At 54.8% G+C, this 56,692-nt stretch carries 57 protein-coding genes and 1 tRNA gene (2 of these 58 running past the window's edge); 24 read left to right on the forward strand and 34 right to left on the reverse strand.

Annotated features, from left to right (window positions below; genetic code table 11):
- The 5 genes in view from L0666_RS03310 to L0666_RS03330 are tightly spaced (each overlapping or abutting the next) and all read left to right on the forward strand, a layout consistent with a single transcriptional unit that may run on beyond the window.
- Positions 1-1,271 carry the 3' portion of a class I adenylate-forming enzyme family protein gene (locus tag L0666_RS03310; RefSeq protein ID WP_235258530.1) on the forward strand. 226 nt of this gene lie to the left of the window's left edge, so only the last 1,271 of its 1,497 coding nucleotides appear in the window; its start codon lies beyond the left edge, outside the window; the stop codon is at positions 1,269-1,271.
- Entirely contained in the window at positions 1,258-1,902 is a 645-nt protein-coding gene (locus tag L0666_RS03315; RefSeq protein WP_235258539.1) for a DsbA family oxidoreductase, read from the forward strand. Before L0666_RS03310 ends, L0666_RS03315 begins: the two co-directional genes overlap by 14 nt.
- On the forward strand, positions 1,899-2,258 hold the full coding sequence (locus L0666_RS03320) for a potassium channel family protein (RefSeq protein WP_235258541.1): 360 nt from the start codon (positions 1,899-1,901) through the stop codon (positions 2,256-2,258). Before L0666_RS03315 ends, L0666_RS03320 begins: the two co-directional genes overlap by 4 nt.
- The gene (locus tag L0666_RS03325) at positions 2,255-2,728 is read left to right on the forward strand and encodes a metal-dependent hydrolase (RefSeq protein WP_235258549.1); all 474 of its coding nucleotides are present in this window, start codon (positions 2,255-2,257) and stop codon (positions 2,726-2,728) included. The genes L0666_RS03320 and L0666_RS03325 overlap by 4 nt, the downstream gene beginning before the upstream one ends.
- Positions 2,725-3,942 (forward strand): multidrug effflux MFS transporter, encoded by a 1,218-nt coding sequence (locus tag L0666_RS03330; protein ID WP_235258557.1) that lies wholly within the window; start codon positions 2,725-2,727, stop codon positions 3,940-3,942. Before L0666_RS03325 ends, L0666_RS03330 begins: the two co-directional genes overlap by 4 nt.
- A gap of 4 nt (positions 3,943-3,946) precedes the next feature.
- Here the strand turns inward: L0666_RS03330 and mfd are convergent, their stop codons facing one another.
- Together mfd and L0666_RS03340 are read right to left on the reverse strand one after the other, a co-directional pair.
- A complete protein-coding gene (mfd, locus tag L0666_RS03335) occupies positions 3,947-7,399 on the reverse strand; it encodes a transcription-repair coupling factor (RefSeq protein ID WP_235258559.1) in 3,453 nt (1,150 codons plus the stop codon).
- A gap of 50 nt (positions 7,400-7,449) precedes the next feature.
- Positions 7,450-7,938, reverse strand: coding sequence for a component of SufBCD complex (locus tag L0666_RS03340; protein ID WP_235258561.1), 489 nt, complete (start codon positions 7,936-7,938; stop codon positions 7,450-7,452).
- 156 nt (positions 7,939-8,094) lie between these two features.
- On the opposite strand from L0666_RS03340, the gene hemB reads away from it, so the two are divergent.
- From hemB to L0666_RS03355, 3 genes are all read left to right on the forward strand, one after another.
- Entirely contained in the window at positions 8,095-9,093 is a 999-nt protein-coding gene (hemB, locus tag L0666_RS03345) for a porphobilinogen synthase (protein WP_235258563.1), read from the forward strand.
- Positions 9,094-9,095: 2 nt separating this feature from the next.
- Complete coding sequence (locus L0666_RS03350; RefSeq protein WP_235258564.1) at positions 9,096-9,743, forward strand: hypothetical protein; 648 nt, start codon at positions 9,096-9,098, stop codon at positions 9,741-9,743.
- Between the two features lie 98 nt (positions 9,744-9,841).
- Positions 9,842-10,399, forward strand: coding sequence for a lipid-binding SYLF domain-containing protein (locus L0666_RS03355; RefSeq protein ID WP_235258566.1), 558 nt, complete (start codon positions 9,842-9,844; stop codon positions 10,397-10,399).
- Between the two features lies 1 nt (position 10,400).
- On the opposite strand, the gene L0666_RS03360 is transcribed toward L0666_RS03355, so the two are convergent.
- Positions 10,401-12,806, reverse strand: a complete 2,406-nt coding sequence (locus L0666_RS03360) for a GcvT family protein (protein WP_235258568.1) — start codon at positions 12,804-12,806, stop codon at positions 10,401-10,403.
- Positions 12,807-12,942: 136 nt separating this feature from the next.
- On the opposite strand from L0666_RS03360, the gene L0666_RS03365 reads away from it, so the two are divergent.
- Together L0666_RS03365 and L0666_RS03370 are read left to right on the forward strand one after the other, a co-directional pair.
- On the forward strand, positions 12,943-15,333 hold the full coding sequence (locus L0666_RS03365) for a GcvT family protein (protein WP_235258570.1): 2,391 nt from the start codon (positions 12,943-12,945) through the stop codon (positions 15,331-15,333).
- On the forward strand, positions 15,330-15,902 hold the full coding sequence (locus tag L0666_RS03370) for a nucleotidyltransferase family protein (protein WP_235258572.1): 573 nt from the start codon (positions 15,330-15,332) through the stop codon (positions 15,900-15,902). The genes L0666_RS03365 and L0666_RS03370 overlap by 4 nt, the downstream gene beginning before the upstream one ends.
- A 63-nt stretch (positions 15,903-15,965) precedes the next feature.
- On the opposite strand, the gene L0666_RS03375 is transcribed toward L0666_RS03370, so the two are convergent.
- Together L0666_RS03375 and ypfJ are read right to left on the reverse strand one after the other, a co-directional pair.
- Positions 15,966-16,051 (reverse strand) — tRNA-Leu (locus tag L0666_RS03375).
- Between the two features lie 96 nt (positions 16,052-16,147).
- Entirely contained in the window at positions 16,148-16,993 is an 846-nt protein-coding gene (gene ypfJ / locus L0666_RS03380; RefSeq protein WP_235258574.1) for a KPN_02809 family neutral zinc metallopeptidase, read from the reverse strand.
- A gap of 95 nt (positions 16,994-17,088) precedes the next feature.
- Between ypfJ and L0666_RS03385 the strand changes: the two genes are divergently transcribed.
- Together L0666_RS03385 and L0666_RS03390 are read left to right on the forward strand one after the other, a co-directional pair.
- Positions 17,089-17,667: a YqaA family protein gene (locus L0666_RS03385; protein WP_235258576.1), complete on the forward strand. Its 579-nt coding sequence runs from the start codon at positions 17,089-17,091 to the stop codon at positions 17,665-17,667.
- Complete coding sequence (locus tag L0666_RS03390) at positions 17,664-18,110, forward strand: disulfide bond formation protein B (protein ID WP_235258578.1); 447 nt, start codon at positions 17,664-17,666, stop codon at positions 18,108-18,110. The genes L0666_RS03385 and L0666_RS03390 overlap by 4 nt, the downstream gene beginning before the upstream one ends.
- Here the strand turns inward: L0666_RS03390 and L0666_RS03395 are convergent.
- Positions 18,107-18,535 (reverse strand): Lrp/AsnC family transcriptional regulator, encoded by a 429-nt coding sequence (locus L0666_RS03395; RefSeq protein WP_235259550.1) that lies wholly within the window; start codon positions 18,533-18,535, stop codon positions 18,107-18,109. The genes L0666_RS03390 and L0666_RS03395 overlap by 4 nt on opposite strands.
- A gap of 103 nt (positions 18,536-18,638) precedes the next feature.
- On the opposite strand from L0666_RS03395, the gene rocF reads away from it, so the two are divergent.
- The 4 genes from rocF to L0666_RS03415 all read left to right on the forward strand — a co-directional run bounded on the left by rocF (position 18,639) and on the right by L0666_RS03415 (position 23,747).
- Complete coding sequence (gene rocF / locus L0666_RS03400; protein ID WP_235258587.1) at positions 18,639-19,562, forward strand: arginase; 924 nt, start codon at positions 18,639-18,641, stop codon at positions 19,560-19,562.
- 11 nt (positions 19,563-19,573) lie between these two features.
- A complete protein-coding gene (locus L0666_RS03405) occupies positions 19,574-20,617 on the forward strand; it encodes an ornithine cyclodeaminase (RefSeq protein WP_235258589.1) in 1,044 nt (347 codons plus the stop codon).
- 179 nt (positions 20,618-20,796) lie between these two features.
- On the forward strand, positions 20,797-23,544 hold the full coding sequence (gene gyrA / locus L0666_RS03410) for a DNA gyrase subunit A (RefSeq protein WP_235258591.1): 2,748 nt from the start codon (positions 20,797-20,799) through the stop codon (positions 23,542-23,544).
- Positions 23,541-23,747 carry a hypothetical protein gene (locus L0666_RS03415; RefSeq protein WP_049834405.1) on the forward strand — a complete coding sequence of 69 codons (207 nt, stop codon included), beginning with the start codon at positions 23,541-23,543 and terminating at the stop codon, positions 23,745-23,747. The genes gyrA and L0666_RS03415 overlap by 4 nt, the downstream gene beginning before the upstream one ends.
- A gap of 1 nt (position 23,748) precedes the next feature.
- Here the strand turns inward: L0666_RS03415 and L0666_RS03420 are convergent, their stop codons facing one another.
- On the reverse strand, positions 23,749-24,723 hold the full coding sequence (locus L0666_RS03420; protein ID WP_235258593.1) for a YHYH protein: 975 nt from the start codon (positions 24,721-24,723) through the stop codon (positions 23,749-23,751).
- A 181-nt stretch (positions 24,724-24,904) separates the two neighbouring features.
- Here L0666_RS03420 and trmFO point away from each other — a divergent pair, with 181 nt between their 5' ends.
- Positions 24,905-26,251 carry a methylenetetrahydrofolate--tRNA-(uracil(54)-C(5))-methyltransferase (FADH(2)-oxidizing) TrmFO gene (gene trmFO, locus L0666_RS03425; protein ID WP_235258601.1) on the forward strand — a complete coding sequence of 449 codons (1,347 nt, stop codon included), beginning with the start codon at positions 24,905-24,907 and terminating at the stop codon, positions 26,249-26,251.
- Positions 26,248-27,126 (forward strand): tRNA glutamyl-Q(34) synthetase GluQRS, encoded by an 879-nt coding sequence (gene gluQRS / locus L0666_RS03430; RefSeq protein ID WP_235258603.1) that lies wholly within the window; start codon positions 26,248-26,250, stop codon positions 27,124-27,126. Before trmFO ends, gluQRS begins: the two co-directional genes overlap by 4 nt.
- Here gluQRS and hisI read toward each other — a convergent pair.
- Entirely contained in the window at positions 27,123-27,485 is a 363-nt protein-coding gene (hisI, locus tag L0666_RS03435) for a phosphoribosyl-AMP cyclohydrolase (protein WP_235258613.1), read from the reverse strand. The two genes, gluQRS and hisI, sit on opposite strands and share 4 nt — an antisense overlap.
- A gap of 70 nt (positions 27,486-27,555) precedes the next feature.
- Here hisI and L0666_RS03440 point away from each other — a divergent pair, with 70 nt between their 5' ends.
- Positions 27,556-28,008, forward strand: a complete 453-nt coding sequence (locus L0666_RS03440) for an iron-sulfur cluster assembly scaffold protein (RefSeq protein WP_235258615.1) — start codon at positions 27,556-27,558, stop codon at positions 28,006-28,008.
- A 199-nt stretch (positions 28,009-28,207) separates the two neighbouring features.
- Here the strand turns inward: L0666_RS03440 and L0666_RS17235 are convergent, their stop codons facing one another.
- The 5 genes from L0666_RS17235 to sciP all read right to left on the reverse strand — a co-directional run bounded on the left by L0666_RS17235 (position 28,208) and on the right by sciP (position 33,979).
- Positions 28,208-28,330, reverse strand: coding sequence for a hypothetical protein (locus L0666_RS17235; RefSeq protein ID WP_272492151.1), 123 nt, complete (start codon positions 28,328-28,330; stop codon positions 28,208-28,210).
- Between the two features lie 109 nt (positions 28,331-28,439).
- Positions 28,440-30,530 (reverse strand): ATP-dependent DNA helicase RecG, encoded by a 2,091-nt coding sequence (gene recG / locus L0666_RS03445; RefSeq protein WP_235258617.1) that lies wholly within the window; start codon positions 30,528-30,530, stop codon positions 28,440-28,442.
- Positions 30,527-32,779 carry an NAD-dependent DNA ligase LigA gene (gene ligA / locus L0666_RS03450; RefSeq protein ID WP_235258619.1) on the reverse strand — a complete coding sequence of 751 codons (2,253 nt, stop codon included), beginning with the start codon at positions 32,777-32,779 and terminating at the stop codon, positions 30,527-30,529. The genes recG and ligA overlap by 4 nt, the downstream gene beginning before the upstream one ends.
- A gap of 111 nt (positions 32,780-32,890) precedes the next feature.
- Complete coding sequence (ctrA, locus tag L0666_RS03455; protein ID WP_235258621.1) at positions 32,891-33,610, reverse strand: response regulator transcription factor CtrA; 720 nt, start codon at positions 33,608-33,610, stop codon at positions 32,891-32,893.
- Positions 33,611-33,700: 90 nt separating this feature from the next.
- Positions 33,701-33,979, reverse strand: a complete 279-nt coding sequence (gene sciP, locus L0666_RS03460; RefSeq protein WP_235258623.1) for a CtrA inhibitor SciP — start codon at positions 33,977-33,979, stop codon at positions 33,701-33,703.
- A 156-nt stretch (positions 33,980-34,135) separates the two neighbouring features.
- Here sciP and mnmA point away from each other — a divergent pair, with 156 nt between their 5' ends.
- Complete coding sequence (mnmA, locus tag L0666_RS03465) at positions 34,136-35,275, forward strand: tRNA 2-thiouridine(34) synthase MnmA (protein WP_235258631.1); 1,140 nt, start codon at positions 34,136-34,138, stop codon at positions 35,273-35,275.
- Between the two features lie 44 nt (positions 35,276-35,319).
- Complete coding sequence (locus L0666_RS03470; protein WP_235258633.1) at positions 35,320-35,703, forward strand: MAPEG family protein; 384 nt, start codon at positions 35,320-35,322, stop codon at positions 35,701-35,703.
- Positions 35,704-35,707: 4 nt separating this feature from the next.
- Here the strand turns inward: L0666_RS03470 and L0666_RS03475 are convergent, their stop codons facing one another.
- The 4 genes from L0666_RS03475 to L0666_RS03490 all read right to left on the reverse strand — a co-directional run bounded on the left by L0666_RS03475 (position 35,708) and on the right by L0666_RS03490 (position 39,333).
- Positions 35,708-36,364 (reverse strand): thermonuclease family protein, encoded by a 657-nt coding sequence (locus tag L0666_RS03475; RefSeq protein WP_235258641.1) that lies wholly within the window; start codon positions 36,362-36,364, stop codon positions 35,708-35,710.
- Between the two features lie 312 nt (positions 36,365-36,676).
- On the reverse strand, positions 36,677-37,366 hold the full coding sequence (locus tag L0666_RS03480) for a DUF4386 domain-containing protein (protein WP_235258643.1): 690 nt from the start codon (positions 37,364-37,366) through the stop codon (positions 36,677-36,679).
- 235 nt (positions 37,367-37,601) lie between these two features.
- Positions 37,602-38,681, reverse strand: a complete 1,080-nt coding sequence (locus L0666_RS03485; protein ID WP_235258645.1) for a methyltetrahydrofolate cobalamin methyltransferase — start codon at positions 38,679-38,681, stop codon at positions 37,602-37,604.
- Positions 38,682-38,916: 235 nt separating this feature from the next.
- Positions 38,917-39,333, reverse strand: a complete 417-nt coding sequence (locus L0666_RS03490) for a MerR family transcriptional regulator (RefSeq protein WP_235258647.1) — start codon at positions 39,331-39,333, stop codon at positions 38,917-38,919.
- 72 nt (positions 39,334-39,405) lie between these two features.
- Here L0666_RS03490 and L0666_RS03495 point away from each other — a divergent pair, with 72 nt between their 5' ends.
- Both L0666_RS03495 and L0666_RS03500 read left to right on the forward strand, forming a co-directional pair.
- Positions 39,406-40,041 (forward strand): cation efflux transmembrane domain-containing protein, encoded by a 636-nt coding sequence (locus L0666_RS03495; RefSeq protein WP_235258649.1) that lies wholly within the window; start codon positions 39,406-39,408, stop codon positions 40,039-40,041.
- Entirely contained in the window at positions 40,041-40,589 is a 549-nt protein-coding gene (locus L0666_RS03500; RefSeq protein ID WP_235258651.1) for a methyltransferase family protein, read from the forward strand. The genes L0666_RS03495 and L0666_RS03500 overlap by 1 nt, the downstream gene beginning before the upstream one ends.
- A gap of 111 nt (positions 40,590-40,700) precedes the next feature.
- On the opposite strand, the gene L0666_RS03505 is transcribed toward L0666_RS03500, so the two are convergent.
- Both L0666_RS03505 and L0666_RS03510 read right to left on the reverse strand, forming a co-directional pair.
- Positions 40,701-41,621 (reverse strand): methylenetetrahydrofolate reductase, encoded by a 921-nt coding sequence (locus L0666_RS03505; protein ID WP_235258653.1) that lies wholly within the window; start codon positions 41,619-41,621, stop codon positions 40,701-40,703.
- A 20-nt stretch (positions 41,622-41,641) separates the two neighbouring features.
- A complete protein-coding gene (locus L0666_RS03510) occupies positions 41,642-41,938 on the reverse strand; it encodes a virulence factor (protein WP_235258655.1) in 297 nt (98 codons plus the stop codon).
- Positions 41,939-42,153: 215 nt separating this feature from the next.
- Here L0666_RS03510 and L0666_RS03515 point away from each other — a divergent pair, with 215 nt between their 5' ends.
- The gene (locus L0666_RS03515; RefSeq protein ID WP_235258657.1) at positions 42,154-43,266 is read left to right on the forward strand and encodes a Ppx/GppA phosphatase family protein; all 1,113 of its coding nucleotides are present in this window, start codon (positions 42,154-42,156) and stop codon (positions 43,264-43,266) included.
- A gap of 2 nt (positions 43,267-43,268) precedes the next feature.
- Here L0666_RS03515 and L0666_RS03520 read toward each other — a convergent pair whose 3' ends face one another.
- The 15 genes from L0666_RS03520 to pyrH all read right to left on the reverse strand — a co-directional run.
- On the reverse strand, positions 43,269-44,036 hold the full coding sequence (locus tag L0666_RS03520; protein WP_235258659.1) for an HpcH/HpaI aldolase family protein: 768 nt from the start codon (positions 44,034-44,036) through the stop codon (positions 43,269-43,271).
- A 40-nt stretch (positions 44,037-44,076) separates the two neighbouring features.
- Positions 44,077-45,231, reverse strand: coding sequence for a lipid-A-disaccharide synthase (gene lpxB / locus L0666_RS03525; protein ID WP_235258661.1), 1,155 nt, complete (start codon positions 45,229-45,231; stop codon positions 44,077-44,079).
- Entirely contained in the window at positions 45,228-46,139 is a 912-nt protein-coding gene (locus L0666_RS03530) for an LpxI family protein (protein WP_235258671.1), read from the reverse strand. Before L0666_RS03530 ends, lpxB begins: the two co-directional genes overlap by 4 nt.
- Positions 46,136-46,915, reverse strand: coding sequence for an acyl-ACP--UDP-N-acetylglucosamine O-acyltransferase (gene lpxA, locus L0666_RS03535; protein ID WP_235258686.1), 780 nt, complete (start codon positions 46,913-46,915; stop codon positions 46,136-46,138). Before lpxA ends, L0666_RS03530 begins: the two co-directional genes overlap by 4 nt.
- 3 nt (positions 46,916-46,918) lie before the next feature.
- Positions 46,919-47,380, reverse strand: a complete 462-nt coding sequence (gene fabZ / locus L0666_RS03540; protein WP_216036772.1) for a 3-hydroxyacyl-ACP dehydratase FabZ — start codon at positions 47,378-47,380, stop codon at positions 46,919-46,921.
- Between the two features lie 97 nt (positions 47,381-47,477).
- Entirely contained in the window at positions 47,478-48,116 is a 639-nt protein-coding gene (locus tag L0666_RS03545; protein ID WP_235258688.1) for an OmpH/Skp family outer membrane protein, read from the reverse strand.
- The gene (gene bamA, locus L0666_RS03550; protein WP_235258690.1) at positions 48,116-50,428 is read right to left on the reverse strand and encodes an outer membrane protein assembly factor BamA; all 2,313 of its coding nucleotides are present in this window, start codon (positions 50,426-50,428) and stop codon (positions 48,116-48,118) included. Before bamA ends, L0666_RS03545 begins: the two co-directional genes overlap by 1 nt.
- 137 nt (positions 50,429-50,565) lie before the next feature.
- Positions 50,566-50,694 (reverse strand): hypothetical protein, encoded by a 129-nt coding sequence (locus tag L0666_RS17240; protein WP_272492152.1) that lies wholly within the window; start codon positions 50,692-50,694, stop codon positions 50,566-50,568.
- Positions 50,695-50,782: 88 nt separating this feature from the next.
- Positions 50,783-52,174 carry an RIP metalloprotease RseP gene (gene rseP / locus L0666_RS03555; protein WP_418887979.1) on the reverse strand — a complete coding sequence of 464 codons (1,392 nt, stop codon included), beginning with the start codon at positions 52,172-52,174 and terminating at the stop codon, positions 50,783-50,785.
- A gap of 12 nt (positions 52,175-52,186) precedes the next feature.
- A complete protein-coding gene (dxr, locus tag L0666_RS03560; RefSeq protein ID WP_235258700.1) occupies positions 52,187-53,359 on the reverse strand; it encodes a 1-deoxy-D-xylulose-5-phosphate reductoisomerase in 1,173 nt (390 codons plus the stop codon).
- A complete protein-coding gene (locus tag L0666_RS03565; protein ID WP_235258702.1) occupies positions 53,356-54,147 on the reverse strand; it encodes a phosphatidate cytidylyltransferase in 792 nt (263 codons plus the stop codon). Before L0666_RS03565 ends, dxr begins: the two co-directional genes overlap by 4 nt.
- Complete coding sequence (uppS, locus tag L0666_RS03570; protein ID WP_235258710.1) at positions 54,147-54,866, reverse strand: polyprenyl diphosphate synthase; 720 nt, start codon at positions 54,864-54,866, stop codon at positions 54,147-54,149. Before uppS ends, L0666_RS03565 begins: the two co-directional genes overlap by 1 nt.
- Positions 54,867-54,909: 43 nt before the next feature.
- Positions 54,910-55,473, reverse strand: coding sequence for a ribosome recycling factor (frr, locus tag L0666_RS03575; protein WP_235258712.1), 564 nt, complete (start codon positions 55,471-55,473; stop codon positions 54,910-54,912).
- A 95-nt stretch (positions 55,474-55,568) separates the two neighbouring features.
- Positions 55,569-56,333, reverse strand: a complete 765-nt coding sequence (locus L0666_RS03580) for a hypothetical protein (RefSeq protein WP_235258714.1) — start codon at positions 56,331-56,333, stop codon at positions 55,569-55,571.
- 86 nt (positions 56,334-56,419) lie between these two features.
- On the reverse strand, positions 56,420-56,692 hold the 3' portion of the coding sequence (gene pyrH, locus L0666_RS03585; RefSeq protein WP_235258723.1) for a UMP kinase. Its footprint extends 453 nt past the window's final position; only the last 273 of its 726 coding nucleotides appear in the window; the start codon falls outside the window, past its right edge; its stop codon occupies positions 56,420-56,422.

Genomic DNA, 56,692 nt, shown 5'->3' on the forward strand with positions numbered 1-56,692 from the left:
ACTTTCCAATCGCGTTTCTGGCCTGTCTGGCTGTTGATCTTGTTCCCGTGCCTACCTCAGCACAACTGACCGTGTTTGAAATCACCGCAATGTCACAGGACATCGCCCCCAAGGCAATCATCGCGGGAGATGGCATCACCCTGCCCGATCACCCTGCACCCGTCATCGAAACCGCAACCCTGCGCGGGTTTTACGGACGTGAACCTGCGGCTTTCGTTTTGAGTGATCCCGACCGCGTCGGGTATATCATCTTCACGTCTGGAACCTCTGGCAAACCACGTGGTGTTGTTCATGCACACCGCGCAATTTGGGCGCGACGGATGATGACAGATGGCTGGACAGGCCTGACGCCCAATGACCGCATTCTCCATGCGGGTGCGTTTAACTGGACCTATACGCTGGGCACCGGATTGATGGACCCTTGGACAATCGGGGCAACGGCCCTTATTCCCGCAGCAGGTACTCCCATCGCAGATATCCCTTCGCTGCTACGCGAACATCACGCGACGATTTTTGCTGCAGCACCAGGCGTTTATCGACAAATCCTCAAGTGCGAGCTGCCCCAACTTCCGTACCTACGGCACGGATTATCGGCGGGTGAAAAACTTCCCGATACGACACGCACAGCTTGGGAGAGCGCCACCGGAACGCCCATCTTCGAGGCCTATGGCATGTCGGAGTGTTCCACATTCATTTCGGGTAGCCCAACAACCCCAGCCGAGGCTGGAACCCTTGGGCAGCCCCAGAAAGGCCGGCGCGTTACCCTGATGCAAGACGGTGATCCAATGGCATCTGACGGCCAAATCGCCGTTCACTGCAGCGATCCGGGACTTATGTTAGGGTATTTCAACGCCCCCGCCGACACAGCCGCCCGATTTGACGACGACTGGTTCTTAACGGGGGACATGGGCCACCGCACTGAAAGCGGCGCAATTGCCTATGCTGGCCGCGTCGATGACATGATGAACGCAGGCGGCTATCGCGTCTCACCTATTGAGGTTGAAACGGCCCTTACCCTTCATCCTGCAATTGACGACGCCGCCGCTGTAGAGGTGCAGGTTAAATCCGACGCATCCGTAATTGCTGTCTTTTACACCAGCGCAGGTGTGATAGACCAAGACGAACTGGCAGCACATGCAGCCACGCACCTTGCGCGATACAAATGTCCGCGCTTGTTTATTCATGCCGACACACTGCCTCGTGGGGCGAACAACAAACTGCTGCGCCGCGCGCTCAGAACCCAATGGGAGACCGACCATGGTCAAGCTTGATATTATCTCCGATCCTATTTGCCCGTGGTGTTACATCGGCAAAACCAATCTGGATCGCGCATTGGAACAAATCCCTGATCACCCCTTTCAGATCGAATGGCATCCGTTTCAGTTGAACCCTGACATGCCAGCCGAAGGCATGGATCGCCGCGAATACCTTGAGCGCAAGTTTGGCGGAAAAGAAGGTGCCGTGCGTGCCTACGCACCCATCGTTGAAATGGCCGAAAAGGTCGGACTTAAGATCGATTTTGAAGGCATGAAACGCACACCCAACACTATCAACGCGCATCGTTTGATCCATTGGGCCGGCATCGAAGGCCGCCAAACTTTCATTGTGCATCGCCTGTTCGAGGCCTACTTCCGTGACGCCCGTGACATCGGCGATGTAGAAGTCTTGGCCGATATCGCAGACAGCTGCGAAATGGACGCTGGCGTCGTCACCAAATTGCTTTCTTCTGATGCGGACATAGAGGGTATTCGCAACCGCGATGCGCACAGCCGCGAAATGGGTGTCAATTCAGTCCCAACCTTTATTATCGACAACAAACACGCGGTTCCTGGCGCGCAACCGGCTGAACTTTGGACAAAAGTAATCGGCGAAATCATGGAGCAGATCGAGGCCGCCGAGTGACCCGAGACGTCATAATTTTTCTTGTTGCAACGCTCGCGACGATTGTCGGCTTGGGCACCGTCTTCTTTCACTTCGTCGAAGGCTGGAGCTGGCTGGATTCTTATTTCTTTACAGTCGTAACGCTCTCTACCGTTGGTTACGGATCACTCGTGCCAGCGACGGCTGTCGGTAAGATCGGCACAACCATCCTGATATTTGTCGGGTTGATTGTTGTCGCGGCCGTTATTCAGCAACTTGGGTCCTTCACCCTAAACAATCGCATCAAGGCACGAGAGGCCCTTACCGAGGCCCGTCATCGCGCCGCCTTGGCCGAAAAACGTGCCAAAGCCGCGGAAGAAAAAGGGCCAGATGCGTGATCACCGCTCACATTCCTTCGGGGTATGTTTTCGGACGATTGCTTCAGAATAGCGGTGCCCGATGGCCTTTGATCCTTCCTGCAGCCGTGGTTGGCGGAATACTACCCGATTTCGACATGATATGGTTCTACCTGATCGATGATCGCGCATTTCATCACCATCGCTATTGGGTGCATATCCCAGCATTCTGGGCTTTGGTTGCAATCGCCGTCTTGCCGCCACTCGCATTGACCGCTAAGCGTTTCCTACCAGCCGCTTTGGCGTTTTTTGCAGCACTCTTTTTGCACTTATGCCTCGATACATTGGCTGGCGATATTTTATGGCATTGGCCTTGGTCCAATGACTTCACACACTTCGTAACGATCCCCGCAGTTTACGACTGGTGGGTTCTCAATTTTGTTCTCCACTGGGTATTTGGGCTGGAAATACTTATCTGGGTCGCTGCAGTCTGGCTTTGGATTAAAAGATGAAAAACACCTCAATGGCCGTGTCCAAACCGCTTGGGCAAACCGAATTCATTGCTCTTGTGGCAATGCTTGCGGCGACGGTGGCGTTTTCAATTGACGCCATGTTACCCGCCCTGCCCGAGATCGCAGAGGAACTCACTCCCGGAAATCTCAATCGGGCCCAATTGATCGTCACAAGTTTCGTGCTTGGGATGGGTTTGGGTACCTTTTTCACCGGACCCTTGGCCGACCGTTTTGGGCGCAAAGCTGTCATTGTAGGTGGTGCTGCCCTTTATATCACGGCCACAATGATCGCTTTTTTGGCACCGACTTTGGAAACCATGATCGCATCGCGCGTTTTGATGGGACTTGCTGCCGCCGCGCCTCGCGTCGCCTCCATCGCCCTTGTCCGCGATCTGTATTCTGGCCGTGAAATGGCGCGCATCATGTCATTTGTTATGCTCATCTTCGCGTTGGTGCCTGCTCTTGCCCCAACGATTGGTGCCGGCATCATCTCGTTTTCCGGCTGGCGCGGGATCTTTCTCGCCTTTGCGGTGTTTAGCAGTTTGGTGACGCTCTGGCTGATGTTGCGGCAACCCGAAACCCTCTCAGCAGACAACCGACGTCCACTCAGCTTCGCCGCGCTCGCGTCCGCCGCCCGCGAAGTTGTCTCACACCCAACCGTGCGTCTATCGATTTTCGTACAGACGCTTGGATTTGGGATGCTGTTTTCCGTTCTGAGTTCGACCCAACAAGTTTTTGACCAAACCTACGGTCAAGGCGAGACGTTTCATTACTGGTTTGGCGGCATTGCAGTTCTCGCATCTACAGCATCAATCATCAATGCACGCCTAGTCGGGCGACTTGGAATGCGGCGGATCGTCAAGGCAATGTTTATTGTGCAGGCGGTCATGTCTTTGCTTATGATCCTCGCTGTTTCTTTGCATTTACCGAACCACACAGAGCTGTTGATTTACGCTGCCTGGACCGTTTCTGTGTTCTTTCAGGCGGGTTTGACAATCGGCAACCTGAACGCACTGGCAATGGAACCAATGGGCCACATCGCCGGATCTGCAGCCTCCATTGTCACCGCAACTTCTACGGTCGGCGCTGTATTGATCGCTGTTCCCATCGGCCTGAGTTTCAACGGCACGCCCATGCCGTTAGCGATTGGCGTTTTTGTCTGTGCCGTGCTCGCCTTTTGGCTCACGTCCTTGATCCGGCGCGACAGCGACTAGAAAGCTACGCTTTCTTTGCTGTCGCCTCTTTCACCTTGGCCGCAAGGTCCTTGGCAATCGCAAAGGCGCCTTGGATTTTCAGACGGTCGGTGCCCCAATCCCGCTGAACGACGATCTTGTTATCTTTGACCTTCGCCAAGCCACGTTGATCCTCGATGAATTCGACCAACCCTTTGGGGGAAGCGAACTTGTCGTTGTGGAACCGGATAACTGCGCCCTTGGGACCACCATCCAGCTGGCTGATCCCTGCCCGTTTACACATCGCTTTGATACGAACGACCAACATGAGCGTGTTGACCTCTTTGGGGAGCGTACCGAACCGATCGATCAGTTCAGCCGCAAAGCCCTCCAGTTCGACCTTAGTCGTCAGATCGCTCAGACGGCGATAAAGACCCAGTCGCACATCAAGATCCGGCACGTAGTTTTCAGGGATCAAGACTGGCACACCAAGGTTGATCTGCGGCGCCCACTGGCCATCTTCAACCAATGTCACTTCGCCCGATTTAATCTTGGCGATTTGTTCTTCGAGCATGGACTGGTACAGTTCATAGCCGACTTCGCGCATCTGGCCGGACTGTTCTTCGCCCAGCAGGTTGCCTGCCCCGCGAATGTCCAAATCCTGCGACGCAAGCGTGAACCCAGCACCGAGGCTGTCGATGGACCCCAACACGCGTAGCCGTTTCTCTGCCTGAGGCGTCAATTTCTGGCGCGGCTTATACGTTAAATAAGCATAGGCGCGGGTTTTGGATCGCCCAACACGACCTCTGATTTGGTAAAGCTGTGCAAGGCCAAACATGTCAGCGCGATGCACGATCATGGTGTTGGCCGTCGGAATATCCAGACCGCTTTCAACAATCGTGGTGGCCAATAGGACGTCGAATTTCCCGTCATAGAACGCATTCATCCGGTCATCGAGCTCACCAGCCGCCATTTGACCATTGGCCGTGACATAAGTGACTTCCGGCACTTCGCGTTTCAGGAAATCTTCGATCTCGGGCAGGTCTTTGATGCGTGGCACAACGAAGAACGATTGCCCGCCGCGATAGTGTTCCCGCAGCAAGGCTTCGCGGATCGTAACCGTATCAAATTCGCTAACGTAGGTCCGGATCGCGAGGCGATCCACAGGCGGCGTGCCGATGATACTGAGTTCTCGAACACCAGACAGAGACAATTGTAGCGTGCGTGGGATTGGCGTCGCGGTAAGCGTCAGCACGTGAATATCCGTGCGCATCTGCTTCAGGCGTTCTTTGTGCTGCACGCCGAAGTGTTGTTCTTCGTCGATCACCAGCATGCCGAGGTTCTTGAACCGCACATTTTTAGCCAAAAGTGCATGGGTGCCGATGACAATATCGACGGTCCCCTTGGCAAGACCTTCTTTGGTTGCCGTCGCCTCTTTTGCACTCACAAAGCGCGATAAAGGTCTGACATTGATCGGAAAACCACGGAACCGTTCAGCAAACCCTTTGTAGTGTTGGCGCGCCAGCAAAGTGGTCGGCGCAACAATCGCGACCTGTACCCCAGACATCGCGGCCACAAACGCGGCGCGGATTGCGACTTCGGTTTTGCCAAAGCCCACGTCGCCACAGATCAGACGGTCCATCGGTTGACCGGACCCGAGATCTTCAAGCACGTCTTCGATCGCCTGCAACTGGTCTTCGGTTTCCGCATAAGGGAACCGCGCAAGAAACTGATCCCACATCCCGTCAGGCGCTGTCAGCGCCGGTGCCGTACGCAAAGCGCGTTCGGCGGCAACACGGATCAGCCGTTCGGCCATCTCGCGGATACGTTCCTTGAGCTTGGCCTTTTTGGCCTGCCACGCACCACCCCCTAATTTGTCGAGCAATCCAACGTCATGCCCATAACGGCTAAGAAGTTCGGTGTTTTCAACTGGCAGATAGAGCTTTGAATTTTCGGCATATTCCAAAAGCAGGCATTCATGCGCGGCCCCTGCCGCGGTGACCACTTCCAGCCCCAAATAGCGTCCGACACCATGATCGACATGGACCACCAGATCGCCGGGGCTAAGGCTTTGGGTTTCTGTTAAGAAATTTTCGGCCCGGCGTTTCTTTTTGGTTTGGCGGATCAGGCGATCCCCCAGCACATCTTGTTCAGAAATGACAGTGATGCCATTGCTTTCAAACCCGTGTTCCAACGCCCAGACCGCCAGATGGAGGCCAGATTTTCCAACGCGACTGAAATCAGTGACTGGTATTGTTTCAGCGATGCCTTCGTCTTCAATCAGCCCCATCAGGCGTTCGCGTGCGCCCTCGGAATAGGAGGCAACAACGACAGGCCCATCGGCCATCTTTTCTTTAAGGTGCTGCGCCAATGCACCGAAAAGGCTGATGTTTTCCTGCTGACGTTCCGGCGAAAAGCTACGCCCGATCCGCCCACCGGCATCCGTTACGCCCAAACCTGTCGGCAACGGCAGAGCATTGAATTGCAGGACCCGGAACGGCGCGACGGCGGCATCCCATGCAGCACTGTCCAGATATAACCCGTCAGGTTGGGCGGGTTTATAAACGGAATCCATCCGCCCTTTGGCAAGCATTGCTTCGCGGCGAGCATCATACTGATCGTCGATGGTTTCCCAACGTGCCTGTCGTTGGGCGGCGTTTTGTTCATCCAATGTAATGGTTGCGCCTGTCACGTAGTCAAAAAGCGTCTCGAGGTTTTCGTGAAAGAACCCCAACCAATGTTCAACGCCCGAGTGTTTCTTACCCGCAGAAACCGCCTCGTACAGTGGGTCATCCGTCCCCGCCGCGCCAAACTCTAAACGATAACTCTGTCTGAACCGCGTGATCGCGGCCTCATCAAGGATCACCTCTGACACGGGTGCGAGTTCGACCACATCAAGCTTTTCAATCGTGCGCTGGGTTGCCGGATCAAACCGGCGTGCCCCATCCAGATCATCGCCAAACAAATCAAGCCGCACAGGCCCCGATTGCCCCGGAGGGAAGATATCAATGATCCCGCCACGCACCGCGTAATCGCCCGGTTCCGTGACAGTTGGTGCTTGGGTGAACCCCATACGAACCAAGAACGCCTTAAGCGCAGCCTCATCGATACGGTTTCCAACGATAGCTTTGAATGCGGCTTCTTGCAAAACAGCCTTTGCGGGCACCTTCTGTGTCGCGGCATTTAAGGTGGTCAACAGAACATAGCGGTCCGGCATCCCACCTTGATCCGCATGCGCCAAACCCGCCAGAACAGCCATACGCGCGGCCGAAACATCAGCGTTCGGGGACACACGGTCATAGGGCAAACAATCCCACCCGGGAAATACGATTACGGGCATATCAGGCGCAAAGAACGCCAAAGCCGCGCGCGTGGCCTCAAGGCGCTTATCATCGCGACAGACATGTACCACGGGGCCGTCTTTCGCCTCAGCTAGAATGAGGCGGGCATCAAACCCTTCGGGGGCGCCGGATACGGTGATGTGTTTGTTTTCGGACATAAGAACCGACCTACTGTGCGCGGCCCGAGTGTCAACCGCTAGAACGGCAATTAAAAACCCGGTCCAACGGCAAGGTTTTGATACATCCCAAACATCGCCGTCACAAAGATCGAAAACATGCCGATGAACTGGGTAATAACGCGATGCTTTGTTAGCCGCGCAAACAGGGCTTCGCCTTGAGGCTGTTCACGAGCGATGACGTTTGCTGTCGCCATACTAAGCGCCCCAACCAAGGACATCGGAAAAACCAACAAGAATACGGCTTGAGCAAATTCAACGTCATAATAGAACGCCATAATCCCCAATGAGGTCAGCGCAAAGGCCAAAAAAACCAACAAAACAAGGCCAGACACCTGCCCGATATATAACAAGCGATTAACATTGATGCGTACCATGTCTTGCAGGTCGGACTCGGCTTGATCACCAAGCTTGCGGGCCTTCTGGATCATGTCAAACGGGACACCCAAAACCCAATGGCTTACCGACGACCACAGAACGGCCAGCGCTATCCAGTACCAAAGGTTACTGAACGATCGCATGTCGATGACTTCAAAAAGAGTATTTGTCCAATTCACGGTGCGGCAGCCTGAGTTGATTTTCTCGCAACCTAACCGTGACGTGCGCCAATGCCCAGCCTTGTGAAGCGACGAATTCCATGGCAGCACATAGGTGTGACCAGAAAGGCCCGATTGCATATGAAACCTGTCGTCCCCCCCTTCCCGAACGCGCGCCTGCGCCGCCTACGCCAAAGCCCTGCGTTGCGCGCAATGGTCCGTGAAAACGCGCTCTCGCCGTCCGATTTCATCTGGCCGGTTTTCGTCATGGAAGGCACCGATGCTGAGGAACCAGTCGCATCCATGCCAGGCGTCATGCGCCGCACGGTCGACCGCATCGGGGCCGCCGCCCGAGAAGCCTATGGTCTTGGCATTCCGGCAATCTGCGTGTTTCCATATACGGGGATGGAACAACGTACTGAAGACTGCGCGCTGGCATGGTCACCGGACAACATCGCCAATCGCGCAATCCGTGAGATTAAGTCAGCAGTACCCGAGATGGCTGTCATGACGGATATCGCGCTGGATCCTTACAATATCAACGGCCATGACGGCTTTGTTGAAAATGGCCAAATCATCAATGACCGTACGGTAGACGCCTTGGTCAAGATGGCGCTTACACAAGCGAAATGTGGCGCAGACATCCTTGGCCCATCTGACATGATGGACGGCCGTATCGGTGCGATCCGCGCAGCACTTGAGGCCGAAAGCCACCAGAACGTCACCATCCTGAGCTATACCGCGAAATATGCTTCCGCGTTTTATGGACCGTTTCGCGATGCGGTTGGCGCGTCCTCTGCGCTGACAGGCGACAAGAACACCTATCAAATGGATCCCGCCAATACAGACGAGGCCATGCGACTGGTGCAACGTGATCTTTCTGAGGGCGCCGATATGGTCATGGTCAAACCAGGTATGCCCTACCTCGACATCGTGCGCCGCGTGAAAACTGAATTCGGCGTGCCGACGTTTGCGTACCAAGTGTCCGGCGAATACGCGATGATGCAAGCTGCGGCCGCCAATGGCTGGCTGGACGGAGATGCCGTCATGATGGAAAGCCTTATGGGCTTCAAACGCGCTGGTTGTGATGGCGTGCTGACATACTTCGCTCCGGCAGCGGCCAAGCTGTTGAACGGCTAGGCATGCTCAACACTGCCATCGACAACAATGTTCACTTGTGTCGCACAGTGCTGTCACAGTTTGGTATCAAAGCGCACTCTCACGGTTGCGCCACCCTATTTTATGGCGCACCACGTCCGTACTTTCCGAGCGTTATTACCCACAAGCCCAAGCTAGACGACCGGACGATTGCTCATATCGACACATTGCCCGTTGGTGCTGGGGTCAAAGATAGCTTTGCGACGCTCGATCTTTCACAAATGGGGTTTACCGCTGTGGTTAATGCCCATTGGATTGCACGGGCGCCAACGCCCGTGACAGGGCGACCCCTTTATCGTGTTGAGGATGCATTGAGCATGCGAGCTTGGCTAGATGCATGGGATTCCGGAAACCCGATCGCAAAAGCCAACTTTACACCGGACATTCTAGCACGAACTGACATTCAAATGCGCGCAACACCCGATTTTCATGAAGGTGTCATTACGAACCGGCATAAGGACGGCGTCACAGGCATTTCCAACCTGTTCGGTTCGCCAACCCGCGTCCTCGATGGTCTAAGCGATCTCCCCGTAGGCGACAGTTTGGTCGGTTATGAAACGGACCCCGCCCCATTTGTAGCTATCGGGTTTACCTCACTCGGCCCGCTCACCGTATGGATCAAAAAGGGCTAATTCTCGCCGCCCTGCATCTAGCTGCTGACAGAACGCGAAATACCGCCTATAGTACGCGCATAACGGGGAAAAACCCCGATCCTAGAGGCGAGACAGACATGACCCTAATTACAAGACGCAGCTTTGCGCTTTCTGCGCTGGCGACATCCACCCTTTCGGCCTGTGGCAACGGCATCGGCGGCAATGGAGCCGCTGTGATCGACAGCCGCGTCGAAAGCACAATCAGTTTTATGTACGACACATATCCAGGCACCCGCGATTTGGCCAACAAGGCCAGCGGCATGCTGGTGATGCCCGTTATAACCGAAGCCGGCCTTGGCCTTGGCGGTTCTTACGGGCGCGGTGCACTGCGCATCGGGCAAACGACGGTTGACTACTATTCTTCCGCTGCCGCCAGTGCGGGCCTTCAAATCGGCGCACAGCAATTCTCTACGGTACTGTTTTTCATGACCGAAGAAGCGTTGACAGATTTCCGCCGTGCAAACGGTTGGGCTGCCGGTGCCGACATTGAATATGCGTTGCGCGATGACGGCCAAACCCTTCGCGCGGAAACGACAACCTCGCTGGCGCCAGTGATTGCTGTTGTTTTTGCTCAAGCTGGCTTTCGCGCTGGTGCCACCATCGAGGGCACCAAATACACGCGCATCATTCCATAAATTATGCTCTGAGCCGCTCTCCTTTGGGATCAAAGGGCGGCTCAGCCAAAACCACACCGCGATGCGGTTTTCCGAGGATCATCACATCCACCTCGGTGCCAGTTGGTGTGTCTTTCAAATAGCCAAGCGCCAAGCTCATATCGACCGAGTATCCAAACGTACCAGACGTTACGCGCCCAACCGGCGTGCCGTCTGGCAGAAAAATTGGTTCGCCGCCTGTAGCGTCTGCCGTTGTGACGTCTCGTACATGGATCAATGACAAAACTTCGCGTGGCGCATTGCTTTCGACCTGCAGGTATTTGTTTTTATGTAAAAAATCTTTATCCAATTTTATCAGTCGATCAAGGCCGACTTCCTGTGGCCAGTATTCAGGCGAATACTCACGCCCCCAAGATCCGTAGCCTTTTTCGACCCGAAGGGACATCAAAGCGCGACTACCGACCGGACCGCCTCCTTCGCCATTGGCGACCTGCAACAAGGCGGCGTAAACAGCGGCTTGATCTTCGGCCTTACAATGGATTTCCCACCCCAAGTCGCCCGTAAAGGATACGCGCAGCGCCAGACAGCGTATTCCTACAATATCCAACCATTTGGAACGCATGAACGGGAAATTGGTCGTATCCAAGGATGTATTCGTTAGCGTTTGCAGTGCCTTACGGGACGAAGGCCCAGCAACATTAAATCCACACCAACTCTCTGTCATGCTTTCAAAGGAAACATTGTCTGGCATCGGCACCATCTTCCAGAACCGCTGGTGATACCGTTCCGCCATACCGGACCCAATGATCCAGAACTCGTCCTCATCCAAACGGGTGACCGTAAAGTCCCCTGCAATGCCGCCATTCACACCTATCAGTGGCGTCAAACAGGATCGCCCGACAGATTTCGGCATGTTGTTCGCAAACACTGCGTTCAACCACCCTTCAGCCCCATCCCCCGCAACGCGGTATTTTGCGAAGTTTGAAATATCAATAATTCCAACAGCTTGCCGCAGCATCTTGGCCTCACGCCCAACGCTATCAAACCAAGGCTGACGCGTGAAACCCGCGCTTTCTGGCGTTTCCTTGTCGAAATACAGCGGATGTTCCCAGCCGTAGTTGAGCCCGAACACGGCGCCCATGTCCTTTTGTTGCTCATAAACAGAACGAACGCGTACCGGACGTCCTGCATCACGTTCCTCGTTCGGGAAATGGATCTTAAAACGATGCGCATATTGGTCCCCAACCCGCGCTTTGGTAAATTTCGCATCGGCCCACTTTCCGAACCGCGCCACATCCCATGCGAACATATCATATGAACTCTCACCCTTGGTGATCCATTCCGCCGCCATAAGCCCCATGCCACCAGATTGGCTGAACCCCGGGATGATGCCGTTACAACAGAAATAGTTCTGTAGATCAGGGTGCGGGCCGAACAACACATTGCTGTCGGGTGACCAAATCATAGGGCCGTTGATGACCCGTTTGATCCCCGCCTCACCAACCGCGGGGACACGATCAATGGCGCGCATCATGTTGTCCTCGATGCGTTCCAGATCGTCTGCGAACAACTCATGGCCGAACCCTTGCGGAGTACCGTCCTCAGCCCAGAACCGAACATCCTTTTCATAGGCCCCAACAAGCAGGCCCTGACCTTCCTGGCGCAAGTAATATTCCCCGTCTCGATCCGCGACTGATGGCAAACGCCGATCCATCGCGGCGATTTCCGCGATGGTTTCGGTGACGAAATACTGGTGCTCGGTTGGCAGCAACGGCAGTTCGATCCCAGCCATTTTGCCCACTTCGCGCCCCCAAAGGCCCGCGGCGTTGACAACCCATTCGGCAGCGATATTGCCCTTTTCAGTTTCAACGATCCACGTGCCGTCAGGTTGTTGAACCGTCGCTGTGACGGGGCAAAAGCGGATTATTTCCGCGCCACGTTGACGGGCTCCGACGGCATAGGCATTGGTCACGCCAGATGGGTCAACATTACCCCCGTCTGGTTCATACATAATGCAGCGGATGCCATCGTAATTGACCATCGGGTGCAGCTCTTGCGCTTTATCGCGGCTCACTTCGTGGAAGTTCATGCCGTAAAACTTGGCCTTAGCTTCTTGCAGGCGAAGCTGGTGTTCGCGTTCTTCGGTTTGCGCCAAATACAGGCTGCCCGGTTGAAACACACCGCAGGACTGGCCCGTCTCGGCCTCCAGCTCGTTATAGAGATTCATCGTATAATGCTGAATTCGCGAGATATTCGTACTGTCGTGCAGCCCATGAATATTAGCGGCCGCATGCCATGTGGACCCGCTCGTTAGTTCATCGCGTTCCAACAAAACAACATCTGTCCAACCGAGTTTTGCCAGATGATACAGGATGGAACATCCAATAACGCCGCCTCCGATAATAACGGCTTGGGCATGGGAACGCATGAAACTCTCCTTTTGTTGACCCCAGACTGAAAGCCATAACAGTCCATGGTTTGCCGCAAGGCGACATTTACTGTCGCGAATGGCCTTCCCCTGCAGATCATTCAAAAATAGCCTGAACCCAACAAAGGAGATATCTATGAAAACCAGCACGCGTGTCGTTGTCATCGGTGGAGGCGTCGTTGGGGCGTCCGTACTGTATCATCTGACCAAGCTCGGGTGGTCTGACGTGATGCTGTTGGAACGCGCGGAGCTAACCAGCGGGTCCACGTGGCACGCCGCTGGCGGGTTTCATACGCTAAATGGTGACACCAATATGGCCGCGCTTCAGGGCTATACCATCAAGCTTTACAAAGAACTCGAAGAGCTCACTGGCATGTCTTGCGGGTTGCATCACGTGGGTGGTGTAACCTTGGCCGACAACAAGGATCGGTTTGATATGCTGGTCGCGGAACGCGCAAAGCATCGCTACATGGGGCTTGAGACTGAAATCATCGGCCCAGATGAGATCGCAATGATTGCACCAATTGCAAATACGGATGGGATCATTGGCGCGCTTTACGATCCGCTTGATGGACATTTGGACCCAAGCGGCACAACCCACGCCTATGCAAAAGCGGCCCGCATGGGAGGCGCTGAGATTGTAACCCACTGCATGGTAACGGCGACAACCCAGCGTGGCGATGGCACATGGGATGTGGTAACGGATAAGGGCACGATCCATACGGAACACGTGGTCAATGCGGGCGGGCTTTGGGCCCGCGAGGTCGCCGCCATGGCAGGAATTTATGCGCCGCTACACCCGATGGAACACCAGTATATTGTTACCGATGATGTGCCCGAAATTGTCGAACGTGACAGCGAACATCCCCATGTGATGGACCCCGCTGGTGAAAGCTATCTTCGCCAAGAAGGTCGCGGGCTTTGCATTGGGTTTTATGAACAACCGTGTCGGCCTTGGGCTGTTGACGGCACGCCGTGGTCCTTCGGCGCTGAATTGCTGCCTAACGACCTTGATAAGATCGAAGACAGCATTGAGTTTGCTTACAAACGTTTTCCGGCATTGGCCCGCGCGGGTGTGAAATCTGTAGTGCATGGCCCGTTCACCTTTGCGCCGGACGGGAACCCTTTGGTGGGCCCTATTCCTGGTGTGCAGGGCTATTGGTCTGCGTGCGGTGTAATGGCAGGGTTCAGCCAAGGCGGCGGCGTTGGATTGATGCTGGCCCAGTGGATGGTTGAGGGTGAATGCGAACGCGATGTGACAGCCATGGATGTGGCACGTTTTGGTAATTGGATCACACCGGGGTATACGCGGCCAAAAGTCGTTGAGAACTACCAGAAACGGTTTTCCATTGCTTATCCCAACGAAGAACTTCCCGCTGCGCGACCCCACCGGACGACCCCGATGTATGACATCTTCACAGAGCATGGTGCTGTCTGGGGGCATCAATACGGATTGGAAGTGCCGAACTATTTCGCGCAAGGCGACGAACCGACGTTCGAAGCCCCGTCTTTTCGCCGATCCAACGCTTTTGCAGCCGTCGCGCGAGAAGTGAAATCCCTGCGCAATGCAGTTGGCATTACCGAAGTGCATAACTTTGGAAAATTTCGCGTTAAAGGTACGCGTGCGCGCCAATGGCTCGACCGGATAATGGCCGGTCGTATCCCAAAAGTTGGGCGCATTTCACTTACGCCGATGTTATCGCCCAAGGGTAAATTGATGGGTGACTTCACAGTTTCCTGTCTGAACGAGACCACATTCATCCTCACCGCGTCCTACGGAGCGCAAGCCCAGCACTTGCGCTGGTTCTTAATGCACCAAGACGACGGCGTAACTATTGAAAATATAAGCGATAAATTGAATGGCTTTTCCATTGCGGGGCCGCGCGCTCGCGATCTGCTGAAACGTTGCACTCGAGATGGTGCAAACCTTGCGTTTTTAGACGCAAGACAAATGACCATTGGCCAGACCGCCTGCACCGTCAATCGGGTCAGCTATACAGGTGATTTGGGTTATGAAATCTACTGTGACCCGATGGATCAACGCGCCCTGTGGACAACCTTGTGGACAGAAGGTCAGCCCTTGGGCCTTTCCTTGTTTGGCATGCGCGCCATCATGTCGCTTCGACTTGATCGTTTCTTTGGGTCCTGGATGCGCGAATTTTCACCTGATTATACAGCGGCTGAAACAGGCATGGATCGTTTTATCAAATGGGATAAGGACTTTATCGGAAAGGAAGCAGCGCAAGCGGAGCAACCTACCCGTCAGCTTGTCACATTCGAGGTTGATGCAATCGATGCCGATGTCACAGCCTATGAACCTATCTTCATTGATGGCACCGTCCAAGGATTTTGTACCTCGGGTGGGTTTAGCCATCACACGGGCAAATCCATTGCTTTTGGGTTGGTGCCCAAGGATCAAGCCCACGCTGGTCTCAAGGTCGAGATCGAGATATTAGGCAATATGCGCCCTGCAACCCTCATTACCGATCCCATCTTTGACGCCGACGGCGCGCGGTTGCGCGGATGATCGCAACGCTCCTCCTCGCGGCGGGTGCGTCGTCACGCATGGGCGGGCGCGACAAACTGCTAGAAGATGTCGGTGGCGCACCACTTTTGCAGGTCATGGCCAAACGTGCGCTGTCCGCCGGACCAACCTACGTCACGCTTCCCTCGTTCAGCCATAAAAGAAACGATATCTTGCCAGCAGCGGTGCAAGTGATCGTCGTAGACGGCCAGATGAGCGACAGCATAAAGGCAGGGATTGCCGCCCTGCCCGCGACCACCACAGGCGTCATGATTCTGCCTGCGGATATGCCAGACATCACTGCCGATGATTTGGCGTTGATCCAATCTGCAGCACATCAATCGGATGCGCCAATCCTGCGCGCCATGACCGAAGACGGGCGCGCAGGCCATCCAACCTATTTCGCCGCCAGTGAATTCAATGATCTTTTGACGATTTCCGGGGATCGCGGTGCATCCGGCCTTTTGGCGCATCGTGCGGCAGACATCGAATTCGTTGCGTTAAAGGGGGATCGAGCGCGGCTTGATCTGGATACGCCCCAAGACTGGAACGCCTACCGCGCCCGTTCATAAGCGTATCAAAACCAAGCATTTATTGGAGGGTCGTATCAGGGGTGCGTGCCTTCCCCTTTAAAGTGGTACCGGTGGCCGGACTCGAACCGGCACGATGTCACCATCGGGGGATTTTGAATCCCCTGCGTCTACCATTCCGCCACACCGGCACGCATGCAACCATGTGGGCTGCATTGGTATGCGGCGTGCAATAGCCGTCCCATTCGGGGACGTCAACGCCGCAATTTCACCTTTTGCATTCCGTCCTAAAGATCGTTCGTGGAAAACGTATCGCAAGCTGCCACTTGCGCGGTGTCATAACCTGTTTGAAACCACCGCTGACGTTGCGCGGATGTGCCATGTTCAAAGGTGTGCGGTTGCACCGTTCGGCCTGCATTACGCTGTAACGTATCATCGCCAATTTGGGCGGCTGCGTTCATCGCTTCGGCTATGTCGCCGCGTTCCAAACTGTTGAACCGTTCTTGGGCATAACGCGCCCAAACACCGGACAAACAATCTGCCTGCAATTCCAAACGAACGGAAATTGCGTTGCTTTCGACCTCGCTTACTTGTTGGCGGATGCGGTTGGCCTGCCCGAGAATACCAAGTTCGTTTTGGACGTGGTGTGCCACCTCATGAGCAACCACATAAGCGGCCGCAAAATCACCACCGGCACCAAGCTGGCGTTCCATGGTCACAAAGAAATCTGTATCCAGATAGGCCTTGCTGTCTGCGGGGCAATAGAATGGCCCACTTTGCGCGGTTGCCCCGCCACAAGGCGACTGCGTCGCGCCCTTAAACAACACCAAGGTCGGCGCAGCGTAGGTTTCACCGATCTGTGTCTGAAACACTTCGGCCCAGATTTCTTCGGTGTCCGCTAGTGTTACAGACACAAACTGTGCAGCACGTTCATCCGCCTCGGTTATCTCGCCACTGGACTGCACCTGTGTGCCGCCTAAATCAACAAAACCTGACGTATCAAACCCGAAATACATACCTGCGAGCAGGATCAAGACCCCTGCGAGACCGCCGATGCCGCCCGCTTTGCGCACACCGCCAGAACGGCGTCGATCTTCGATATTGTTACTGCCGCGTCTACCTTGCCATTTCATGACTGCACATCCTCTGCATAATACTACGGTTGACCATATCGCCTCTCTCTGGCCTAAGAAACCAAACAAATAAGAGCAGACCTAAGGTAAACCACATGATCCGACGCCTCTATGACTGGACCTTGTCCCTCGCGACATCGCCCTACGCACTTTGGGCGTTGGCATTTGTAGCCTTTATCGAAAGCTCTGTGTTTCCGATTCCGCCGGATTTGCTGATGATCCCTATGATCATCGCGACCCCGCGCCGCGCCTTCTTGATCGCAGGTATTGCGACTGTGGCATCCGTATTGGGCGGACTCCTTGGGTATGGCATCGGGATGTTTGCTTTTGAATCCATTGGCCAGCCTATCCTGGAATCCTTGGGCAAAGCCCATTCGATGGAAGAATTCAGCACGCAGTTTAACGATTATGGGTTCTGGGCGGTCTTGATCGCAGGCCTGACACCCTTCCCATATAAGGTCATCACGATCATGTCTGGCTGGACGGCGATGCCACTGGGCACCTTTATGGTCACATCGATCATCGCCCGCGCCTTGCGGTTCTTTATCATCGCGGGTTTGTTGTGGAAATTCGGCGCCCCAATCCGTGATTTCATCGAAAAACGCCTTGGCCTCATGTTCACGCTTTTTTGCGTTGTGTTGGTCGGCGGTTTCTTCTTAGTGCGGTACCTATGACAAAACCAAAACTCATCGCCCTCGCCGCCTTTGGTAGCTTTGCCCTCCTCGCCGGAGCTTTCATGTTCCAATTCATGGGCTACCCGCCCTGCAAGATGTGCCTGTGGCAACGCTACCCTCATGCGGTCGTGATTGTGATTGGCATTTTGGCGGTTCTGTTGGGGCGGTTACAAACGCAGCTTGCGATCTTGGGCGCGATTGCCGCGCTTATTACTGGTGGCATTGGTCTCTATCACACGGGCGTTGAACGTGACTGGTGGGAAGGCCCGACAAGCTGCACAGGCGGCGGAGCGCTCAGCGGCGATCTCCTTAGCACTGACATTGCACCTATTGTGATGTGCGACGATGTTGTCTGGTCGCTTCTGGGCCTGTCTATGGCATCTTACAACGCGCTGATCTCGTTTGGGTTGGCCGCTATTTGGATTGCAGCGGCACGGCGCTAACGCCCTGCCCGCCGCGTACTTAACAGCAAGCTCGTTTCCGATCGCGTAACGCCGTCCAAACGGCGGATGCGGAATAACACTTCGTCCAAAGCATCCAAAGTCTCGGTTCCGATCTCGACGATGAGATCCCACGTTCCATTCGTGGAATGAACGGCCTGCACCTCTACCATGCCCGTCAACGTGCGCATTACTTTTTCTGTGCCACGCCCCTCAATTCCGAGCATCATAAGCCCGCGCACCGCATGGGCAGCAACATCACTGCGCGTCACAACCGTGAAACCCGCTATCTCACCGCTGTCACGAAGCCGATCCATCCGCGCCTTCACTGTTGCACGTGTCACGCCCAAATCAGCACTCAGCTCGGACACACTGGCGCGACCGTCACGCTGCAACGCCTTAACCAGCTTACTGTCCATTTCATCCATTACAGCTATCCATTTTGTACAATCTTCGCTCATTTTGGACAATGCGCGGGCTATCGCGATCAATCAAGCCCCGCAATGATGGTCAAAACAACAGGAGTCCCCCATGACCGCGCAAGACATCATCCTCATCGGAGCCCCCGTAGACAGCGGCAAAGACCGCAAAGGCTGCATCATGGGGCCGGACGCTTACCGCACCGCACGCCTTGAAGAGACGTTAGCGGGCCTTGGTTGCAATGTTATAGACAACGGCAACCTCTCCGCTGAAACCACAGATATCCCAGATCACGATCACCTTGTTGCCTTGCCGCAAACCGTTGGCTGGACACGCACCCTGCATAATGCTGCGGTTGAAGCCGCGCCCAAAGGATTGCCGATCTTCCTAGGTGGGGATCATTCATTGGCCCTTGGTACTGTGACGGGGATCGCCGATCACGCGGCGAACGTCGGCAAGCCTTTGTTTGTTCTTTGGCTGGACGCACACACAGACTACCACACACCGGACACCACAAGCAGCGGCAACCTGCACGGTACTCCTGTTGGCTATTTCACAGGCCGCGATGGCTTTGACGCCTTTCCTGTGGTCAACAACCCAGTCCCGACAGCAAACATCTGTATGATTGGCCTGCGATCTGTTGATCCAGAAGAACACGCCGCACTTGCGGACACGGATATGCACATCGCAGATATGCGCGCCATTGATGAATTCGGCATTCGCGCACCTCTGGCACATTTTCTGGACCGTGTCGTTGCCGCAGACGGACTGCTACACGTTTCTTTGGATGTGGACTTCCTCGACCCTGACATCGCCCCAGCAGTTGGCACCACCGTACCCGGAGGCGCAACCCTCCGCGAGGCCCACCTCATCATGGAAATGCTCCACGACTCTGGTCGTGTGACCTCCCTCGATCTGGTCGAACTCAATCCCTTCATGGACGAGCGCGGCCGCACCGCATCTCTGATGGTCGATCTCACAGCATCGCTCATGGGACGCCGTGTCTTTGACCGTCCAACACGTTCTTTCGTCTAAGGAAAACCTCCATGCAATCTCCTTCAAACCTCGCTCTCGTGCCGTTTGTTTCTGTAGAAAACATGATGCGATTGGTTCATACTAACGGGCTGGACAGCATGCTCACACGCATCGCGGATACAATCGAGCAAGACTTTCTGCGTTGGGATCAATTTGACAAAACCCCACGCGTTGCGTCCCATTCTGACGTTGGTGTTATCGAACTGATGCCGACATCGGACGGTGAGATGTATGGTTTCAAATACGTTAACGGCCACCCCAAGAACACTGCTGAAGGCCTGCAAACGGTTACCGCCTTCGGATTACTTGCCGATGTCCATTCCGGCTATCCGGTGCTGCTTTCCGAAATGACACTTCTGACCGCCCTACGCACAGCTGCAATGTCTGCGCTGGCTGCCAAACACCTCGCTCCCAGGGGTGCGACAACCATGGCGATGATTGGCAATGGCGCGCAATCCGAATTCCAATGCCGCGCGTTTCAAGCAATCTGCGGTATCACCCATGTGCGCCTCTATGACAGCGATCCGGCGGCAACTCAGAAATGCGCAGCCAACCTCGCGGGTTCAGGACTGCACATCACTTCCTGCACCACCCCCGAAGACGCCGTGCAAGGCGCCCAGATCATCACCACCTGCACGGCAGATAAACAAAACGCGACAGTCCTGACCGACAACATGGTCGGCGCAGGTGTGCATATCAACGCAATCGGCGGCGATTGTCCGGGCAAAACCGAACTGCACAGCGATATCCTGCACCGTTCCGACATTTTCGTTGAATACCCGCCCCAAACCCGCGTTGAGGGTGAAATTCAGGCCCTACCTGAAGACCACCCCGTCACAGAATTGCACAATGTATTTGCCGGGCGCACTGAAGGACGTAAAACCGACAAACAGATCACCCTGTTTGACAGTGTTGGCTTCGCTATCGAAGACTTCTCAGCCCTGAGGTGCATCCTGGATGCTATCCAAGGGACCGATTTCTACATCGACCTTGATATGCTCGCCGATCCGGATGATCCGCGCGATCTTTACGGCATGCTTAACCGCGCCAAATAGCGATGGCTGCGGACCTTTAATGCGCATTTAGTTCGGGGCCACAAAGATTGGCCCCGTCTCATCGAATTTGCTTTGGTAAAATCGCTCCTTAAACGTTTGCACCACCCCTAGCCTCTGATAGTCTGTCCTCAACTAAATATAGAACCCGCACAATGCGGCGAATCGGACGGGCACACGACATGAGCGACACTCCAGAAACCCCTGAAACAACAGAAGAAATGCCGCCTGAGCGCCCTGCGTATGACGGCCCGCAAATCTCGATCACCGCCGAGATGAAAACGTCCTACCTCGATTACGCCATGTCAGTGATCGTTTCTCGTGCGATTCCCGACCTTCGCGACGGGTTAAAACCGGTTCACCGCCGCATTTTGTATGCGATGTATGAAGGCGGAAACACCCACGACAAACCTTACCGCAAATCCGCCCGTGCAGTGGGCGACGTTATGGGTAAATATCACCCGCACGGTGACAGCGCGATCTATGATGCCTTGGTGCGGATGGCCCAAGATTTCTCAATGTCGCTGCCGCTTTTGGACGGTCAGGGCAACTTTGGTTCCATGGACGGCGATAACCCCGCCGCGATGCGCTATACCGAAGTCCGCATGGATAAACCGGCGGCCTACTTGTTGGCCGATATCGACAAAGATACCGTCGATTTCCAAGACAACTATGATGGCAAAGACCGCGAACCCACGGTTCTTCCTGCCCGCTACCCCAACATGCTTGTTAACGGTGCTGGCGGTATTGCGGTTGGTATGGCCACCAACATCCCGCCCCACAATCTGGGCGAAGTCATCGACGCCACTTTGGCTCTGATCGTAAATCCTGATCTTACGTCTGAGGAACTGATTGAATACGTGCCTGGCCCTGACTTCCCGACGGGTGGCATCATGTTGGGCCGTTCCGGTGCGCGCAAAGCCTACCTAGAAGGTCGCGGTTCTGTTGTGACCCGCGCCAAGACCAAGGTCGAGGAAATCCGCAAGGACCGCTGGGCCATCATCATCGAAGAAATCCCATATCAGGTGAACAAATCCACCATGGTAGAACGCATCGCAGAAGCGGCGCGCGACAAAAAGATCGAAGGCATCGCTCACGTACAAGATGAATCAGACCGGAATGGCGTGCGCGTCGTGGTCGAACTTAAACGTGATGCCACAGCCGAAGTCGTGCTAAACCAGTTGTTCCGCTTTACGCCTATGCAGACCAGCTTTGGCTGTAACATGTTGGCGTTGAACGGCGGTCGCCCTGAAACGCTCACTTTGCGCCGTTTCCTAACCTCCTTCCTCGATTTCCGCGAAGATGTTGTTATCCGTCGCACCGCGTTTGAATTGAACAAAGCCCGCGACCGTGCCCACGTCTTGTGTGGTTTGGCTGTGGCTGTGTCCAACGTTGACGAAGTCGTTGCAACCATTCGTGCATCCGCAGATGCGCCTGCCGCACGTGAGGCACTGATGACCCGTGCGTGGCCTGCCGAAGAAATCTTGCCATTCATCGCGCTGATCGATGATCCAACCCACACGGCCAACGACGACGGCACCTATAACCTGTCCGAAATTCAGGCCCGTGCGATCCTTGAATTGCGCCTACAACGCCTGACACAGATCGGCGTTAAGGAAGTCACGGACGAGTTGGAAGAACTCGCTGGCAAGATCAAAGAATACCTCGCTATTCTGTCGTCTCGTGATCGTATTCTCGGGATCATCCGAGACGAACTTCAGGAATGCAAAGACTTGTTCGCGGTTCCACGTCGCACCGAGATCGTTGACTGGTCTGGCGATATGGAAGACGAAGACCTCATCGAGCGTGAAGACATGGTAGTGACGGTTACAGAATCCGGCTACATCAAACGCACCGCACTGGCCGATTTCCGCGCGCAAAAACGCGGCGGCAAAGGCATCTCTGGCGGGTCTTTAAAAGAAGACGATGTCGTCACACAGTTGTTTGTCGCCAACACCCATACGCAGCTGTTGTTCTTTACGACAGACGGCATGGTCTACAAGCTCAAGACATGGCGCCTGCCCCAAGGGTCGCGCACGTCTAAAGGTAAGGCCATCGTCAACATCTTGCCGATCCCGACAGGTGTTTCGATTGCGGCCATCATGCCGGTGGATCGCGACGAAAAAGAATGGGACGATCTTCAAATCGTCTTTGCCACCTCCGCAGGTACCGTACGCCGCAACAAGCTGTCCGATTTCACCAACGTTATGCGCAACGGTAAGATCGCGATGAAGTTCGAGGGCGAAAACGAAGGCGTACAGCTGATCAACGCACGCATCTGCTCAGACGATGATGATGTTATGCTTGTGACGAACTCGGGCCGCGCGATCCGCTTCCCAAGTACGGATGTACGCGTCTTCAACTCCCGCAATTCCCTCGGGGTGCGTGGCATTAAGCTTCAAGGTGACGACAAGATCGTTTCCATGTCCGTAATCCGCCACTTCAAAGCGGAAGCCGACGAACGCGCCGCCTACCTCAAGATGCGACGTGCTATGGCGGGTCTGGCCGATGACGCCGAAGTCGAAGATGAAGAAGCGCCAGCCGGTGACATTACGACAGAACGCTATGCAGAAATGTCGGCAGCCGAGAACCTGATCCTGACGATCACGGATGGCGGTTCAGGTAAACTGTCGTCAAGCCACGATTACCCCGTTCGCGGACGTGGCGGCATGGGTGTTACTGCCATGGATAAGGCAATGCGCGGTGGTGAAATCGTCGCGTCTTTCCCTGTGGAACTCGATGACCAGATCATGCTCGCCACTTCCAAGGGCCAGTCGATCCGCGTTCCAGTAGAAGGCATTTCGTTCCGCAGCCGGTCCGCCGGTGGCGTGAAGGTATTCAATACAGGCAAGAACGAAGTCGTTGTTTCTGTTGCGTATATTGCGGATCAAGCCGACGAAGATGAAGCCGAGGATTCAGCAGACGAATGAACCCCGATATCTTTCTTCCCATCGCTTTCACGATCATGATCGCCCTTTTGGGCCTCATGGTCGCGGTGGGAATTCCACGGGGCAAGCGGATGCAAAAGACGAACGAGCGGATCGAAGCCAACCAGCGCAAGCAGATGGAATTGGCCGAACGTCAGACAGCAGCGGTCGAACGCATCGCTGCGGCCCTTGAAAAGCGCAGCTAACCTAGCGGCAGTATTCTTCGGAAACGAGCGCGCCACCGTTGGTCACGGTTCGAGTTTCGAAGTTGTAACACCCAGCGGTCTCACTGGGTGAATACCGCATGTAATAGGCTTCACCCTCATAAGTGTAATCCATGCTGCGGGCCCCGTCCGGCGATTGAGTGAAGATCAGATCCTCGACACCACCGCGCGGCGGACGGCCAGGTTCGATGCCACCGCCCCCTGCCGCGGATGTTAAAGGCGCAGTGCGCGGAAGATCACGCAGGTTAGCGACCTCACCCATCAAACATTGCACGATATACGGAGCCTCTGGCGACGTGTGATAGCGATAGCCAAAGGTTTCATCGGGTTGGCCGTTACAGAGGTCAAGGTCCCCTGCGGCGATCTCGGAGCCATCGGGGTTCTTGTCGCCGTAGATCGGAAACCCATCAAACGCCCAGCCAATGATCGCATCATCGCCGGCGTTTTTCATCTGCTCGATCATGCAAGTCGGTGCAACATGGTAGTGGTAATCATCACCACGCCCTGCGTGGCCGCCACAAATATCAAGCTGCTGGGTCGCTAAAGTATCATGCTGTGATTGGTAATGAAGCAAGTCATCCTGAGTCATCTCACCGCCGCCTGTATAGTCGAAAATCGGTACACCATTCACTGCAACTGCAAGCGCCGCGTCGCGCGTTTGCGCCGTATCTCCAAGGACAGGCTGCAATGGAATGGGCGCATCGTAACTTTTTGCTGGTACCGGAACTTGTTCGTTCGTGGCAACGATGCCTGTCATCAACTCATGATCGGGATAGGTGTCTGAACTTATAATTGCACTGCCACCGACACAGCTAACCGATACAGAATCCAAGAACCCCGCCTCGGACACAGAGAGCCGCACGGCTTCGCAATGCTCTGCATCGTCATGGGCAAAGGCCACCTGCGGGGCAATTAGTATGGCCTGAACCGCGATCAATCCTAAGTGAAGTCGTCTCATGTTGAACCTTATCCAATTGCCGTAACTTTTATGGGTAACTTTTATGGTACGTGCCGCGCGTGCGATTTGGTCGCTTATCTTTCATTTTCTATCCTGATCTAAGGATGCCGACCCAAGCTAGCCACGCGCAAGAGCCAATTCATCTCTTTTCAATAGGACACCAAGCGCCTAAGTCAGCCCCATGACAAATACATTGCACATCATCGGCGGCGGAATGGCCGGATCAGAGGCCGCTTGGCAAGCGGCCAATCAAGGCATTCAAGTGGTCATCCACGAAATGCGCCCCAAGGTGGAAACCTTCGCCCACCGTACGGGCAACCTCGCGGAGATGGTTTGTTCCAATTCTTTCCGCTCGGATGATGACGAACAGAACGCCGTGGGCCTGCTGCACTGGGAAATGCGCGCCGCTGGCGGGGTCATTATGACGACAGCAGACAAGCACAAACTTCCTGCTGGCGGTGCATTGGCAGTGGATCGCGATCCGTTCTCTGAGACCGTGACGGCAACATTAACGTCACACCCTAACATATCGGTTTCATACGAAGAAATCGATACACTTCCAGACGACGGTCAATGGATCATTGCGACCGGGCCACTTACATCTGGTAAGCTGGCTGAAGCGATTGCCGCCGAAACGGGCGCCGAAGCCCTCGCGTTCTTCGATGCCATTGCACCGATCATCTACCATGACAGCATCGACATGACCAAAGCATGGATGCAGTCGCGCTATGATAAGGGCGAAACCGAAGAAGAACGCACTGCCTACCTCAATTGCCCGATGAGCAAGGACGATTATGAGGGCTTTATCGACGCTCTGCTGGAGGCCGATAAAGCTGAATTTAAAGAAGGTGAAACAGCCGGTTACTTTGATGGCTGCCTACCAATCGAAGTCATGGCCGAACGAGGCCGTGAAACATTGCGCTTTGGACCGATGAAACCTGTCGGCTTGACCAATCCGCATGACCCTGAAAACAAGCCCTACGCTGTCGTCCAGCTGCGCCGCGATAACGCGCTTGGCACACTTTACAACATCGTCGGGTTCCAAACCAAGATGAAGTACGGCGCGCAAACCGATGTTTTCAAACGTATTCCGGGACTCGAGAATGCAAGTTTCGCCCGTCTAGGTGGTATCCACCGCAATACATTCTTGAACTCGCCAACCTTGCTCGATGATCAAATGCGCCTGAAATCCAAGCCAAACATCCGCTTTGCGGGCCAGATCACAGGCGTTGAAGGCTATGTTGAAAGTGCTGCAATGGGGCTTCTTGCGGGCCGCCTTGCTGTTGCAGAAATGAAGGGTCAAACCTTGGGAGCCGTGCCAGACACGACCGCCACAGGCGCCTTGGTCACGCATATCACTGGTGGTGCTGAGGCCAAGACATTCCAACCCATGAACGTCAATTTCGGGCTGTTCCCCCCTGTTGAGGGCCTCAAGGGTGGGCGACGGGGCCGCAAGGACCGTTACAAGGCCTATACCGACCGCGCTAAACTCGATTGGCAAGGTTGGCTCGACGCATCAAACATATGATTACACGTTTCGCGCCATCCCCCACAGGGCCACTGCACCTTGGCCACGCTTATTCCGCGCTTTTGGCATATGACATGGCGCTTGAGGCTGGAGGTGATTTTCTGCTGCGAATTGAAGACATTGACCAATCCCGCGCACGCCCCGAATGGGAAACGCAAATATTCGACGACTTGAAATGGCTTGGCCTTTGGTGGCCTGAACCTGTGATGCGCCAGTCGGATCGTCTCGGGGTCTATCACGACAAACTGCGTTGGCTATGGAACCATGGCTATGCCTTTGCCTGTTCCTGCTCGCGCCGCGACATACAGAACGCAATGTCGGCCCCCCAAGAAGGCGTGTCGCATGGCCCCGACGGGTTGATCTATCCAGGCACATGTCGGGCACACCATTGCCAAGGCAGTACCGTCCCATTCCCTGAGAACACCGCCATTCGTTTGTCGATAGAGGCCGTTGCGCGCAAACACGGCAGTGCTTTGACGGGGGCTGAGACCTTCTCGTTCGTCGAAACCGGTGAAGGCCCAAACGGCGAAACTGGACTGATCGAATTCACTCTGGAAGACGCCATCAAGACCATCGGGGATGTTGTACTTGCACGACGCGACATGGGCACGTCCTATCATCTGTCGGTGGTCCTAGACGATGCAAAACAAGGCATTACCCATGTCGTTCGTGGGCAGGACTTGTTTGAGGCGACGAAAATTCACGTTATTTTACAACGCATTCTGAAACTGCCAACGCCGATGTACCATCACCACAAACTTATCCGCGACGACGCGGGCAAACGCCTTGCCAAACGCGACGATGCACGCGCTATTTCGAAGTACCGCCAAGACGGCGCCAGCCCTGATGATATCCGTGCGTGGGTCGGGTTTTAGTCTTTCAACGGTTTCATCAGTTCGATTTCTTCTCCGTCCACGACAGACGTGTAAAAACATGTCCGCCGGTTTGTGTGGCACGCAGCCCCGACCTGATTAACCACGGCCAACAAACAGTCGCGGTCGCAATCCACCCGAAGATCAATCAACTCTTGGGTATGACCGGATGTTTCCCCCTTGATCCAGAACGACTGGCGGGACCGCGACCAATAAGTGACGCGCTTTGTTTCTAATGTCTTCGCAACGGCTTCAACGTTCATCCACGCCATCATTAGCACTTCGCCCGTGCCGTCTTGCTGCGCAATGCATGGGATCAAACCATTGGAATCATAACGTAATGTTGAAGGATCGAAATTCATGACATGTTTTCCTTTGGCAATGGGTGCGCGCGGCCCTATCTAGGTGGAGTGATCCGCAAAGGCAATTGAGATGACCGCAGATACCGACCTTATAAAACTCTACTCGACCCGTATCTTGGGAATGGCTGCGGATATCCCCCACCGCGAGCGATTGGAAATGCCGGATGGGACCGCCAAACGCCGCTCCCCCCTGTGTGGTTCAACCGTAACCGTGGATCTAAACCTAGAAGACGGCAAAATTTCCGCATTCGGCCAAGACGTAAAAGCCTGCGCCTTAGGACAAGCAGCTGCTTCTGTGGTGGGTCACAACATCATCGGCCTCGCTGAAACTGATGTGCAATCGGGCCGCGATCAATTGGCCGCCATGTTAAAGTCCGGAGGCCCAGCACCCGATGCGCCCTTTGATGGCCTTGGCGTTTTGGGGCCCGCTGCCGAATACAAAAACCGCCACACCTCTATTTTGCTGACACTAGACGCAACGCTGGACGCCATTGCCGACGCACGGAACGCAAAAACCGCCTGATCCCTACCCCAAAAGAAAAAACCGCCGCTTTCCGGGACAGTGGAAAGCGGCGGGAGATATGCGTTTCGTGTGGGACCGGTGAAATCGGGAAAGGCAGTTTCCCAGACGGTACTTTGACAAGGCAGTGTCGGACGTCAGCAGATCAGGTGGGACAGAGATCTGAGGGCACCGGCACGAAACGCGAGGGTTGGACAGACAGTTAGAAAAAATTCGGTAGGCTCAACGCAGCAAACATCATCACAACGAGAGCGACCATTCCAAGGGCGTCGGCAATGATCGTGTCAGATGACCGAACGATGACGCTTTTGATTTCCTTAGCCATTTTGGTGCTCCTCAATGATGTTCTCTTTGTTGCCTCTTTGTTCTCATTAACCAAATCTAAAAGCAAGAACTTTTTAAGAACAAAAGTGAACAAAATGCCCGCGCAGACACTAACCCACTGAAATTAAACGAACAGCCTTATCCTGTTCCATCAGCCAAAGGAGAACACGCGCTGCTTGCCCGCGTTCTGTTGTCAGGTCGGGGTCATCCAAAAGCAGTTTTCGAGCATCAGATTGCGCTAAAGCCATCAAAGCCGTCTGGCGTTCCAAATCCGCGATGCGGAACCGCGGCAGACCGGATTGAGCCGTGCCAATCACATCGCCTGCGCCGCGCATTGCAAGGTCTTCCTCGGAGATGCGGAACCCGTCTTCGGTCTCGCGCATAATCTCTAGCCGTTGACGCCCGCTTTCGCTCAGCGGTGCCTGATACATCAACAAACAAGTGGATTGCGCTGATCCGCGCCCGACACGGCCCCGCAATTGGTGCAGCTGCGCCAGCCCAAAGGATTCAGCCCGTTCAATCACCATGATCGAAGCGTTTGGTACGTTTACCCCGACCTCAATGACCGTCGTAGCCACCAACACGGATGTCTCGCCGGCCACAAAGGCCCGCATGGCCTCGTCTTTTTGACTTGGCGGCATTTGACCGTGGACAAGCCCGACGACGCCTTCGCCCAAGGCCGCACGCAGTCGTTTGAACCGCTCCTCTGCGGCGGTCATGTCGCTGACCTCGGATTCCTCGACCAAAGGGCAGACCCAATAGCATTGTCGCCCTTCAGCCACCGCCGCCCGCAAGCGATCCACCACCGCGTCCAGTTTGGATGTCGCCACAAGGGCCGTTGTTACAGGCGTTCGACCCGGAGGTTTTTCATCTAGAATACTGACGTCCATGTCGCCGTATTGCGCCAGCGCAAGGCTGCGCGGGATTGGCGTGGCAGTCATTACCAAGACGTCTACCGCGTCCCCCTTCGCGCCCAATTCCATCCGCTGTGCGACGCCAAAACGGTGTTGTTCGTCGATGATGGCCAAGCGCAAATCATTGAAAACAACATCCTTCTGGAAAACCGCATGGGTGCCCACAAGGATCTGAATATCACCAGCAACGAGTGCGGCAAGTTTCGCCGCCCGATCGCTGCCCTTGTCCCGACCTGTCAAAATTTCGAGCACGACGCCCGCGTCTTCAGCCAAAGGGCGCAGGCCCTCAAGGTGTTGCCGCGCCAGAATTTCTGTCGGGGCCATCATGACGCCCTGCCCGCCAGCTTCAACTGCGATCAACAAAGCCATCAACGCCACAAAGGTTTTGCCCGATCCGACATCCCCCTGCAAAAGCCGGTTCATCTTATGGGGCTTGCCCATGTCCTCCGCGATCTCGCCGACCGCGCGGGTCTGGGCACCTGTCGGGGCAAACTCCAACGCAGCCAATACCCTTTTCTGTTTACTGTTATCACCGACAGTGCCGCGCCCTTTGCCGCGCCGAGCCTGAGCGCGCGCCAAAGCAAGGGTCAACTGGTGGGCCAGAACCTCGTCATAGGCAAGCCGTTGTCGCGCAGCCGCCGTTGGTTGCAGTTCAGCGGTCGACATCGGTCGATGGGCCTGCTGCAAAGCGGCCTTCCATTCCGGCCAACCTTCTCGGGCGCGCAAAGCTGGGTCAATCCATTCAGGCAGATCAGGCGCCTTGGCCAAAACATCTCCCGTGGCCTTGAACATCGGCTTTTGCGTTATCCCAGCGGTCAGCGGGTAAACAGGTTCGAATACCGGAATGTCCGCAGCGTCATCGGGTGTGAGGATATGATCCGGGTGCACCATTTGCCCAACGTTATCAAACAGTTCAACTTTTCCGGATACGACACGACGTTGCCCTGTCGGCAGCAGTTTTCGCAGATAATCGCCGTGGGCGCGAAAGAACACCAACTGGAACGTGGTCTGCGCATCCTCAACCATGATCCGATAAGGCCGCCCTCGCTGTGCTGGCGGGTTATGCTTGCCGACAGTGACTTCGACCGTGCACACCGCAGGCGCCTGAACCTCAAGGATAGAGGCCCGGCGACGGCGATCCACACCCGAATGTGGCAGCGTAAACAGCAAGTCACGCGGCTTTTCGATGTGCGCGCCAGCCAAAGCCTGCGCTGACTTTGGCCCGATCCCGTCTAGGGTTTCGAGGTCCGCAAACAGCGGCCAGAGTATCTCCGGCCGACCGCTCATGCGTCCGCTATCAGCGCCAGCCAGCCGTCCTCATCCAAGGTTTCGATCCCAAGTTCGGCAGCTTTCGTCGCCTTTGACCCGGCCCCCGGGCCAGCAACCAAAAGATCGGTTTTTGAGCTAACCGAACCGCTCACCTTTGCGCCAAGCCCTTCGGCACGGGCCTTGGCTTCGGCTCGTGTTGTCCGTTCCAACGTCCCCGTAAAGACGATCGTTTTGCCCGCAACGGGGCTGTCCGTTCTTTGGGCCTTTGGGGGAATGATCGTTGTCAGCTGGTCAATCAAACGCGTAATAGCGCCGCTTTCATCAGGGTTCGCCAGGGCGTCCGAAAGTGACAGCGCAACCGTTGCTCCGATCCCGTCCGCATCAATCAGGAACGACCAAGCCGCATCAGCATCCAGAGCGACTTCACACCTTTCGATTGCCGCCTTTCGGACCTCAGACAGGCGCGGCTTGCGGCCCGCTTGCGCGGCTACGTCCCGTTCAACCCGTTCCGCATCATCGGCGGCGCGGTGCGCCAAGGCGACAGGCCGGGCCGTTTCGACATTCCGTTGCAACGCATCCCAACTTCCGAAATGTCGCGCGAGGTCCTGGGCGGTTACTTCGCCCACATGGCGTATACCAAGTGCGAAAATCAGCCGGTGCAGTTCAATTTCGCGTTTATTATCAATCGCGCGCCACAGTTTCTTAACACTCGCGTCCCCCCAACCATCACGATTGGAAAGCTTGGCCAAACTGGCCGCATCTCTCTGCTGAAGCGTAAAGATGTCAGCAGGTTCTTTTACAGAAAGCTGATCGTCTTCATAAAATGCTTCCACCTGTTTCGCGCCAAGGCCTTCAATATCAAAGGCTGCACGGGATACAAAATGCTTCAATTTTTCAACGGCTTGCGCAGCGCAAATCAGCCCACCCGTACAGCGCCGAACCGCGTCCCCGTCTTCACGAACCGCATCTGAGCCACATACGGGACATTTGGTCGGGAACACGTAAGGGGTCGCATCGTCGGGCCGTTTGGATAGATCCACATCCGCCACCTTGGGGATCACGTCACCCGCGCGGTAAACTTGCACCCAATCGCCCTCGCGAATATCTTTGCCGCCGCGAATTTCCTCACCTTTATTGCCGCGCCCGGCAATGTAATCTTCGTTATGTAGCGTCGCATTGGAGACGACAACGCCACCAACAGTCACGGGCGCCAAGCGCGCAACGGGGCTGAGTGCGCCCGTGCGGCCAACTTGAATGTCGATGGCTTCAAGTCTGGTCCAAGCGAGTTCTGCAGGAAATTTGTGGGCGATCGCCCAGCGTGGCGTCGTGGAGCGAAAGCCCAAACGCTCCTGCAAAGAAAGGTCATTCACTTTGTAAACGACGCCATCGATGTCATAGCCCAGCGTCGCGCGTTGCGCCTCAATCGTTTTGTAATGAGCTATCATCTCACTGGGCCCATCGCACAGTTTTGTCAGCGGATTGACCTGAAACCCAAGCTCGCCAAGACGCTCAATCGCGCCTGATTGCGTCTCGGCGAGCGGCGCGGACAAATCCCCCCACGCATAAGCGAAAAACTCAAGCGGGCGTGATTTTGTGATGGTCGGATCAAGCTGACGCAATGATCCCGCGGCTGCATTGCGCGGATTGGCAAAAGGTTTGTCGCCCGCCTCAATCTGGCGGGCATTCAAGGCATCGAAATCCGCATGAGACATGTAGACTTCGCCACGCACTTCAAGGATCTCTGGCGCGCCTAAAAGGGTTTGCGGGATGGTCGATATCGTCCGCGCATTTGCTGTTACGTTTTCACCCGTCGCACCGTCACCGCGCGTGGCAGCTTGTAGCAAAATCCCGTTCTCGTATCGCAATGAAAGGGACAAGCCATCAATTTTGGGCTCTGCTGTATAGGCGAGTTTGCCTGCCCCGACGCCAAGGAATTTGGAAATTGAACCGTCGAACTCGGTTACATCCTCATCGTTGAACGCGTTCCCGAGAGAAAGCATCCGAACCACGTGGGACACTTTACCAAATCCGGAGGTCGGGGCCGCACCCACTTGTTCGCTGGGGCTGTCATCCCGCTTGAGCGTCGGAAAACGGTCCTCGATCTCGGCATTGCGGCGTTTGAGAGCATCGTATTCAGCATCTGAAATCTTAGGCGCATCGGCTCGGTGATAATCTTGGTTTGCCCGCGCCAAAAGCGCTGATAGCCGCGCAAGTTCCTGCGCGGCTTCTTTTTCAGCCAAATCACCAACCGAAATCTCTGCGGTCACACCCTACCCCCCGTTATGGTCAGTTCCTGCAAACTAACTAAGTGATAGGTCTGTGTATTCGGCAGGTCCAGCCCCCCAGTTTCGTTTAAGGCCGAAACTTGGAACCTTGTGCTAGGCGCCGATCGCAATACGTTCCGGATCGCTCATGCTCACGGGGTCTGGGTCGCGCAAAACATAGCCACGGCCCCAGACGGTTTCGATGTGATTGCCGCCGCCCGTGGCTTCGGACAACTTCTTGCGCAATTTGCAGATAAACACGTCGATAATCTTGAGCTCAGGTTCGTCCATCCCACCGTAAAGGTGATTGAGGAACATTTCCTTGGTCAAGGTCGTCCCTTTGCGCAGGCTTAGCAGCTCTAACATTTGATATTCTTTACCAGTCAGGTGCACTGGGGACCCTTCGACTTCGACTGTCTTCGCATCCAAATTCACTGCAACCGCGCCGGTCTTGATGATGGATTGTGCGTGCCCTTTGGAGCGACGGATAATCGCGTGGATGCGGGCGACCAGTTCTTCGCGATGGAACGGTTTGGTCATGTAGTCATCTGCCCCAAACCCAAAGCCTTTAAGCTTGCTTTCAGTTCCATCCTCGCCGGACAGGATCAAAATCGGTGTTTCTATTCTGCTTAGTCGCAGCTGACGAAGAACATCGTGACCGTTCATATCCGGCAAATTGATGTCCAAGAGGATCAGGTCATAATCATACAGCTTGGCGAGATCGATACCCTCTTCCCCCAAGTCCGTCGTGTACACATTCAAATTGGCATGGCCTAACATCAATTCGATGCTCTTGGCCGTGGTTGGGTCGTCTTCTACCAGCAATACGCGCATTCCGCTTCTCCGATCTCGGTGTGTAAGGCGACCATAAGAAGAGAATGGTTAACCACACGTTACTGGATCAACAAAAGAATGCAACTCCCCTTAAGGTTGTCTATATTTTTGTAAAGCTGTCGCCTTTAACGCGTTAACACCATGGTTGCGGACCGCAGTTTCCCATTCCGCCAGCTCATCGTCCGATAAACCATAGGATTCCGCAGCATCCGCCCTTGTCAAAAGACCACATGCAACGGCCTGCACGACAAGTGCCTTTCTGGATGCAACCCAGCGCCTCGTTTTCGGTGACGGCAAATCCGCGCGGGTCATAATCGACCCATCTGGTAATTTGACCGAGCGCGGCCCCTCAATCTTCTTTAAAAACATCTCTCACACCCCTTTGTGACTTAGGTTTGAGATGTATCGCGCACTTTCGGCTAACGGATCGTAAAGCCGCCCCTTGAGAGTGATTACACTTTTCATATATTGCAGCAGATACCATTAAGGCTGATGCCCTGTCGGGTCAGTCGCAAAGGATATAACATGCCCCTCGATCCCGCTGTAAACTCTCTTGGCTTCGCCAAACCGCCGTCTGAAACCCGCGTTGTCGTGGCAATGTCTGGTGGTGTGGACAGTTCTGTCGTCGCAGCCATGCTGGCCGAACAAGGCTATGATGTGGTTGGCGTGACCCTGCAACTGTATGACCACGGCGCAGCTTTGGCAAAAAAGGGTGCGTGTTGTGCGGGCCGTGACATTCACGATGCCCGCCGCGTGGCCGAGGAAATGGGCTTTCCTCATTACGTCCTCGATTACGAAAACGTCTTTAAAGAAGCGGTCATGGATGAATTCGCTGAAAGCTATCTCGCTGGTGCGACTCCTGTGCCTTGCATCCGCTGCAATGAACGCGTGAAATTTAAGGACCTGCTGGAAACCGCCAAAGATCTGGATGCGGATTGCATGGCCACCGGGCACTACATTCAACGTATGATGGGTGACAGCGGCCCTGAGCTGCATTCAGCGGCGGACCCGACCAAGGACCAGAGCTACTTCTTGTTCTCAACGACACCGGCTCAATTGGATTATCTGCGGTTCCCCCTCGGGCATCACGCCTCCAAGGAAGAAACACGTGCCTTGGCGCGCAAATATGGTTTGGCACTGGCGGACAAGCCCGACAGCCAAGACATCTGCTTTGTACCGGATGGCAACTACGCCAGCGTCATCGAAAAGCTCCGCCCCGGTGCGGCTGAGCCCGGCGACATCGTGGACACCGACGGCAAGGTATTGGCGCAGCATAATGGCGTCATTCATTACACCATCGGTCAGCGCCGAGGGCTTGGGATCGGTGGTCTGTCGACCCCCTTGTATGTGGTGAAACTGGACGTCGACAAACGCCACGTGATTGTAGGGCCAAAAGAGATGCTGACCACACGGACGGTTCCCGTGCGCGAAATCAACTGGCTGGGCGATGATGCCTTTGATGCTGTGGCCGAACGCCATGTGTCAGTCAAAGTGCGCTCAACCAAACCGCCAGTCGAGGCCGTTTTGCGCCCCCTGTCCGCGACCACCGCCGAAGTCGACCTTCTGACTCCCGAAGAAGGCGTGTCCCCGGGTCAGGCGTGCGTGTTTTACGACGGCGACAGCAGCCGCATCTTTGGTGGCGGCTGGATATGGCGCGGCTATTAACACCCTGTTTTCGCCCAACACCCCAAGTCTTAGGATAGTTATCAATGCCCCTGATCGAAATCATCGCCCTTCTTGCTGTCGCCCAGTTCCTGTATTTTGGTTATTTAGTTGGTATGCAGCGCCGCGATTCAGGCCTCAAGGCCCCTGCGATGACTGGCCATGACGGGTTCGAGCGAGCGCATCGCGTCCAGATGAACACGCTTGAGCTTATGATCGCGTTTCTGCCCGTGTTGCTGTTGGCTGGGAAATATTGGCCTGCATGGATGATAGCCCCCATCGGCATCGTCTATCTGGTGGGCCGCACGTTGTATCAACAAGCTTATATGGATGACCCTTCAAAGCGCGGTACTGGCTTTATGCTCACGCTTGGTCCGATTGCTGCGTTATTGGTTTTGGCATTGTTGGGTGCCGTGTGGCATCTGTTCTAAGCGGCTATTTAGCCCCCGGCGCTCGATTGTTCTGTTTCGCTTCAAACTGCTTCCAAACATGCATCCGGCCTTTTTGCCGCGCATCTGCGAGCCACATTTTCTTGCGGGCGTCCGGAACTTCAAGCGCTCGGTATACGCCTTCTGAAAATTTCGGCCAGTCTATGGCCAAGCCCTGCTTGACCATTTCAGCGGACAAGTCCCGACCATCCGGCAGATAGCATTTTGCAACAGTGCGCCCATGAGCATCAACATGGTGAACCTTCGCCTTGATGACCTGTCCTTTGCACAATGCGAGAAGCGCCCACTTAGCACGTTTTCCGAAAGGATGATTTAGTTCAGGCGCATCGACACCAAACAACCGAATTTCGACACTTTTGATAACCAGTGAATCGCCGTCTGTTACAAATGCCCGCCCTTCTATGACCCTCACCGGAGGTTCAGGTGCACGCCATGCCGCATTCGGGCCTGAATTTTCGGGCGCTCGTGCTGGCTTAGGACGTGGAGGGCTTGGAAAATTTAATGGTGGTAAAGGATCATCAATCTTCGGTTCAGATCTCGCCGCCCGTTTTTTAGGAGGTTGGGGCGTTCCGCTGTTTTTGGTCAGCTTTATTATAAGTCCGATCAGCACTCCGAACCCGCACAACAATAAAAGTATTTCCATTAAGACTCGACAAGGTTTTCTTCAAATAAATCCTCAATTCATAATTGAGTGATTTTAATGTATTACACGCATAAGTAATTTCAATCGAAAACGACTAAGCCTCGTGCCGCAGATTCCAGAAAGGTGTTTTGGGTTGAGCCCATTTTGGTTAAACCGTGGCCGGTGCCGCCTGCTCGATTCCGACGGTCTTGCCCCTTACAAAGCGAACGCGGAAAAACTCGTGGCACAAACTCCGCTGGATCAAAAACAGCACGGTTCACAACGCAAAACGCCCGCAGAAAACTGCGAGCATATCGATCCTCTTTAACAAACTCACGAATGGATAGTGGTCGCGATCCGATTTGGCCCCCAAATCAACAGCCAAATTGCAAAGCTAAGTTCGGCCAGCGTTACGATCACCAAGAGACCAATGATAACAATATTCAGCGCTGCGATCTCAACGAACATCAGCTTCGCTATGCCCTGCACCAGATAACCGAAGGCACCAATAAACAGCCCCCAGCCCAAGAGCGCCGGAGCCAAGCCAGTGCGCAAGATGGCCGCGCCGAGCGCCAAAAGATGCACGCCAAAAAAGAGCTGCCAGACAAATATGCCAAGCGCATGGGCATCAAAGAACATCATCATCTGTGCCGTCTGCTCCGATAGCTCGACGAGAAACGTCAATGGCATGACCCAGATTAAAACGTTCAATCCCATGACAATCGCCATGCCAGCCCGCGCGATCATTGCAGTGTTAGCCAGGACGGGGCAGGATTTTTGGAACAAAACAAACAGGATTGCCGTCAGGGCTACTTCGAACAGGATGATAAAAATGTCGGCTAACACACCCAGCTTGAACAGCCCAAGGTTGGCGGACAGATTGCTGGCGGTCGCGGATGCATCACCAGCGACAACGATCGCTTGTGGCACATAACCGATGCTAAACCCTCCGAAGCAAGCGATCGCCAGGTAGAGAGCACCTGCCACGCGCGGCAGTTTGATTGTGGGATATGTTGAGGGCATGTTCTTTCTCCAGAATTCAGGTCTTCATTTGCTTAAACGGTCCCGTCTAAGCAGCTGTCGATTTTGATATGTGTCATTGGTCTGGAGACTGTTTAGGCCAGCTGCACACAGTGCGGAATTGCCGAAATTTTGAGAGTTACCATACGTATTTGTATGGATTACCCAGCAAGGTGACGAAACGCAAAACGCCCGCACAATCTGGCGGGCGCCCTGAGAACTTCAGTTCAGGTCGGGATCAGCCGCGGCGACGCCCACCTTTGCGACCTGCCCGACCGCGGCCCTCTTGGCCTGCTTTCGGGGCTTCGCGGTTCATGGTGATCCACGCGGCACCACCATCGTCGTTGTTGGTCAGGAAGTTGGCTGCGCGGATGGCTTCCATTTCCTTACCCGCACGCGGCATGGTCGATCCCATGCCGAACATCTGAACGAAGGCTTCGTCGTCCATGCCGTCTGGCAGGATAATACCGGATGCGAGGACTTCTTCTTTCTTGGCGGCGATCTTCTTTGGGCCTACGGGCAGCGCCACTGGGTTCATGATCGCTGATGTCATGCCAGCCGTCATCGCCATTGGCAGGAACGCATTGTTGATCCCGTGGCGGTTCGGCAGACCAAAGCTGATGTTGGATGCACCGCAGGTCGTGTTCACACCCAATTCTTCGCGCAAGCGACGGACGAGCGTAAAGACCTGCAAACCAGCCGTCCCCATTGCACCAATTGGCATCACCAGAGGGTCAACCACGATGTCATGGGCCGGAATGCCAAAGTCAGCCGCGCGTTCTACGATCTTTTTGGCGACCGCAAACCGCACATCTGGGTCCTCAGAAATGCCTGTGTCGTCGTTGGAAATCGCCACAACCGGTACGTTGTATTTTTTGACGAGTGGCAGGACCAACTCAAGGCGTTCTTCTTCGCCTGTGACCGAATTCAAAAGCGGGCGGCCTTCGGCAGCTGCCAACCCTTGTTCAAGGGCGCCAGGAACAGAACTGTCGATACACAACGGGGTATCAACAACCGCCTGTACCTTCTCGACCAACTGCCTCATCAAATCAGGCTCAACAAAGTTGTTGTCCGCATAACGCGGGTCGTCGGCCATTTTGTTGGAAAACACAGCGCCAGAGTTAATATCCAGAACCGTCGCGCCTGCCATGGTCTGCGCAATCGCATCTGCTTCGACGCGGGAAAAGTCGCCACGTTCAAGTTCTTCGTTCAGGATTTTGCGGCCCGTCGGGTTGATACGTTCACCGATCACACAGAACGGTTCGTCAAAGCCCATCACGGCTGTCTTGGTTTTGGATTCGATAACAGTGCGGGTCATACTGGCCTCTCCGTAAGTGTGTTATATCCGAACCCTAGAGCGCATTTCCTTGAAGTACGGCGTACTAGCGACATAGCCAGCCCCACCCGCGACGTCACCCCGAATAGTATTCATGTAAATGATGAGGAGATGGCTGGGGTTCTAAGAGACTAACGACGTCGAAAGGTCGAAGGTCTGCTTTGCGGGACTTTGCTGCCTTTCGTTCTCGACGGTCCAATGTCCGCTTTCACGGTTTTTAATGTTCTCTGTCGCACAAATTGTGATCGGCCAGTGACGCCAAAACATAACAATCTTCCGACACGCCTTCACCATCGCAGCCTTTTGATATTCGGCTGAGTTCCTTTTCAAGTGTTCTGAGACGTTTGATCTTGGTGCGGACGCCTTCAAGTTGCGACGTGGCGATCTTCGTCGCAGCTTCGCACGACCGGTCTGGATGCTCTTGCAATTCGATCAATGACGAGATCGCTTCAATCGAGAACCCAAGGTCACGTGCATGGCGGATAAAACTCAGCCGCTCCAATCCAGCTTTGTCGTAGCGCCTTTGGTTACCTGAGGTGCGCTCTGCCTCGGGCATTAGCCCCATCACTTCATAATACCGGATGGTCGGAACTTTGACATTTGTACGCTTTGAAAGCTCGCCAATGGAAAACATGAAGATACCTCTTGAACCTCTAGCCACTAGAGACATTACACTATGATCAAGCAAGAATGAAAGAGGATTCCCATGGCTGGTTGCTGCGGACATGACGCCAAGTTTGACGGCGTTTCAGATGACTACAAAAGACGGCTGTGGATCGTCATTACTCTCAACGCGACGATGTTCTTTATCGAGATGACAGCAGGCCATCTGGCCAAGTCCCAAGCGTTGCAAGCGGACGCTCTTGACTTTGCGGGCGATGCGCTGACTTACGGAATTTCACTTGCAGTCATCGGGGCATCGCTTCGCGCGCGAACGAATGCGGCATTGTTCAAAGGCTTCAGCCTTCTATTGATGGGTCTTTGGGTGTTCGGATCGACGGTCTATCGCGTCTTCTATGTTGGCGTCCCCACCGCTGAGATCATGGGTATGGTCGGCTTTCTTGCGCTGCTCACCAATCTGGCGAGCGTCATGCTGTTGGTCCGCTACAAAGACGGTGATGCCAACGTCCGGTCGGTCTGGCTGTGCTCGCGCAATGACGCGATTGGGAACGTGGCCGTGATGTTTGCAGCACTTGGTGTGTGGGGCACGGCGACGGGTTGGCCTGACTTGATCGTGGCAACTATCATGGCCGGATTGTTCTTGTCATCGGCCTTCCAGATCGTGCGCCAAGCCTTGGCGGAGCGGCGGGAAATGACCGACCATAAGCACGTTGAAGCATAATGCAGGCAGTCTTGGTTCTCATCGGCCTTACCATCGCGGCGGCCACCTTAGCAGCGATACTTTGGTCCATCACATATCCTGAGCGCCGCCATTGGCCGCCAAAGCACTATACCAAAGCGACACCCATTTTAGTTTGGGTTCCGACATTCACGCTATTTGGTATCCTGATCATCCTTGGGGTCTTGAATTGGGGAAGCCTGCCAGTCCCGATCTGGCTGCGGTTCGGTGCTGGCATTCCACTGATCGTTGCTGGCAACGCCATCGTGTGGTCAGAGGTCGCGCAGTTTGGCATAGCTCAGACCGGAGGCGCGCAAGGATCGTTGCGAACTAGCGGCATGTATCGCTATTCCCGCAATCCACAGTACGTGGCAGATATCGCGATGATTGTCGGCTGGATCGTCCTTTGTGCGTCCTCTGAAGCGGTGCTAGTTGGTTTTGCTGGGATAGCCGTCCTGATAGCCGCACCTTTCGCCGAGGAACCATGGCTCAAGGAGCAATACGGTTCAGTGTTTGAGGACTACAGGGCAAAGGTTCGACGTTTCTTGTAGGCAAACGACTAAGTGCACAAAGCAGACCTTCGCCATGGTGCAGAATCTTGGTAGGCATGGGCTCGAACCTGCCGTTCGCTGCAAACCAAAACCTTAGCTTGCCGTAAACGATTAACTCTCAGCAGCAGGCACTGCAGACGCCCCACCATGTTCAATCGCCCAATTGGCGTTGGTTTTGATGCCGCCTAGCGGGAAGAAATGGACCTTCTCGATATTGCTATCGGGGTTGGCCGCTTTGTGCGCAGCCAATTCGGACAGCACCTGTGTTGGTTCGAACGGCAACAGCAGTTTGGTCACATCTTTGGCGCGTTTTTGTAGCACTTTCAGGGACGGGCCAACGCCACAGGCGATTGCGAATTTGATCATCGTCTGAAGTTTTGCCGGACCCGCGATGCCGATATGGATCGGGATCGTGATCCCCGCCTCTTTCAGACTGTCGGCCCATTCGATGATTGGGCCCGCTTCAAATGCAAATTGCGTGGCGAGCGCCATTTCGGCGTCTGTGGTTTCACTAAAAGTCTGCTTCCAGCGCAAAGCGTCGTCCACGTTGGCTGTGCCGCCTTTTGGATCAATATCTTTGTTGCCCTCAGGGTGGCCCGCAACATGAAGCCGTTTGAACTCGCCAAAGGCACCGGTTTCAAGCAATTGCATAGACGAATGGAAATCCCCGTGCGGCGTATCCACGCCACCCGCCAGCAACAGCGCCTGATCAACACCGGCTTCGCCTTGGTACATGGCGATCCAGTTTTTCAACGTCGCTTCGTCTTTGATGATACGGGCCGGAAAATGGGGCATCACAGGGTAGCCATCAGCGGCCAGACGTTTGGCCGTGGCGACCATATCCTCAATCGGAGTGCCCTCGATGTGGGCAATGTAAACGCGCGTGCCTTTGGGCAGCAACTGCGTAAAATCTTCGACCTTTTCGGCGGTACGTGGCATGACCTCAATGGAATACCCGTCTAGAAAAGCTTCAAGATGTGGGTTCGTACCACTTGGTTCTTCGGCTTTCTTGCGGAAATTCAATAGCGCCATCAGTGTCTCCTTTAACGTGCTCACGCACGACCATCGTTGTTGATAAGCTCGATCAGTCGGTCTTTGTCGTATTCCGCTTCCAGACGCGCAGCTTCGGTTGAGGCGACGTCGCCGTCTACGCCATCCACCTGATAAGGTGCGGCCTTGCGCCAATCGGCAAGGTAGTCATCTGTGCCGGCGGCACCGGACTTCATTGCGGCACGGTCAATTGCTTGCTCAAAGCGTTCGCTAAGCTGAACCTTGGTTCCACGACGGCCTTTGCCGACGATGATCTGAGCGGGGATATCCCGCCAGTAAACTACTGTGACATCTGCCATGCGAATCTTGCGCCTTTCTTGCGTTACCCAACACCTAGCTTGGGTTATTCTATCAACGACGCCTATTTTCGACATTGAGCGGGCGATTGGCGACCCCCTAACGCCCAGCTGTGCTGCCAAAATCCTCATGACAAGAATGAGGTGCATCACAACGCTTGCGCCAAACCCGTTGCGGGCATACCTTGGGGGTAACTCGAAAAATGGAGGGCGTTAATATGGCGCCCAAGCGTCCCGATGGTGCGGGCGCGTTCCCAAAACCGGTAGAGCGCCCCGCGCCGACACCGCCTGATCCATCTGCGCTATATGCGGCGCTGGATTTGGGCACAAATAGTTGCCGTATGCTGATTGCCCAACCAAAGGGCAGCCAGTTTCATGTGGTCGACAGCTTTTCCAAATCAGTCCAACTTGGGCATGGTCTGGAACAGACTGGCAAACTCAGCCGTGCGTCTATGGCCCGCACGGTCAATGCTATGCGCGTGTGCCGCCAGAAACTTCAACGCCACAACGTGACAAACCTGCGCCTTGTCGCCACCGAGGCCTGCCGTCGTGCACGCAATTCCCAATTTTTTATCAATCAGGTCAAACGCGAAACCGGCCTATCGCTCGAGATTATCCAACCTGAAGAAGAAGCGCGGCTGGCGGTGATTTCGTGCGCCCCGCTTGTTAGCACCAAGACGGAACAGCTTTTGGTGGTAGATATTGGTGGTGGATCAACAGAGCTGGTCTGGATTGATTTGACCAATGTTCCAAAACGCGAACGCCCCCGCGCGATCATGCGCCTGCATGCTGGGTTTCGACAGGATGCTGGGCCCTTTGCCGCAGCAAAAGTTGTCGATTGGATTTCCGTGCCCCTCGGCGTGGCGACCCTGCGCGATCAGTTCGCCGATGTAGAAGACGATTCCGCCCGTTTTGCATTGATGTCTTGGTTCTTTGAGGAGAACCTCGAAAAGTTCGCACCCTCCGCGATGGAGCAAACTCGCGAGAACTTCCAGATCATTGGCACATCAGGAACCGTAACGACTGTCGCGGCCAGTCATCTGGGGTTACGGCGCTATGATCGCAGCAAAGTTGACGGGCTGCGCATGACGTCTGACCAGATTGATGCGGTGATCCATGGCTATCTGAAACAAGGCGCTGCAGGTCGCAAAGCTGATCCTAGGATTGGCAAAGATCGCCAAGCTTTGATCATGTCCGGTGCAGCTATCTTGCAGACTTTGATGCGGCTTTGGCCCACAGATCGGTTGTCGGTTGCAGATCGTGGGTTGCGCGAGGGTCTATTGTACCAACAAATGTCGGCCCACGGCGTTCTCGAAGACGCACCCTACTAGGTTTATTCTGGCAGATGGGCCGCGAGGTTCTGCAGCCCCACCTGCAACACGAGGCTATCCGACCCCACACCAAGGAACCGAACGCCGCGTTCAATTTGCGACGGGATGTCGGCGGGATCAAACACCACAGTTCCGGCAATTTTACCCGCAGCCAGTGTACGTTCGTAAACATGGTTGATCGCAGCCACGACCTCTGGTGCATCGGGTTGGCCGACAAACCCCATATCCGCGCTTAGATCCGCTGGTCCAACGAACAGCCCGTCCACACCGGCCACGGCAGCGATCGCATCAACGTTTTCGACGGCCTCAGCGCTTTCGATCTGAACGAACAGGCAAATTTGGTCATTGGCCGATCCGACATAGTCGACGATTGCGCCATACCGTGCCGCCCGCGCTAACGCCGCCCCCATGCCACGCGTTCCTTGGCCTGGATACCGCACAGACGCTGCGATCTTTGCTGCCTGTTCTGCCGTATTCACCATCGGCACGACAATCGTCTGCGCGCCTAGGTCCAGCACTTGCTTTAGCAACCAATCCTCTCCAGCAGGCACACGCACAACCGCATGAGCTGCAGTTCCGGCAAGAATCTGCAGCTGCATTTGAATTGTGCTTAGGGTGTTGGGGCCGTGTTCGCCGTCAATCAAACACCACGCAAACCCCGCGTTGCCCGCAATTTCGGTAACAGCCCCATTCGCAAGGGTCATCCAGACACCGCATTGTGTGTCCCCCTTCAGTAAAGCGGCCTTGAGTGCGTTCTTTGGGGCTGGCATATGCGTCGTCCTTTGATTTTGACGCAGCTTCGCCTAAACGTTAGATCCGTGCAAGCACTGCCCGTGCTGCGCGAAGACCGGGGCGTTCACCACCACGGCCCAATCGCTCCATCGTGAGATCAAGGGCGGCCAGCTGTGATGACGGGTCCGCGATGGTTTTGCTAAGGGCCTGCGCAATTGGGCCGGGCTGACAGTCTGCACCGATGAATTCAGGCACAACACGGGTTTCACTGACTAAATTCACCAAGGTCACCGTATCCGTTAGCAACATGCGGCTGATGATCTGGCGGCTCATCCAGTTCATATCATAGGCAATCACCATCGGCGTGCCCGCAGCGGCGAGTTCCAGCGACACCGTGCCAGAGGCGGCCAAAGCCACATCCGCATAGGCCATCGCCACAAGGCGTTCGCGCGCGGCGGCTTCTGGCGACAGGCCTTCTCCGTCCAGCAAAACGCCGTTGCAGCGGTTGAGCGTCGGTTCAAAGACCTGAGCCACAGTCTCTCGCAAATGGGGAAGTGTAGGGATGATCACTTGTTTTTCGGATATGTCCGTCGCGGCAATCGCGGCAACAAACGTCTCGCTCAGGCGTTCAATTTCGGAGCGGCGGGAACCGGGCAACACGACGATGGTGTTCGCCCCCAAAGCCGCACCCGACTTGGTCGCAAATGCATCCAGCTCTTTCTGTGATACCCGTGCCTCTGCGGCGACGGGATGGCCGACAAAATCACACTCCATGCCCGCCTCCAGCATGTAGGGCGGCTCAAACGGAAACAGCGCGAGCACATGGTCGATATGGCGGGCCATCTTGGCCGCGCGCCCTGCCCGCCATGCCCAAACCGTCGGTGCCACGTAATGCACCGTGCGAATATCAGAGGCCGCTTTAACCAACCGCGCCACACGTAAACAAAAATCCGGGCTATCGATGGTAATTACAACGTCTGGGTTCGTTGCAAGGATCGCATCCGCAGTCTCACGAATACGGCGTTTCAGGTGGCGATACTTGGGAAGGATTTCCGCAATGCCCATCAAAGACAGCTCTTCCATCGGGAACTGGCTAGTTAGTCCATGGCTTTGCATTAATGCGCCGCCTACCCCCTCAAACGACACGTCAGACACCAGTTCTTTCAACCCGTCCATTAGGGCTGCACCCAGTTTGTCGCCCGAAGGCTCCCCTGCGATTACAAAGACCTTCATGGCACCACCTGCAAGAACATGCCTTGGGCATCCAAGATTGCCACGACCTGCGGCAAATCAAGAACCATGACACGTCCCTGAGGAATGACGATCCCCGCAAGGCCTGCCTCTGCGGCTTGCATCGCAGTGTCTGGCCCGATGAGTGGCATGTCTGCTTTCAATATCTGATCTGGTTTGGGCGCCTTGAACAAGACCGCCCCTTTGGCGTTAGGTGCTTTCTCATCGGGTTTATCCGAAATCCAGTCAATCGCATCGCTCACAAGATCAACCGCGCCCTCAAACAAATCTGCCAAGGGGTCCCCCGTTCCACCTGATTTTTCCAGTGGCTCACAGAAATCCCGCAACATGGCTTCTGTGCCGCGGGCGTCTTCGCGGGCGATCACAGCGCCGTCGCGCAACAGCATCGCCTGTCCTTGATCTGCTTGGCCCATTTGTTTCAGCGCCACTTCCGCCGCAGCAAGGTCCGCTGTCAAATCGGGTCCGGATTTAGTTGTGTGCTGTCCTATGATCGGCAACAGATCCGGTGCGATGTTATGCGCCCCAACAATCGAAAAGCCCCGTTCCTCGAAAATGGCAATGATCTCGCGCAATGTGCCATCGTCCCCCTTGGCCATAGCCCCCATCAAACGCGGTACAAGCGGTGCTGTGGCTGGGTCGATCGCGGTTGGATCAACGTCGGGGCGCTGCATTGCGCCAGCCATGCAGACCTCGGTCACGCCAAGTTCCTTAAGTGTTTCAAGAAACGTCCCAAGGGTTTCAATCCGAAACCCTATCCGAGGGAAATCCCCCACAATCGATGAGGCAAACCCGCGCATTTCGCAGATGATCGGCGTGCGCCCTTGCACCATCAGACTGCCGGCCAAATGGGGCGGCAATCCGCCCGTGCCTGCGATCAAGGCAATCGTCATCGTGGCGTTAGGAAATGGCGATCCGTGTCAGCCATGATGAAATCCATCATCTGTGACACATATTTGCTGTCCGCTTCATCGCCGAGCCGTTTGGCACGATCCATGAACGAACCCTCGCCATCTTTGAGCGTCTGGAAAGCAACCCGCAAGGCCGAGATGTCTTTGCGTTCCACTCCGCGCCGCTTGAGTCCGACAAGGTTAAGACCGTCCAGCTCACCGCGTGGCCCCATGACCAAACCATGTGGGATTACATCGTTGGCAACCATAGAAAGCGCGCCAATAATCGCGCCCTGCCCGATACGGACAAACTGATGAATGCCACAAAGGCCGCCGATGATGACATCATCTTCAACCACGCAATGCCCTGCAACAGCAGATTGGTTTACGATAATCACGCGGTTCCCAATCGTGGCGTCATGGGCCACGTGACAACCAGCAAGGAAAAAGCCGTCATCGCCAACACTCGTAATGCCACCGCCGCCTTCGGTGCCCGGATTCATTGTGACATGTTCGCGGATGCGATTGCGTTCGCCGATCACCAGCTTTGCCGCTTCGCCCTTGAATTTCACATCCTGCGGGATTTCACCAATGCAGCAGAACGGAAAGATCACCGTGTCCGCACCAATGGTCGTATCCCCCGTCACAACGACATGAGACTTCAACTCGACGCGATCCCCAAGAACGACCTTGGGACCGACGATGCAAAATGGCCCGACAGTTACGTCTGCGCCCAATTGTGCGCCGTCCTCGATTATGGCTGACGGATGAATGGCCATGGTTTAGCCTTGCAGGTCCATCATCGCCGTAAACTCGGCCTCGGCTGCGAGTTCACCTTCAACGGTTGCGACGCCTTTGAATTTCCAAACCTTACCACCGGGTTTACCGCGCGTGGTTTCAACCTTCATTTCCAGAACGTCACCGGGGACTACTTTGCGACGGAATTTGCAGCCGTCGATGCCCATGAAGTAAATCAACATATCTTTATCCATCAGCCCCATAGTCGCGCCGACCATGACAGCAGATGTCTGCGCCATTGCTTCGATAATCGTCACACCCGGCATGATTGGTGTACCAGGGAAATGGCCCTGAAAGTGCGGCTCGTTCATGGTTACGTTCTTGATACCTGTCGCGCTTGATGTGCCATCAATATCGATCACCTTATCCACCAAAAGGAACGGATAGCGGTGTGGGATAATCCGTTGGATCAATTGGATATCGGCGGTTGTAATGGCGTCAGACATGAAGCTCTCCGGTCAAAAGACAAGGCGTGGACGTAATCGTTTTATCTGCCTAACAAGCCCGCTGCGTCTGGGCAAGCCGCGAAGCCCAAGAGTGCGTTTAGTTGTCGCCAGTCTCAGCATCTGGTGCTGGGGTCTCGTCGGGTTCATCGTCGAGCGCTGCTGCCGCTTCAGACCCATCGCCGATAGTCTCGTCAATGCGCGCGATCGCATCGTCAGTTATGTCGATACTGCCCAGAGACAACAAAACTGAACGACGATCTAAAATCGCGAACGCGCCTCTTTCGACCATCAATTGACCCAAGATCGGTTGGGTCACCTCAAGGAACTGGGTCCGGGCGTCATTCAGCGACTCTTCTAGAGCCGTTTCTTTAGCATCTTGAGCACGGCGAATGCCTTGGGCTTTCTCGTCAAATGCTTGAGCCTCTGTGCGGAACACATCTGGTTCCATCTCAGCTCGGCGCGCCGTTAGGTCAAGTTCTTCTGCTCGCAGGGCCTCAGCGATGCGGCGGTTCTCAACGTTCAGCTCAATTCGGTCTTGGGTATATGTTTCCGCTATGCGTTGACCAAACTGCGATTGAGAAAACAGTCGCTCGATATCAACAGTTAACAAAGACGGCGCAAGCTGCGCTGGCGGTACTTCGAAGACCGATGGCTCTCTAACTTGTTGTGCACCTACGCCCCCAGCCCCGCTGGCAATCGCCAAAGCGGCCAACAGTCGAGAGGCGTGGCCCCGCATCAAAAATCAGTCGAAATAGTGACGTCAAACTGCTTGGTTTCATCAAATGGCTGTACATCCAACGGTTCGGTCCAGTTGAACCGCAATGGGCCAATCGGCGTGTCCCAGAACACTGATACACCAGCGATCATGCGTGGAGTAAAGTCATCATAGATAACGTCCGAGCTGTTCAAACCTGAATCCCAAACAGATCCGTAATCGAGGAACACACCACCCGAGATCCCGTATTCTTCTGGCAAGCCGAGCGGGAATTCAGCCTCAAGACGCAGTACCGCGAAGGCGTTACCGCCAAGTGCTTCGTTTTCGGCTGATACACTGTCACGCGGACCAATACCGCCCGGTTCAAATCCACGCATGATGTTGCTGCCAAGGAAATAACGGTCAGTGATGCGGCTGTTGCCATCTGAATAGCTCAGAAGACCACCTTCAAGGGTTGCTCGCAGGGTCAACTCTTCGTTCAAGACACGCGTTTGTCCGGTGACTTCGGCGGTTGTCTCGATAAAGGACGCATCCCCAACGCCGAACTTCTGACCGAACTGGAACAACATGCCGGCATTCGGATTAAGCCCCGTGCGACGGGTATCGTAGCTGTAAGCATAACCCAAAGCATGCGTGCCTACCGAACCTTCGTCCGCTTGGATAAACGCGGATGCATTTGTGTCTACGTCTTTGATGTCCGTGTATTCATAAGAGTAATACAGGCTAAGGCGGCCATTCTCAGAGACCGGAAAGCCAATACGCGGCTGGAAAAGCGCCGTGGTGGTATCAAATGTCGTATCGTCGCTGTCGCTGGTATTGTAGCTGGCATTCAGGCCAAACAACAAATCCCGCCCCAACAGACGCGGTTCCGTGAATCCAAAGCTCAGCGTTTGGTCGTCTTCACCCGCTTGCAATGCAAAGCTTAGCGATTGGCCACGACCAAGGAAGTTGCGCTGGTTAAACTTCGCCAAAAGGCTGAAGCCGGTGTCTGTTGAAAAGTTACCACCAAAGGACAGCGATCCGGTTGGAGCCTCTTCGACGTCAACATCAATAACAACCTGATCCGCGCTGGACCCTTCGCGGGCATCAACAGCTGCGCTGGAGAAATACCCCAGTGCGCGAATGCGTTCGGCAGATTCGCGGATTTGGCGTGGGTTGAACGGATCGCCCTCAACCACATCGAAACGTGAACGAATGACGCGGTCCAATGTCGTGTTGTTGCCTTCGATGTCGATGCGTTCAACGAAGATACGCGGGCCATTCACCATGGCAAATTCGACATCCAATGTCAGTGTCCGGTCATTTCGCGTAATCCGTGGCTCAACACGCACAAAGTTTAGACCTTGGTTTAGCGCCAGCAGCTCAATACGGGAAATATCGCGTTCAATGAGTTCCGGCGAATAGGTTACGCCAGTCCGAAGCCGCAATGCACGTTCATAAAACTCGGGGTCCGCGCCAGTGATTTCAGAAGTCAGCGTAATATTACCGAATTCAAACTTCTGTCCTTCTTGAACGTTAAACGTAATCAGGTAGGCATCACGTTCGCGGGTCAAAGATACGTCCACGTTCTGGACTTGGAAGTCCACATAGCCGCGGGATTGGTAAAAGTCGCTCAGGACCTGTTGGTCGAACGCCACGCGGTCGGCGATGTATGTGTCACGTCCAATGACGGCACGCAAAATACCGGCCTGCTTGGTTTCCAAAACGCGGCGCAAACGGTTCTCGCCGAACGAGCGGTTGCCAACAAAGCTAATGCGTTCGACTTCTGTCAGGCCACCTTCGAATACTTCAAACACCAGATCGACGCGGTTATCGGAACGTTCAATAATCCGCGGTGCAACCGTTGCGTTAACACGGCCCTGATCTGCATAGACTTGTGTTATTGCAGCTGTGTCAGCTTCGGCTTGAGATGGACTATAGACACGGCGGGCTTGGCTGGTCACGACGGCCGACAGTTCATCATCACGGACGCGGCTGTTGCCCTCGAAAGTGATGCGGTTGACTGTTGGGAATTCTACAACCCGAATAACCAATGTGTTGCCCTGTGGGACGACATCAACACTCTCGAACAGGCCTGTGCCGCGAATCCTTTGGGCGGCGTCATTGACGGCCCCAGCAGTAACAGTTTCGCCTTGTCCGAACCCGAGATACGTTAGGATCGTACCGGTTTCGATCCTTTGGTTTCCCTCGACGGAAACGTTGGAAAACGTGAAATTCTGAGCAAATACAGGGCTGGCGAGCGCCATCATCCCCGAAACGAGTAAAAAGAGCGCAAAGGCCCCTACCCGAAAACGATCCGAAATTACGATGACAGCCTGCTGCGCGTTTTTCATTTTTTTGCTCGTATGGGGTCCCAGTTACAACTGGTCTACTCCCCTGAACAACGCTTGTCAAAACGAACAAACGCGCCCCGAGGGACGCGCATCTTCATGCCGTTAGGCGACCGTATGGGCCGCGTTGGCGGACGGTTCTAGTGGTAAGATCCAAGCCAAGCACCGCCACCCAAAGCAGCAGCAATAGTAGCGATGTAAATAAGACGATCCCAGTTCAGGTTCACCAAAAGGCTAACGCCTTGATATCCAGCTGTGATTGTTTGCATTTTTACGCCCTTAGGTACTAACAGATATTTATAGACAGCAGAAAGGTCGCATTCAAATGTGGCAACTTCTGGGCAACGCTAAGGTAACTTACGGGCAAAACAGCAGATCATTACCAATTGCGAACAGCATCAATGTGCCGATCATCGCAAGGCCAATGGCCATGAAAACGCGCAATGCGCCGTCACTTGGCATCTTACCTGTCACCGCTTCATAGGCATGAAATACAAGGTGTCCCCCGTCGAGAACCGGAATTGGGAACAGGTTCAACAGGCCAACAGCCGTAGACAGTACGGCGATCAAGCTGATAAAGCTCACCGCGCCCTGACTGGCCATAGATCCAGCGGTTTCCGCAATGCCGACAGGCCCGCTTAAATTACATGTATTGATGTTGCCGATGATCATTTGCTTCAAACCGTTCAAAGACTGAACGATAATGAACCAAACCTGTTTTGCGGCAAGCCCAGCGGATTCCAAGATACCGACGCTGCTGGTTGCTGGGTCAAAGAACAAACCGCCATTGCCGATACCGAGCTTTGGTTCATCCAACATTGACCCGTCTGACTGGGGAATCGCCTGTAAACGTGGTGTTAGTGTTTCAACACGCATCTCACCATCGCGCCAGACTTCCAGCTCGATTGGGTTGGCGCCCGTAGCATTCACTTCGTTAATCATATCAGCAAACTGATAAACCGCTGTCCCATTCATGCTTACGATGACGTCGCCAATCTTAAGTCCAGCATCATCTGCTGCAGAACGCGGTGTAATCGATTGAACGAATGCAGGCTGCGGCTGCGGCCCCTGTACTGTCATTGTCTCACCGTTGCGCACAACCTCATAGGTAAGCGATGGTTGAGACGGCAAATCAGCGATCGCGTCTGCAAAACCGTCTGGGTAATCCAACGCGTTGCCTTCAACGCTGATGACCTGATCACCTGGCAGCAATTGTTGTTCGATGCTTTCAGGGAAGCTTGGCAATGACGAAACAGTCAGCGGCGTAATCGGCTGGCCTTGAAACAGCAGAAGACCCGCAAACACGAAGAAAGACAGGATAAAATTAAAGATTGGACCAGCGGCAACTGTCGCCGCACGGCCCCAGAGTGGTGCCCCCAACATCGTGTTGCGCTTGGTTAGGCCCAAGGCCTCCGCACCAGCACGTGCGTTAGATTGCGCCATATATTCTTCGATGTGTTCGTCTTCTGTTTCCGCGACACTCCCGACAGAGGCCGCATTCGCATCGCCCAAGAATTTAACGTATCCCCCGAACGGTAAAAGCGCGATCTGCCAGACGGTTCCGCGTTTGTCAGTACGGCTCCAAAGCACTTTACCAAACCCGATGGAAAACACCTCGGCGTGAATGCCCGACCAACGTCCAACGATGTAGTGACCATATTCGTGGATCGCCACGATGATCGACAAAGCGACCACAAACGACACAAGCGTCCAGCCAAAGCTGCCGAAAGACGAGATCAACGTATTCAGAATTTCCAAGGTTTAGCCCTTTGTGTCTGTAATTTCTTCGCTTGTGAGTGCGCGCGCCATGGCGTCGGCTTCTCGCACGCTATCTAATGTGATCGTGGCATTTTGCAGCCCCTCTCGGGTCAACATAACGTCAAGCACCGTCTGAACGACCCGCGCCATATCTGTAAACCCACAATCGCCCGCAATGAAATGATCCAGCGCCTGTTCCTTGGCGGCGTTAAAGACTGCACCCGATAGCCCGCCTTCGGCCATAACCTGATCGGCAATGGCAAGGGCTGGGTAACGCGCCGGATCAGGCGTGCGGAAATTCAATTGTCCGATCTTGGCAAGGTCCAGCCGTTCAACTGGCAAAGTTTTGCGATCTGGGTAATTCAGCGCGAACCCGATCGCGTGGCGCATATCGTGCGGTCCGACATGGGCCATCAAAGCCCCGTCATTGAACCCCACAAGGGCGTGGATCAGGCTTTCGGGGTGAACGATTGTTTCGATCTGCGATGCGGAAACATCAAAAAACTCTTTTGTCTCAATCAGTTCCATCGCCTTGTTAAACATAGTCGCGGAATCAATTGTAATGCGCTGCCCCATGTCCCAGTTGGGATGCTGGGACGCTTGTGCCACCGTAACGTTGGCAAGCGCTTCGATCGGATGGTCGCGAAACGCTCCGCCACTGGCCGTGATGATGACCCGCTCGACAGCGGTAATATCCTCGCCAATCAAGGCTTGAAAAACGGCCGAATGTTCACTGTCGACAGGCAGGACTGTCGCCCCTAACCGCTTGGCCTTACCCATCAAAAGCGGGCCAGCCGTAACAAGGGATTCCTTGTTTGCGAGCGCCAAAGTTGTGCCATGCGTGAGCGCTTCGAGCCCCGGCGCAAGACCGGCAAACCCGACAATGGCCGACATGATCCAATCGGCTGGGCGTGCAGCCGCTTCTATCAGTGCTGCGGCACCGGCCGCAGCTTCAATTCCGGTGCCCGCCAGTCCATCGCGCAACTCCGCTAGTCGGGTTTCATCAGACGTGACAGCGATATCAGCGCGCAGGTCTATGGCATCTTTGATCAATTGCTTGATGTTGGTCGCGCCCGTCACGGCAACGACATCGTAATTGTCAGGCGCGCGTCGAATCAGATCAATGGTGTTTTGCCCGATAGACCCCGTCGCCCCGAGAACTGTAATCCGCTTCAAAAGGCCACTCCGGGGACGTTGAAGATACTGGCCACAAGCAGCATGAACAAGGACGCCCCAAGCAAGGCATCAAAGCGGTCAAACAACCCGCCATGGCCCGGGATCAAGGTCGAGCTATCTTTGACCCCTTGGCGGCGCTTCAGCGCACTTTCGGCAATATCGCCCATCTGGCCTGCAAAGCTGATAACGACGGACAAGAGGATGATCGACAGGCCTGCGTTGGTGAACAGTGTAAAGATAAACCCGACAAGTGCTGCACCAATCCAGCCGCCTATTGTCCCGCTCCAGGTCTTCTTGGGGCTGATCGCAGGCCAAAATTTCGGCCCGCCCAGTGATTTACCTGCGAAATACCCAGCAACATCCGTCATGACGACGATGCCAACCAGCCAGATCAACCATGTAAACCCGTAATCAATCCTAAAATGAACTAAGCCCCAGCCCGCGATCTGCAAAGCCAATGCAAAGACGAAAAACGTTATGCGTTCGCGGTTCAGAACCAAAGCACCAATGACAGGCACCACAAGGAAAAGAAACAAAAATTCAGGTGCTTGAGAGCCGCCGAAAACCTGTGCGGACAAAATCGAGGCCACCGCCGCTGCCAACAACATCCCAGATGTTGGAGACGCCCCACGGATCATGATCCAGCATTCCCAAACCATGACAGCTGTCACAAACACCGCAAGCATCTGAAACCAGACACCACCCATAATGATGGCACCAATACCGATTGCCGCCATCCACACGCTGGACAACAACCGCGGTTTGAGGTCTTCCCAGTTGGCCGCCATCAGACTTTGACCGCCCCAAAACGGCGGTCACGGGCTTTGAACCCGTCCAGCACCTTTTCAAAGACCGCTGGTGTAAAGTCAGGCCAAAGCGTGTCGATGAAATCATACTCGGCATAGGCCGATTGCCAGAGCAGGAAATTAGAAATCCGCGCTTCGCCGCTTGTGCGGATCACCAAGTCCGGATCTGGTAGGAAACAGGTATCCAGATACTTCGGAAGTGTTTCATCGTCGATATCCTTGGGCGCCAAACGCCCCTGTTCTACATCATAGGCCAGACGCTTCGTTGCGCGTGCAACTTCGTCGCGCCCACCATAGTTCAGCGCAATCGTCAGATGGACCTTGTCGTTGTCACGGGTCAGCAATTCTAGTTCGTCCATCATATTGACGAGCTTATCGTCCAGCCGAACCCGATCACCAATAAAACGAACCCGCACTCCGCGCGCCAAGAGATCACGCGCTTCGCGTTGAATGTAACGGCGGAACAGTTTCATCAAACCTGCGACTTCGGTTTGAGTGCGCTTCCAGTTCTCTGTCGAGAATGCAAATATTGTCAGATACTTAACGTCAAATCCGGGACAGGATTCAACAATGTCACGGACCCGCTTGGCACCAGCGTGGTGCCCAAAAAGCCGCGGGCGACCGCGCATCTGAGCCCAACGCCCATTGCCATCCATGATGATGGCGACGTGATTTGGCCCGGCTTTGCTGTCTTTGGCCATGAATGTGGCCCCCGCTTTACTCTTAATTGATCCTGACAACGTGTCAGACTTGCATGATTTCCGCTTGTTTCGTCTCAAGTTGCTCATCGACGCGCTTAATGTAGTCGTCGGTCAATTCCTGAACGGCGCTTTCCCAGAACTTCTGGTCGTCCTCTGACATGCCGTCGCTCTTTGCCTTCTTGATCTGGTCCATGCCGTCACGGCGCAGATTGCGAACGCTGACACGGGCATTTTCCGCGTACCCGCCAGCGACCTTGCCAAGTTCGCGACGACGTTCTTCGTTCAGTTCAGGGATCGGCAGCATGATGATCGTGCCATTCAGCTGTGGGTTAATGCCCAACCCACTTTCACGGATCGCTTTTTCGACTTTGCCGACAAGGCCTTTGTCCCAAACGTTCACGGTTACCATACGCGGCTCAGGCACGTTGACGGTGCCAACTTGGTTGATCGGCGTCATTGAGCCGTAGGCGTCAACCATCACGGGGTCCAACATGGAGCCGGATGCACGGCCTGTGCGAAGGGATGAAAATTCAGTGCGCAAGTTGGCGATTGCGCCATCCATGCGGCGCTGCAAATCGTCGGTATCTAGGATAAAATCATCTGACATTGGGCTGCTCTTTTGGGTTCGTTTGAGGTGATATACAGTTATCGGTACGCATTTGTATAGCGGATGTACGCAGAACCTGTGCAGATCGGCGGGCTTCAGTCCGGATAATGGCAAAGCGGCGGACGAACTGGCCCCTCCCAAGAGCCGTTGCGCCAGCCAACAGCTTCTGTAATCAGCTCGTATTCAAAAAACAAAAAGATATTATGAAATGACTGCGGCTCAACATTGGCCCTGTCGTACCCTTGAATTTCGTTCGCCAGCCGAGTGCCTTTGGAGGTCGCTCCTTCACCGCAAACGCTTTGCTCTCCGAGCTCGCGAACGTAGCGAGCGAAACCCGACAAAAGTATTCCATGATTTACTTGGAGGTTGTCAGCATTTGCTGAACTCGCACAATCGCCGCTCGTGAAATGGTAGTCAGCTATCCCGAAAACCCTGCTATTGGTATTATTAAAAAACCGTACATCTCCGGATATGATGTTTGCAGCAAGAAACTCCACATAATCCGCGCGCTGCATTTCTTCTTCAGAATCGCGAGCCAAAGCAAGAAGGAAAAGGTCCTCATTCATCGTGCAATCGTCGGCTACAATCTGGCTAAAGACATCGCCGACCTTTTTGGAAATGTGTGGATACAGTACCCGCGACCCAAAGTCAGAAATCGACAGACTGCTTTCGATCTGCGGTAAGCGGATTGTGCAAACGCTTTCGTCAAAGACAACGAAAGGGCCCTGCGCTTTTGCTTGTCCTGTCGCTTGCGCCGACAGCGCAACGAGCTGTATGACCTCAAATGCTAATCCAACATCCAGCGCGCCAGCAAAGCTTTCATCACTCAGGGTGCAGCCATGCTCGCCTAGAAATTCCAAAGCCTCGAGGTGTTCAACCGTAGCTGGCCACTCAGGTTCTGCAACACATGGCGCGGCCAAGAGAACAAGACCAACGGCCAGTCGCATTAATCACTGACGACAGTAGATGTTCCGGTGCCATCGAGGATACTTTTAAAGCCCCCGTCCGCATCAAGGCTGAACACAACAATCGGCAAGCTGTTTTCGCGCGCCAATGCAATCGCGCTCGCGTCCATCACGCCAAGGTGCTGCGCCAGAACTTCATCATATGTGATTTTGTCATAACGCTTGGCGTCGTCGTGCTTTGCAGGGTCTTTGTCATAGACACCGTCAACCTTGGTGCCCTTAAAAATCGCCTCGCAGGCCATTTCGGACGCACG

This window comes from Octadecabacter algicola, assembly GCF_021532625.1.
Classification (GTDB): domain Bacteria; phylum Pseudomonadota; class Alphaproteobacteria; order Rhodobacterales; family Rhodobacteraceae; genus Octadecabacter; species Octadecabacter algicola.

Excerpts from the sequence above, each read along its gene's own strand:
- L0666_RS03415 (WP_049834405.1), top strand. The coding sequence starts at position 23,541 with ATGAACCCCGATATCTTTCTTCCCATCGCTTTCACGATCATGATCGCC.
- L0666_RS03520 (WP_235258659.1), bottom strand. The coding sequence starts at position 44,036 with ATGCCAGCCCCAAAGAACGCACTCAAGGCCGCTTTACTGAAGGGGGAC.
- L0666_RS03405 (WP_235258589.1), top strand. The coding sequence starts at position 19,574 with ATGCAATCTCCTTCAAACCTCGCTCTCGTGCCGTTTGTTTCTGTAGAA.
- L0666_RS03480 (WP_235258643.1), bottom strand. The coding sequence starts at position 37,366 with ATGCCCTCAACATATCCCACAATCAAACTGCCGCGCGTGGCAGGTGCT.
- L0666_RS03565 (WP_235258702.1), bottom strand. The coding sequence starts at position 54,147 with ATGGCGGCCAACTGGGAAGACCTCAAACCGCGGTTGTTGTCCAGCGTG.
- uppS (WP_235258710.1), bottom strand. The coding sequence starts at position 54,866 with ATGGCCAAAGACAGCAAAGCCGGGCCAAATCACGTCGCCATCATCATG.
- trmFO (WP_235258601.1), top strand. The coding sequence starts at position 24,905 with ATGACAAATACATTGCACATCATCGGCGGCGGAATGGCCGGATCAGAG.
- lpxA (WP_235258686.1), bottom strand. The coding sequence starts at position 46,915 with ATGGCCATTCATCCGTCAGCCATAATCGAGGACGGCGCACAATTGGGC.
- L0666_RS03530 (WP_235258671.1), bottom strand. The coding sequence starts at position 46,139 with ATGACGATTGCCTTGATCGCAGGCACGGGCGGATTGCCGCCCCATTTG.
- L0666_RS03390 (WP_235258578.1), top strand. The coding sequence starts at position 17,664 with ATGACAAAACCAAAACTCATCGCCCTCGCCGCCTTTGGTAGCTTTGCC.
- L0666_RS03420 (WP_235258593.1), bottom strand. The coding sequence starts at position 24,723 with ATGAGACGACTTCACTTAGGATTGATCGCGGTTCAGGCCATACTAATT.
- ctrA (WP_235258621.1), bottom strand. The coding sequence starts at position 33,610 with ATGCGCGTATTGCTGGTAGAAGACGACCCAACCACGGCCAAGAGCATC.
- L0666_RS17240 (WP_272492152.1), bottom strand. The coding sequence starts at position 50,694 with ATGCAAACAATCACAGCTGGATATCAAGGCGTTAGCCTTTTGGTGAAC.
- mfd (WP_235258559.1), bottom strand. The coding sequence starts at position 7,399 with ATGTCCGAAAACAAACACATCACCGTATCCGGCGCCCCCGAAGGGTTT.
- gluQRS (WP_235258603.1), top strand. The coding sequence starts at position 26,248 with ATGATTACACGTTTCGCGCCATCCCCCACAGGGCCACTGCACCTTGGC.
- mnmA (WP_235258631.1), top strand. The coding sequence starts at position 34,136 with ATGCCCCTCGATCCCGCTGTAAACTCTCTTGGCTTCGCCAAACCGCCG.
- L0666_RS03470 (WP_235258633.1), top strand. The coding sequence starts at position 35,320 with ATGCCCCTGATCGAAATCATCGCCCTTCTTGCTGTCGCCCAGTTCCTG.
- L0666_RS03365 (WP_235258570.1), top strand. The coding sequence starts at position 12,943 with ATGAAAACCAGCACGCGTGTCGTTGTCATCGGTGGAGGCGTCGTTGGG.
- recG (WP_235258617.1), bottom strand. The coding sequence starts at position 30,530 with ATGAGCGGTCGGCCGGAGATACTCTGGCCGCTGTTTGCGGACCTCGAA.
- L0666_RS03360 (WP_235258568.1), bottom strand. The coding sequence starts at position 12,806 with ATGCGTTCCCATGCCCAAGCCGTTATTATCGGAGGCGGCGTTATTGGA.
- L0666_RS03490 (WP_235258647.1), bottom strand. The coding sequence starts at position 39,333 with ATGTTTTCCATTGGCGAGCTTTCAAAGCGTACAAATGTCAAAGTTCCG.
- L0666_RS03500 (WP_235258651.1), top strand. The coding sequence starts at position 40,041 with ATGCAGGCAGTCTTGGTTCTCATCGGCCTTACCATCGCGGCGGCCACC.
- L0666_RS03395 (WP_235259550.1), bottom strand. The coding sequence starts at position 18,535 with ATGGATGAAATGGACAGTAAGCTGGTTAAGGCGTTGCAGCGTGACGGT.
- L0666_RS03510 (WP_235258655.1), bottom strand. The coding sequence starts at position 41,938 with ATGGCAGATGTCACAGTAGTTTACTGGCGGGATATCCCCGCTCAGATC.
- L0666_RS03350 (WP_235258564.1), top strand. The coding sequence starts at position 9,096 with ATGCTCAACACTGCCATCGACAACAATGTTCACTTGTGTCGCACAGTG.
- L0666_RS03505 (WP_235258653.1), bottom strand. The coding sequence starts at position 41,621 with ATGGCGCTATTGAATTTCCGCAAGAAAGCCGAAGAACCAAGTGGTACG.
- fabZ (WP_216036772.1), bottom strand. The coding sequence starts at position 47,380 with ATGTCTGACGCCATTACAACCGCCGATATCCAATTGATCCAACGGATT.
- L0666_RS03315 (WP_235258539.1), top strand. The coding sequence starts at position 1,258 with ATGGTCAAGCTTGATATTATCTCCGATCCTATTTGCCCGTGGTGTTAC.
- hisI (WP_235258613.1), bottom strand. The coding sequence starts at position 27,485 with ATGAATTTCGATCCTTCAACATTACGTTATGATTCCAATGGTTTGATC.
- gyrA (WP_235258591.1), top strand. The coding sequence starts at position 20,797 with ATGAGCGACACTCCAGAAACCCCTGAAACAACAGAAGAAATGCCGCCT.
- frr (WP_235258712.1), bottom strand. The coding sequence starts at position 55,473 with ATGTCAGATGATTTTATCCTAGATACCGACGATTTGCAGCGCCGCATG.
- L0666_RS17235 (WP_272492151.1), bottom strand. The coding sequence starts at position 28,330 with ATGGCTAAGGAAATCAAAAGCGTCATCGTTCGGTCATCTGACACGATC.
- L0666_RS03370 (WP_235258572.1), top strand. The coding sequence starts at position 15,330 with ATGATCGCAACGCTCCTCCTCGCGGCGGGTGCGTCGTCACGCATGGGC.
- L0666_RS03545 (WP_235258688.1), bottom strand. The coding sequence starts at position 48,116 with ATGCGGGGCCACGCCTCTCGACTGTTGGCCGCTTTGGCGATTGCCAGC.
- L0666_RS03330 (WP_235258557.1), top strand. The coding sequence starts at position 2,725 with ATGAAAAACACCTCAATGGCCGTGTCCAAACCGCTTGGGCAAACCGAA.
- L0666_RS03485 (WP_235258645.1), bottom strand. The coding sequence starts at position 38,681 with ATGACCCGCACTGTTATCGAATCCAAAACCAAGACAGCCGTGATGGGC.
- bamA (WP_235258690.1), bottom strand. The coding sequence starts at position 50,428 with ATGAAAAACGCGCAGCAGGCTGTCATCGTAATTTCGGATCGTTTTCGG.
- L0666_RS03495 (WP_235258649.1), top strand. The coding sequence starts at position 39,406 with ATGGCTGGTTGCTGCGGACATGACGCCAAGTTTGACGGCGTTTCAGAT.
- L0666_RS03440 (WP_235258615.1), top strand. The coding sequence starts at position 27,556 with ATGACCGCAGATACCGACCTTATAAAACTCTACTCGACCCGTATCTTG.
- lpxB (WP_235258661.1), bottom strand. The coding sequence starts at position 45,231 with ATGAAGGTCTTTGTAATCGCAGGGGAGCCTTCGGGCGACAAACTGGGT.
- L0666_RS03355 (WP_235258566.1), top strand. The coding sequence starts at position 9,842 with ATGACCCTAATTACAAGACGCAGCTTTGCGCTTTCTGCGCTGGCGACA.
- ypfJ (WP_235258574.1), bottom strand. The coding sequence starts at position 16,993 with ATGAAATGGCAAGGTAGACGCGGCAGTAACAATATCGAAGATCGACGC.
- L0666_RS03515 (WP_235258657.1), top strand. The coding sequence starts at position 42,154 with ATGGCGCCCAAGCGTCCCGATGGTGCGGGCGCGTTCCCAAAACCGGTA.
- L0666_RS03385 (WP_235258576.1), top strand. The coding sequence starts at position 17,089 with ATGATCCGACGCCTCTATGACTGGACCTTGTCCCTCGCGACATCGCCC.
- rocF (WP_235258587.1), top strand. The coding sequence starts at position 18,639 with ATGACCGCGCAAGACATCATCCTCATCGGAGCCCCCGTAGACAGCGGC.
- L0666_RS03475 (WP_235258641.1), bottom strand. The coding sequence starts at position 36,364 with ATGGAAATACTTTTATTGTTGTGCGGGTTCGGAGTGCTGATCGGACTT.
- hemB (WP_235258563.1), top strand. The coding sequence starts at position 8,095 with ATGAAACCTGTCGTCCCCCCCTTCCCGAACGCGCGCCTGCGCCGCCTA.
- L0666_RS03340 (WP_235258561.1), bottom strand. The coding sequence starts at position 7,938 with ATGCGATCGTTCAGTAACCTTTGGTACTGGATAGCGCTGGCCGTTCTG.
- sciP (WP_235258623.1), bottom strand. The coding sequence starts at position 33,979 with ATGTTTTTAAAGAAGATTGAGGGGCCGCGCTCGGTCAAATTACCAGAT.